50 protein-coding genes (2 of these 50 cut by a window edge) are annotated in these 57671 nt (G+C 55.3%); 25 read left to right on the top strand and 25 right to left on the bottom strand.

What is annotated here, in order from left to right; all coding sequences use genetic code 11:
* A protein-coding gene (locus EUZ85_RS15000; protein ID WP_127970056.1) for a GGDEF domain-containing protein crosses the window boundary here: on the top strand, nucleotides 1–10 show its 3' end. 968 nt of this gene lie to the left of the window's left edge; 10 of the gene's 978 nt are visible here — the last part of the coding sequence; the start codon falls outside the window, past its left edge; the stop codon is at nucleotides 8–10.
* A 32-nt stretch (nucleotides 11–42) separates the two neighbouring features.
* On the opposite strand, the gene EUZ85_RS14995 is transcribed toward EUZ85_RS15000, so the two are convergent.
* The 3 genes from EUZ85_RS14995 to EUZ85_RS31820 form a co-directional block, all read right to left on the bottom strand.
* Nucleotides 43–1419: a patatin-like phospholipase family protein gene (locus EUZ85_RS14995; RefSeq protein WP_241567039.1), complete on the bottom strand. Its 1377-nt coding sequence runs from the start codon at nucleotides 1417–1419 to the stop codon at nucleotides 43–45.
* Between the two features lie 181 nt (nucleotides 1420–1600).
* On the bottom strand, nucleotides 1601–2197 hold the full coding sequence (locus EUZ85_RS14990) for a DJ-1/PfpI family protein (protein ID WP_127970054.1): 597 nt from the start codon (nucleotides 2195–2197) through the stop codon (nucleotides 1601–1603).
* A gap of 79 nt (nucleotides 2198–2276) precedes the next feature.
* Nucleotides 2277–2402: a hypothetical protein gene (locus tag EUZ85_RS31820; protein WP_255509309.1), complete on the bottom strand. Its 126-nt coding sequence runs from the start codon at nucleotides 2400–2402 to the stop codon at nucleotides 2277–2279.
* A 141-nt stretch (nucleotides 2403–2543) separates the two neighbouring features.
* Here EUZ85_RS31820 and malZ point away from each other — a divergent pair, with 141 nt between their 5' ends.
* Entirely contained in the window at nucleotides 2544–4352 is a 1809-nt protein-coding gene (gene malZ / locus EUZ85_RS14985; protein WP_127970053.1) for a maltodextrin glucosidase, read from the top strand.
* 57 nt (nucleotides 4353–4409) lie between these two features.
* Here malZ and EUZ85_RS14980 read toward each other — a convergent pair whose 3' ends face one another.
* The 6 genes from EUZ85_RS14980 to EUZ85_RS14955 form a co-directional block, all read right to left on the bottom strand.
* Nucleotides 4410–4829 (bottom strand): hypothetical protein, encoded by a 420-nt coding sequence (locus EUZ85_RS14980; RefSeq protein ID WP_127970052.1) that lies wholly within the window; start codon nucleotides 4827–4829, stop codon nucleotides 4410–4412.
* A gap of 217 nt (nucleotides 4830–5046) precedes the next feature.
* Complete coding sequence (locus EUZ85_RS14975) at nucleotides 5047–6780, bottom strand: carbohydrate-binding module family 20 domain-containing protein (RefSeq protein ID WP_164887254.1); 1734 nt, start codon at nucleotides 6778–6780, stop codon at nucleotides 5047–5049.
* Between the two features lie 204 nt (nucleotides 6781–6984).
* Nucleotides 6985–7566 carry a DUF4234 domain-containing protein gene (locus tag EUZ85_RS14970; RefSeq protein ID WP_127970050.1) on the bottom strand — a complete coding sequence of 194 codons (582 nt, stop codon included), beginning with the start codon at nucleotides 7564–7566 and terminating at the stop codon, nucleotides 6985–6987.
* Nucleotides 7567–7686: 120 nt separating this feature from the next.
* A complete protein-coding gene (locus EUZ85_RS14965) occupies nucleotides 7687–8451 on the bottom strand; it encodes a hypothetical protein (RefSeq protein ID WP_127970049.1) in 765 nt (254 codons plus the stop codon).
* Nucleotides 8436–8987: an RNA polymerase sigma factor gene (locus EUZ85_RS14960; protein WP_041598786.1), complete on the bottom strand. Its 552-nt coding sequence runs from the start codon at nucleotides 8985–8987 to the stop codon at nucleotides 8436–8438. The genes EUZ85_RS14965 and EUZ85_RS14960 overlap by 16 nt, the downstream gene beginning before the upstream one ends.
* A gap of 210 nt (nucleotides 8988–9197) precedes the next feature.
* Nucleotides 9198–9641: a hypothetical protein gene (locus EUZ85_RS14955; protein ID WP_127970048.1), complete on the bottom strand. Its 444-nt coding sequence runs from the start codon at nucleotides 9639–9641 to the stop codon at nucleotides 9198–9200.
* 183 nt (nucleotides 9642–9824) lie between these two features.
* Here EUZ85_RS14955 and EUZ85_RS14950 point away from each other — a divergent pair, with 183 nt between their 5' ends.
* On the top strand, nucleotides 9825–10535 hold the full coding sequence (locus tag EUZ85_RS14950; RefSeq protein ID WP_127970047.1) for a hypothetical protein: 711 nt from the start codon (nucleotides 9825–9827) through the stop codon (nucleotides 10533–10535).
* Nucleotides 10536–10652: 117 nt separating this feature from the next.
* Here the strand turns inward: EUZ85_RS14950 and EUZ85_RS14945 are convergent, their stop codons facing one another.
* The 3 genes from EUZ85_RS14945 to EUZ85_RS14935 all read right to left on the bottom strand — a co-directional run bounded on the left by EUZ85_RS14945 (nucleotide 10653) and on the right by EUZ85_RS14935 (nucleotide 13631).
* Nucleotides 10653–12056, bottom strand: coding sequence for a pectin acetylesterase-family hydrolase (locus tag EUZ85_RS14945; protein WP_127970046.1), 1404 nt, complete (start codon nucleotides 12054–12056; stop codon nucleotides 10653–10655).
* A 174-nt stretch (nucleotides 12057–12230) separates the two neighbouring features.
* Nucleotides 12231–12821: a hypothetical protein gene (locus tag EUZ85_RS14940; RefSeq protein WP_127970045.1), complete on the bottom strand. Its 591-nt coding sequence runs from the start codon at nucleotides 12819–12821 to the stop codon at nucleotides 12231–12233.
* A gap of 15 nt (nucleotides 12822–12836) precedes the next feature.
* A complete protein-coding gene (locus tag EUZ85_RS14935) occupies nucleotides 12837–13631 on the bottom strand; it encodes an ABC transporter substrate-binding protein (protein ID WP_127970044.1) in 795 nt (264 codons plus the stop codon).
* Nucleotides 13632–13810: 179 nt separating this feature from the next.
* Between EUZ85_RS14935 and EUZ85_RS14930 the strand changes: the two genes are divergently transcribed.
* From EUZ85_RS14930 to hutH, 6 genes are all read left to right on the top strand, one after another.
* The gene (locus EUZ85_RS14930) at nucleotides 13811–18229 is read left to right on the top strand and encodes a DNA glycosylase AlkZ-like family protein (RefSeq protein ID WP_127970043.1); all 4419 of its coding nucleotides are present in this window, start codon (nucleotides 13811–13813) and stop codon (nucleotides 18227–18229) included.
* Between the two features lie 534 nt (nucleotides 18230–18763).
* Nucleotides 18764–19471, top strand: coding sequence for a histidine utilization repressor (gene hutC / locus EUZ85_RS14925; RefSeq protein ID WP_127970042.1), 708 nt, complete (start codon nucleotides 18764–18766; stop codon nucleotides 19469–19471).
* 470 nt (nucleotides 19472–19941) lie between these two features.
* On the top strand, nucleotides 19942–21153 hold the full coding sequence (gene hutI / locus EUZ85_RS14920) for an imidazolonepropionase (protein WP_127970041.1): 1212 nt from the start codon (nucleotides 19942–19944) through the stop codon (nucleotides 21151–21153).
* The gene (gene hutG, locus EUZ85_RS14915) at nucleotides 21146–22105 is read left to right on the top strand and encodes a formimidoylglutamase (protein ID WP_241567038.1); all 960 of its coding nucleotides are present in this window, start codon (nucleotides 21146–21148) and stop codon (nucleotides 22103–22105) included. The genes hutI and hutG overlap by 8 nt, the downstream gene beginning before the upstream one ends.
* A 22-nt stretch (nucleotides 22106–22127) precedes the next feature.
* Entirely contained in the window at nucleotides 22128–23801 is a 1674-nt protein-coding gene (gene hutU / locus EUZ85_RS14910) for a urocanate hydratase (protein WP_127970039.1), read from the top strand.
* 20 nt (nucleotides 23802–23821) lie between these two features.
* The gene (gene hutH, locus EUZ85_RS14905; protein WP_127970038.1) at nucleotides 23822–25354 is read left to right on the top strand and encodes a histidine ammonia-lyase; all 1533 of its coding nucleotides are present in this window, start codon (nucleotides 23822–23824) and stop codon (nucleotides 25352–25354) included.
* A gap of 95 nt (nucleotides 25355–25449) precedes the next feature.
* Here hutH and EUZ85_RS14900 read toward each other — a convergent pair whose 3' ends face one another.
* The 4 genes from EUZ85_RS14900 to EUZ85_RS14885 form a co-directional block, all read right to left on the bottom strand.
* On the bottom strand, nucleotides 25450–26187 hold the full coding sequence (locus EUZ85_RS14900) for a transporter substrate-binding domain-containing protein (protein ID WP_127970037.1): 738 nt from the start codon (nucleotides 26185–26187) through the stop codon (nucleotides 25450–25452).
* A gap of 121 nt (nucleotides 26188–26308) precedes the next feature.
* Nucleotides 26309–26671, bottom strand: a complete 363-nt coding sequence (locus tag EUZ85_RS14895) for a GFA family protein (RefSeq protein WP_127970036.1) — start codon at nucleotides 26669–26671, stop codon at nucleotides 26309–26311.
* Between the two features lie 52 nt (nucleotides 26672–26723).
* On the bottom strand, nucleotides 26724–27182 hold the full coding sequence (locus EUZ85_RS14890; RefSeq protein ID WP_127970035.1) for a hypothetical protein: 459 nt from the start codon (nucleotides 27180–27182) through the stop codon (nucleotides 26724–26726).
* A gap of 1 nt (nucleotide 27183) precedes the next feature.
* Nucleotides 27184–27861: a peptidoglycan recognition family protein gene (locus tag EUZ85_RS14885; RefSeq protein WP_127970034.1), complete on the bottom strand. Its 678-nt coding sequence runs from the start codon at nucleotides 27859–27861 to the stop codon at nucleotides 27184–27186.
* A 239-nt stretch (nucleotides 27862–28100) separates the two neighbouring features.
* Between EUZ85_RS14885 and EUZ85_RS14880 the strand changes: the two genes are divergently transcribed.
* Together EUZ85_RS14880 and EUZ85_RS14875 are read left to right on the top strand one after the other, a co-directional pair.
* Nucleotides 28101–28892 (top strand): ABC transporter substrate-binding protein, encoded by a 792-nt coding sequence (locus EUZ85_RS14880; RefSeq protein ID WP_127970033.1) that lies wholly within the window; start codon nucleotides 28101–28103, stop codon nucleotides 28890–28892.
* Between the two features lie 188 nt (nucleotides 28893–29080).
* A complete protein-coding gene (locus EUZ85_RS14875; RefSeq protein ID WP_127970032.1) occupies nucleotides 29081–30931 on the top strand; it encodes a trypsin-like peptidase domain-containing protein in 1851 nt (616 codons plus the stop codon).
* Nucleotides 30932–30976: 45 nt separating this feature from the next.
* On the opposite strand, the gene EUZ85_RS14870 is transcribed toward EUZ85_RS14875, so the two are convergent.
* On the bottom strand, nucleotides 30977–31840 hold the full coding sequence (locus EUZ85_RS14870; protein WP_127970031.1) for an MBL fold metallo-hydrolase: 864 nt from the start codon (nucleotides 31838–31840) through the stop codon (nucleotides 30977–30979).
* Nucleotides 31841–31973: 133 nt separating this feature from the next.
* Here EUZ85_RS14870 and EUZ85_RS14865 point away from each other — a divergent pair, with 133 nt between their 5' ends.
* The 3 genes from EUZ85_RS14865 to EUZ85_RS14855 are packed head-to-tail and all read left to right on the top strand — an operon-like array spanning nucleotide 31974 to nucleotide 33632.
* A complete protein-coding gene (locus EUZ85_RS14865; protein WP_127970030.1) occupies nucleotides 31974–32357 on the top strand; it encodes a metalloregulator ArsR/SmtB family transcription factor in 384 nt (127 codons plus the stop codon).
* Nucleotides 32347–32808 carry a hypothetical protein gene (locus tag EUZ85_RS14860; RefSeq protein ID WP_127970029.1) on the top strand — a complete coding sequence of 154 codons (462 nt, stop codon included), beginning with the start codon at nucleotides 32347–32349 and terminating at the stop codon, nucleotides 32806–32808. Before EUZ85_RS14865 ends, EUZ85_RS14860 begins: the two co-directional genes overlap by 11 nt.
* Nucleotides 32802–33632: a sulfite exporter TauE/SafE family protein gene (locus EUZ85_RS14855; protein WP_127970028.1), complete on the top strand. Its 831-nt coding sequence runs from the start codon at nucleotides 32802–32804 to the stop codon at nucleotides 33630–33632. The genes EUZ85_RS14860 and EUZ85_RS14855 overlap by 7 nt, the downstream gene beginning before the upstream one ends.
* 87 nt (nucleotides 33633–33719) lie before the next feature.
* Here EUZ85_RS14855 and EUZ85_RS14850 read toward each other — a convergent pair whose 3' ends face one another.
* A complete protein-coding gene (locus tag EUZ85_RS14850; protein ID WP_127970027.1) occupies nucleotides 33720–35810 on the bottom strand; it encodes a PKD domain-containing protein in 2091 nt (696 codons plus the stop codon).
* Between the two features lie 154 nt (nucleotides 35811–35964).
* Nucleotides 35965–36582 (bottom strand): DJ-1/PfpI family protein, encoded by a 618-nt coding sequence (locus tag EUZ85_RS14845; RefSeq protein WP_127970026.1) that lies wholly within the window; start codon nucleotides 36580–36582, stop codon nucleotides 35965–35967.
* 209 nt (nucleotides 36583–36791) lie between these two features.
* On the opposite strand from EUZ85_RS14845, the gene EUZ85_RS14840 reads away from it, so the two are divergent.
* A complete protein-coding gene (locus tag EUZ85_RS14840) occupies nucleotides 36792–37757 on the top strand; it encodes a GlxA family transcriptional regulator (RefSeq protein ID WP_127970025.1) in 966 nt (321 codons plus the stop codon).
* Nucleotides 37758–37779: 22 nt separating this feature from the next.
* Here the strand turns inward: EUZ85_RS14840 and EUZ85_RS14835 are convergent, their stop codons facing one another.
* Nucleotides 37780–38877 (bottom strand): ADP-ribosylglycohydrolase family protein, encoded by a 1098-nt coding sequence (locus EUZ85_RS14835; RefSeq protein ID WP_127970024.1) that lies wholly within the window; start codon nucleotides 38875–38877, stop codon nucleotides 37780–37782.
* Nucleotides 38878–39045: 168 nt separating this feature from the next.
* On the opposite strand from EUZ85_RS14835, the gene EUZ85_RS14830 reads away from it, so the two are divergent.
* The 3 genes from EUZ85_RS14830 to EUZ85_RS14820 all read left to right on the top strand — a co-directional run bounded on the left by EUZ85_RS14830 (nucleotide 39046) and on the right by EUZ85_RS14820 (nucleotide 42520).
* The gene (locus EUZ85_RS14830) at nucleotides 39046–39876 is read left to right on the top strand and encodes a zinc-dependent peptidase (protein ID WP_127970023.1); all 831 of its coding nucleotides are present in this window, start codon (nucleotides 39046–39048) and stop codon (nucleotides 39874–39876) included.
* A 43-nt stretch (nucleotides 39877–39919) separates the two neighbouring features.
* On the top strand, nucleotides 39920–40888 hold the full coding sequence (locus EUZ85_RS14825) for a hypothetical protein (RefSeq protein ID WP_127970022.1): 969 nt from the start codon (nucleotides 39920–39922) through the stop codon (nucleotides 40886–40888).
* A gap of 141 nt (nucleotides 40889–41029) precedes the next feature.
* A complete protein-coding gene (locus tag EUZ85_RS14820) occupies nucleotides 41030–42520 on the top strand; it encodes a YdgA family protein (protein WP_127970021.1) in 1491 nt (496 codons plus the stop codon).
* 49 nt (nucleotides 42521–42569) lie between these two features.
* Here EUZ85_RS14820 and EUZ85_RS14815 read toward each other — a convergent pair whose 3' ends face one another.
* Nucleotides 42570–43319, bottom strand: coding sequence for a hypothetical protein (locus EUZ85_RS14815; RefSeq protein WP_127970020.1), 750 nt, complete (start codon nucleotides 43317–43319; stop codon nucleotides 42570–42572).
* Nucleotides 43316–44515: a nucleotide disphospho-sugar-binding domain-containing protein gene (locus EUZ85_RS14810; RefSeq protein WP_127970019.1), complete on the bottom strand. Its 1200-nt coding sequence runs from the start codon at nucleotides 44513–44515 to the stop codon at nucleotides 43316–43318. The genes EUZ85_RS14815 and EUZ85_RS14810 overlap by 4 nt, the downstream gene beginning before the upstream one ends.
* 95 nt (nucleotides 44516–44610) lie before the next feature.
* On the opposite strand from EUZ85_RS14810, the gene EUZ85_RS14805 reads away from it, so the two are divergent.
* Entirely contained in the window at nucleotides 44611–46305 is a 1695-nt protein-coding gene (locus EUZ85_RS14805; RefSeq protein WP_127970018.1) for an autotransporter domain-containing protein, read from the top strand.
* Nucleotides 46306–46392: 87 nt separating this feature from the next.
* Here the strand turns inward: EUZ85_RS14805 and EUZ85_RS14800 are convergent, their stop codons facing one another.
* The gene (locus EUZ85_RS14800) at nucleotides 46393–47634 is read right to left on the bottom strand and encodes a VWA domain-containing protein (protein WP_241567037.1); all 1242 of its coding nucleotides are present in this window, start codon (nucleotides 47632–47634) and stop codon (nucleotides 46393–46395) included.
* A gap of 180 nt (nucleotides 47635–47814) precedes the next feature.
* Nucleotides 47815–48807 (bottom strand): NADP-dependent oxidoreductase, encoded by a 993-nt coding sequence (locus EUZ85_RS14795; RefSeq protein ID WP_127970017.1) that lies wholly within the window; start codon nucleotides 48805–48807, stop codon nucleotides 47815–47817.
* 129 nt (nucleotides 48808–48936) lie between these two features.
* Here EUZ85_RS14795 and EUZ85_RS14790 point away from each other — a divergent pair, with 129 nt between their 5' ends.
* The 4 genes from EUZ85_RS14790 to EUZ85_RS14775 all read left to right on the top strand — a co-directional run bounded on the left by EUZ85_RS14790 (nucleotide 48937) and on the right by EUZ85_RS14775 (nucleotide 53851).
* The gene (locus EUZ85_RS14790; RefSeq protein ID WP_127970016.1) at nucleotides 48937–49839 is read left to right on the top strand and encodes a LysR family transcriptional regulator; all 903 of its coding nucleotides are present in this window, start codon (nucleotides 48937–48939) and stop codon (nucleotides 49837–49839) included.
* Nucleotides 49840–49928: 89 nt separating this feature from the next.
* Complete coding sequence (locus EUZ85_RS14785; RefSeq protein ID WP_127970015.1) at nucleotides 49929–51527, top strand: glycerol-3-phosphate dehydrogenase/oxidase; 1599 nt, start codon at nucleotides 49929–49931, stop codon at nucleotides 51525–51527.
* A 112-nt stretch (nucleotides 51528–51639) separates the two neighbouring features.
* Entirely contained in the window at nucleotides 51640–52860 is a 1221-nt protein-coding gene (locus EUZ85_RS14780) for a 1-acyl-sn-glycerol-3-phosphate acyltransferase (RefSeq protein WP_127970014.1), read from the top strand.
* A gap of 241 nt (nucleotides 52861–53101) precedes the next feature.
* Nucleotides 53102–53851, top strand: coding sequence for an MBL fold metallo-hydrolase (locus EUZ85_RS14775; RefSeq protein ID WP_164887253.1), 750 nt, complete (start codon nucleotides 53102–53104; stop codon nucleotides 53849–53851).
* 92 nt (nucleotides 53852–53943) lie between these two features.
* Here the strand turns inward: EUZ85_RS14775 and EUZ85_RS14770 are convergent, their stop codons facing one another.
* Nucleotides 53944–55479, bottom strand: a complete 1536-nt coding sequence (locus EUZ85_RS14770; protein ID WP_127970012.1) for a DUF4382 domain-containing protein — start codon at nucleotides 55477–55479, stop codon at nucleotides 53944–53946.
* A 116-nt stretch (nucleotides 55480–55595) separates the two neighbouring features.
* Here EUZ85_RS14770 and EUZ85_RS14765 point away from each other — a divergent pair, with 116 nt between their 5' ends.
* A complete protein-coding gene (locus EUZ85_RS14765; protein ID WP_127970011.1) occupies nucleotides 55596–56441 on the top strand; it encodes a DUF6502 family protein in 846 nt (281 codons plus the stop codon).
* Nucleotides 56438–57671, top strand: partial view of a DUF5666 domain-containing protein gene (locus EUZ85_RS14760; RefSeq protein WP_127970010.1) — the 5' portion only. The gene runs 167 nt beyond the window's last position; only the first 1234 of its 1401 coding nucleotides appear in the window; it begins with the start codon at nucleotides 56438–56440; its stop codon lies off the right edge, out of view. Before EUZ85_RS14765 ends, EUZ85_RS14760 begins: the two co-directional genes overlap by 4 nt.

Here is a 57671-nt window from a genome sequence, read left to right as displayed (position 1 = left end):
GTGTTATTGAGAAAAAAATTTCAGCATCTGTGCGGAATAGAATCACTCATCTTCATCAGTTAAATCATCAATCCTGATTTCAATATGTCCGTCCGGCATTTCCGTCGTGAAATTCTCAAGAAACTCCGAGTATTCCTCTGAATTGCGCAACAAGGAGCGCCCCGCCTGAATCAGCGTGTCGATTTCCCGGTTACTCAGTTCCAGTGAAGTCGGCAGGCTGTTGAAGAACTCTTTCAACGAAGGCGATGAGAAGGACTGAAAATTAACTTCGATGAAATAATAAGGAATCCGCCCGAAGCGTTGAAACCCTCTGACGATGCGGTCATCCTGATCCTGCAGTATCGCCCGGGTCTCCACGTTGTAACGCTGGATTTGCGCATTGGTGACGGCGTCAATGGTATCCGTGATGGCGGGCTTGTTCGGACTCTCGTCAATGCCGCGTTTCGGTCGGACTTCCGCATTCACCAGAATTACCGCCACCCGCTTCACTTTCTTGGTGTGATCCTGAGCGGCGTTCTCCAGTTCAGTTAACTGCAGACCGTCTATCACCCCTCGCAGACCCAGGTTATCCGAAATACCGCCATCCACCAGATGAATGTATGGGTGCTGTTTACTGTCGTTATAGGACAGCAGACCGCTGACCAGTTCCCGCTGGCGAATATCCAGTGGTTTGGACTCGTTTAACATGCGGAACATGGCGGATTCGCTCAGATCGCAATCACCGCCGTGGTTCTTCAATACGATGGAAGGAAACGCCACCGGCACCGCCGAAGACGCTGTCACTGCCCGCGCCACATTGAACTTGTTCAAGTCCGAGCACAACAGATCAAAAGTATCCTGATCAAAGGAGAAACGGTTCCCCTGACTCAGATCCGTCGCGTTGATATTGATGAAAGGACGGCGATTCAAGGGGATATCGGCGAAGGTGCGGCCCTTGAAGATATAGTTGTCATAGTATTCAACCGCCATTTCCGTACGGTCAAAGCGGGTGAACAGCGAACGCCACCAGTATCCAGGGCTCAGCAACTGCCATAGCAATGCGCCCTGCACGCTCTGACGCAGAAACACTTTCTCATAGTCCGAAAACAGCTTGTCGCCAAACAATCCGTAATAGGCAGCGGTGAAACTGCCTCCTGATACGGCGGAGATATAATCCACCTCATCCAGCAAGCGGGTTTTGACGCCATCGATTTCAATGCGGGTGTCCTTCAATTCCTCCATGACGCCATAGGACAACGCAGAAGCCCGCGTGCCGCCGCCGGAGAATGCCAGGATCAACAGGGTTTCCCCTAGGTCATTGTCGCGCTGGTAAGTGCGGAAGCTATAGGCGTGGTCGCTGCTGTAGGATTTAATCGGTTCGTTTTGCGGCTTGAACTGGCTCGCACACCCGCTGCACAACGCTGCGAGGAAAATTAACACACTGCTGGATCTGACTAACGAATACATGTCTCTGATTTAAAGGCGTTTAATACCAGGGAGCCGCCGTATAACGACCGTTTTTCTCCGCGCCTCGGACTGCCTCAACGCGTGGGTTTCATTGATAAAAGCCAGGAACGCCTCACTTAACCCAACGCGCACTATAACCTATTCCACATGGAAATCAGATGAATGCGGCAATCGCCTGGGTCGCCATGTCTACATAAAGCTCCTTTTGCCCTACCGGCGCCGCATAGGCGATCACATCTCTAGCCGCCTCTTCTCCCAGGCTGCGCCAGATCACCCACATGGCCAGATAGGTGGCGGACAAGCAGCCTCCCGCAGTGGCGATATTACCCCTGGCGTGAAACGGGCCCTCCACCACCTGGGCGCCCAGGTTCTGCAACACCGGTCCCGTGGTCGCATCCGTGCATACCGGCGTACTCTTCAACAGTCCCAGGCTATGTAAAAACAAAGCGCCGGAGCATTGCGAGCCGATCAACTGAATTTCCGGGTCAAGATGAAACGCCGACATAATACTGTCATTCTTCACATGATCACGGGTTTGCACGCCACTGCCGAACAGCACGACATCCGCTTCGCTGGCGAACATGAGCGGTCGCTGCGCAGTGATCTTGACGCCATTCATCGACAAGGCGTGCATGGAGGGGCAAGCCAGCTCCGCCCGCCAGCCCGGTTGCTTCACCCGATTGAGCAGGGTGAGCGCCATGAAGGAATCCATTTCATTGAATCCGTCGCATGTGACTATGGCTATCTTCATATCGCCCCGCTATTCATTCTCAGTTCGTGGGTATTTGCGCTCGCACCCCATTCCCATTTCAGTATATTCCAGCGCCATGCTATTGCCGCAATGACCAGGACTGCCCAACCAACGGCGCAGCCGGACAAAACGCCTCACCGCAATAACGGCTTTGCGCTCTGGCGTTGTTGATCAATTGCAGCCAGAGCTGCGCAAGATGGCTCATACCCGGACTTTGACAAATCCTTCTCTTGGGGGGCGTAGAACACGCATGTCGCCGGCTGATGCCAAGCGCGCATTGCGTCACTAGCATACCCAGAACGCCTTCACAAAGCCCGACTAATTTTTAACGCCGGAGAACGCTACGATGCCAACCGATTTCATCGCCCATCACCATCCTCTCACCGATGTCGAGATACTGGAGGACGGACGGCTTCGCATCAGCGCTCGCACAGCGTCTGGCCAAGCTATTGATAGCGCATGGATTCGCTATGAGTTGGACAATGAAGAGTATTTAACCGCCCTGGAGCCAGCGGAATCCAGCGCAGGCGCGCAGTGCTGGCGGGTCGAGATTCCCACTAACCCAGGCGCAGCAACCACTTATTACCTATTCAAGTTTATCTGCGCAAAGCGGCAATTTTGCCTCGACGCTGGCGGCGTGCATTCCCGTATCCGCTCGCGCTCTTTTCACTTCAAGCATGTGCAGGGTCTACAAACGCCACAGTGGGTGTGGGATCAGGTGTTCTACCAGATATTTCCAGACCGGTTCCGCATCGGGGACGATGTTTTCGCCTCTATTTCCCAAGAACCTGATGAGGATAAAGAGCAGACGCCTCTCAGCGACTGGGACGCCATCCCAGATCCATCCAGGGGATCGTCGGAATTCTTCGGCGGCGATTTGAACGGTGTTACTGACGCTTTACCGTATTTGCACGATGAACTGGGCGTCAGCGCGATTTATCTCAACCCGATTTTCGCTTCTCACAGCAACCATCGCTATGACACGGATGATTACAGCCAAGTGGAGCCGCGCCTCGGCGGAGAGCCCGCGCTGTTGCGCCTGCGCGAGGAGACCCGGGCGCGGGATATGCGGCTGATACTGGACGCCGTCGTCAATCACACCTCCGTCCACCATTCCTGGTTTCAACAGGCGCAAGCGGGTAACGAACAATACCGCGCCTTCTATAACTTTAACTCGGAAGGCCGCTACGCCGCCTGGAAAGGCTTCGAAAGCCTGCCCAAGTTAAATTACGCCAACCCGGAAGTGGCGGCCGCCATGTACTCAGGCGACAACGCCATTCTTCGCCATTGGCTGCGTCCTCCCTACGCCGTCGACGGCTGGCGTCTCGACGCGGTCCATATGCTTGGCGAAGGTCCCAGCGCCCACAATAACGCAACGCATATGCGCGGCATGCGCGAGTGCGTCAAACAAGAGGCGCCGCAGACTTATCTGCTGGGCGAGCATTTCTTCGAAGCGACGGAGTGGCTGCAAGGCGATCAGGAAGACGGAGCAATGAACTACTATGGTTTCGCCCACCCCCTGCGCGCCTGGTTGGCCGGCCTGGACATTTCCGGACATCCGGGGGCCATTGACGGACGCGAGTTCGCCGCCTGGCTGGCGGAGGCCCGCGCGGCGGTTCCCTGCCCGATTCAATTGAGCCAGCTTAACTTGCTGGATACCCATGACACGCCCCGTTTCCTCACTCTGCTGCAAGGGGATCGCGATCTGTACAAGTTAGCCCTGGGTCTGCTGTTCACTTACAGCGGCGCGCCTTGTCTGTATTACGGCGATGAAATCGGGCTGCCCGGCGGTGGAGACCCGGACTGTCGTCGCCCCTTCCCCTGGGATCGGGAACGTTGGGATATAGACATTCTGAACTGGTGTAAAACCCTGATCGCCCTGCGTAAAAGCACGCCGGCTCTGTGTCGGGGAGGACACATTGATCTGTGGGCGGATACGGACTGCTATTGCTTCGCCAGAACGGCGAAGGAAGGTTCGGTGATCATCGCCGCCAATCGGGGCGACGCCGCTACCGCTTTGCTGGATACGCGGTTGCTGGGCGCGCCGGGAGGCTACTGGAGAGATCTGCTCAGCGGGGATATTTTCACCACAGATGAACATACATTGGCGCTTTCCCTGCCTTCCAAATCCGTGCTTATTCTGCTGCCAGAGTAACAAACGCAATAGCGCACCGGGCCTGTTGAACCGTCGATTGCAGGCCCGGCGCGATGATCAGGACAGGCTGTCCGCGGCGATCAAACCGTCCCAGCAATCAAACAGATACAAAGCCAGATAAATCGGCGATAACGCCCAGATCAGCGGATCGTCCCAGAACGGATAGGTCGTCCCCACCGCGGCGATTGCGATGGCCATCAACTCCGTCACACCGATATACAGCAACGCTTTGGTCAAGTGCGCCAGCCAGCGTTGCAGCGGCTTCTCCAATACGGATTTCTGATAGGTAGTCTCGAATATTCCTACAATCGCCGACGCCATCAATAAGCCGATAACAGCCAGAATGGCGGACTGATTACCCGCCTCCATATGCTGCATGCTGTTCAGGGTAAACAGAATCATCGCCGGCGCAATGACCAACAATAACGCCGCATTTTTCAACGCCAACTCAGTCAGGAATTTTTTCTTATTCAGCATGATTCGTCGCGCATTCAGGGAATGGGTATCCAGAGAAGATAACGAGGAAGTATAGAGCAGCTTTCTTTTTGAAACTCAGGAGACATGCATGAACCTACAATTGGATACACGGCGTCTCACTCAAACAAGACCCGGCGAAACCGGATCTTGTTTTTTTCAGAGGCTCGTTTTCTATCATGCGTTCTCGGTCATGGGTTTTCAGTTACGACTTTTCCAATCACCAGCCGCCGCGAGTGGCGTTGACCGAGTCAGTGTTGAATACGGTATTGCTTCCGGGCTGCCACTCAATTCCCGCACCAGCGTTGTTTTCGTCACGCTTCAGGCACTTCCACTCGACCTGTGTTCCAGCGGGGACGGAGATGACGCCGCTCCATACCGGATAGGCGGATGGCTCCAGTTTGACGGCTCCTGCGGGGCTCCAGCCACCCAGTTCAGGGAGATTGCCTACGGCGTAGACGCTTTGCCCCCATTGGGTTTGGCCGTCATCGCAGGCAAAGGAGACATCCACCCTTTGCGACTGACACTGCGGACAATCCGCCACTCTGGCCTCCACGTGAATCGCCATGGCGTCGCGGCCGGCGACATTTATGGAAGCATAGCCTGCGTTGTCCACGAAAACCGTGGCGCCCGTGCAGACGCCTTTGACGTAATCGCCATGCAGAATGTCGCAGTACTCTCCCGCCGACAAACCGGTATTCAGCGAGGCGCTCCAAGCTCCAGTGTCATTGTTCAGCGCCACAAAGCCGAGTCCGCCGCGTCCAAACGCCAGCCGATTGTCTCCATCGCGGGACACATTAGAGAGATAAGCGTTGGCGGCGGTGACCTGACGGAATTTCGCCATATTGCCAATCCCGCCCCAACGGTGCTCGCACACCCAGTCCACGCCGCAGGCGCCGCCGGTGTGCGGACCGGAATTCGGCGGCCCCTGATCATGATCATTGAAGTAATAGCTGGACATCACTCTGGGATAGCCATAGGGATAAGCGAGCATGAAAATATTGGCGATATAGTACATGCCCTGAGGATCATTCCAGGTCAGCGCCCATTCCGGGTGCTGGCGTTGGTCGTCGTGATTGGCGACGAACACCATGGCGTCGCTGCTGGCGACACGGCCGCCCCACTGGGAAAAGTCAGCCAGGTTCGCCATGCGCCCATTGCGAAAATGCCAGGCCAGATCGCGCTCCATTTGAAACTCAGTGACATCGGCGATATGGGTGTACATCTCCGGCTGCACCGCCTCTCCCGACGCCCGGATCACTTCCTGAAAGATATAGGGTGAGCCTTGAACGCGACTGACGATATTCTCAATGTCGGCAGGCGGCATGTGCTTGGCGGCGTCGATACGAAAGCCTTTTACTCCCAGGCTGACCAGGTCGTTCATATAATCCGCGATTTTGCCGCGCACGTAATCGCTCTCTGTCTTCAGGTCTTTCAAGCCCACCAGATCGCAGTTCCAGACCTGATTGGCGTCGCCATAGTTAATGCCGCCGCAGTTCCAGTTATGGAAGTCATTGACGCCATAGGGGACGTCAGGAAAGTCGAATCCGGTGGAAGCCATGTGATTGATCACCAGATCCGCATACACATCCACACCCGCCGCAGCGCATCGTTGCGTCATGTTCCGGAAGCGCTCCCGGTCGCCGCTACGACTGTTCAACACATAGCTGACGGGTTGATATCTAGTCCACCATTGGGCGCCGCCGATATGCGCCTGCGGCGGCGACACCTGCACCGCAGTGAATCCCTTCGGCCCCAGATATTGCTCGCACTCCTGCGCCACATCCTCCCAGCTCCATTCGAACAGATGCACCATCACCGAGGCATGACGATTCACTTCGCCATAGCCACTGCCGGCGGCGCACAGCGTTCCCGCACAGACTGCAGCCACTGCTAGCCGCTTCACGCCCTCGCCCAACCTGCTATCGCCATTCTTGTTATTTACGTTATCCATGACCATGTCAGCTCTCCCGCAAGCTTATTATTGTTAACTCCTTACATGGATGGCCCGTCGGGGTTAAACACCCACGCGCATCCACGGATTAACATTAGTCGCGACGACGTGAACGGACATCCATCCAAGTCAGGTTTAGAGGGGGAATTTGAGGGGGAGATTGGGGAGTCATAAACCATGACTCCCAGAGGATGTGCGGAATAATCAGTCCAGAATGGTAGTGAACTGAGCAAGGATGGCAAACGCGACCGTTCCCCAGATAGCGACCCCCATAAAGACAAACAGAATATTCCATGGACTGAAGCGGCTGTTGCTCTCCCCGTCAGGGTCTTGATTGACGCGGTTTGCATAGGTTTGCGCTTCGTACAACGTGTAAAGAGGGATAATAGACGTCACGAGTAGCGCAATATCCCAGACGCCGAAAACGTCGCTCGTCTGTATACGGGCGGCGAGCTCGCCTCCAACCGTCATCAGCACATACAAGGTCGCCATCATGGCGTGAGCGCCCCAGCTTCCCAGGCCCCGCTCCTGATGGCTGTTAGCAATATGTTTGAAAAGAGAATGCGTGAAGAAGATGCTGAATATAGAGCGCCATACCGGCGCGACTTTAAGCCCTTCGTGAACCTGCAGCGCTTTCCAGTGTTTGTAAAACCAATAGAGGCGATAAAACCCCAACGTAGCGATGTATAAGACAATCAGCTTGGTAATCGAGGTGGTGAAGAAAGGGGTTGAAGATTCGCCGTGCGTATCCAATTCGGCCTGCGGCGCCTGATATGGGTTTTCCATGGGACGGTCTCTGAATATCTGGGAATAAAAAATGCGCGGCCCGATCATCATTGATCAGAGTCCGCGCAATTTTATTCAGTTATCCTGGCTTGTCCAGCTTTACTCTGGATATCCGACGCTTTAGCTCTTCCAGGCGTTTAGCTGGACACAGGGACCTTCGAAGGTAACTGCGGCGACATCCAGCGTGGAAGGGTTGTCATTGATCAACAGACGGCTGCTGTTGGCGATGACTTTCCATTCCGCGGAGGTCAGGGTCCAGTTTTCTTTACCTGAGTCAATCTGCCCCAGATACACCAGACTATGGTCATCCATTTTCTCAGCCCACAAATGCAGCGGGCCTGAGGGTTTGTCCTGGAAACGTTTGGACCACTGGGTCACCAACTGAGAGGTTCCCGGCTCCTCGCCTTTGTAGGCGGAGATCACCAGCGCCACCTGACCGTTGCGACTCATCGGGGCCATGTAATCAGCCCCTCGTCCCGGCGCGCCGCCCATGACGTTCCAAAGCAACGCCACCGCGAACACCACTGACGCCGCTGTTCCCGCCATCGCGGAGAAGCGCCACATGGCGAGATTTTCCCAGAAACTGGCCAGCCAACTGGTTTTGACTGCCTGCGCCTGCGCCCTGACCGTTTGTGGCTTCGCGGCCGGCGCCGTCGCGGCGTCTATCTTCGCCCACAGATCCACAGGCGGTTGTTGCGCCGGCAGACTCTCCTGCATCGGCGTCATCAAATCTGACCAGTAGGCCACCGCCGTATCTATTTCACGATAGTCGCGCATCAGAGTTTCCATGCGTCGACGTACTCTGGCGCTCATCGCCCCCGCCACATATTGACTCGCCAGATGGTCGCAAACTGTGGCGTTTTTATATCTCATGCTTCGAGACATTGTTTTAACTCCTGCAGTCCGCGTCTGATCCAGGCTTTGATCGTCCCTAATGGGCGCTCTAGCCGAGTTTCCAGTTCGCCGTGGCTGTATCCGTGGATATAAGACAATAAAATCGCTTTACGAGGCTCTTCATTCAATTTTTCAAGGCACTGTCGCATGCCTTCCTGGTCCGCCAGTCCGCACCCCTCGCCAGCCAGATCCGCCATCAGCGGCTCTACATCATCCATGAGATCTTCACGCTTGCGCTGTCGGCTCTTCAGCTTGTCCAGAGCAGCGTTGCGGGTCAGCACGCAGAGCCAGCCCCAGGCGGACCCGGCGCCTGAATACTGGGACGCTTGCCGCCACAGCTTCATGTACACTTCCTGCAGCAGATCGGCGGCTTCGCCTTCATCCTGCAGTATGCGCATGGCGACGCCCATCAACCTGGCGCCGGTTAAATCATACAGACGCTTCAGCGCGGCTCGGTCCTGGTCTACGATGCGGCGCAACAGCGGCGACAGCTCCACAGACCAATCTGTGTCGGTTGCGGTCTTCAAAGACGGCTCCTGAATTGAATTCACCTGATCGATTCCCCCGAAGGTTCCCAGGCATTATATCCAGGTAGCCGCCGCATACCAGTCGGACTTGGCGTTTGCGACGGATTTTCGTTTCTACGCTCCCGCTACGAGACGCCTGCGCGGCGGCTAGCCGCGGGAGACAGGGCCTGACGTTACAGACAAATAGAAGGAAGCTGTTTGTCTGCCCGATTAATAGTAACTGCTGCTGTTGTAATTGCTTTGCTTGTGGCTTTTCGCCGAGTCCATTTTCACTGTGAACCAGACGTTCTTGACGCCATGCCCCGTCACATCACCGGGCGCGCGGTCGCCTACCCACAAGTACAGAGGCTTGCTCTCATACGCCCACTGCTTGGAGCCGTCCACGCGGGTAATGATAGTGAACTTGCCGGTATCATGAGCGGATGCGCCAGCCATGAATGGAGGCCAGTTTTCCGCGCAACCGCCATTACAGTTGGAGACGCCGGCCGCATCTTTAGTGAAGGTGTACAGCGTCATGCCCTGCTTGTCGGTCATGATGGAGCCAAGAGACGTATCTCTGCTGGAAACCGGCTCGCCGGCATGATTTTGAGAGTTAGCGGCGCAAGCAGTCAGCATCATTGCAGCGGCCAGAACGGTAAAGCTTTTGAATTTCATATCAGGCGTCTCCTCAATAATTTTTTTGGGTTTTCGAATGTCTTCACTTATCAAGACGACGCCAGTTATCAATTTGGATGCACAAAAAGAAAAAATTTTATTAAACCCCGATTAGGGGGCTATATTTGTAAATGAGAAGATCTCTCACCATTGGATATTCAAATAAGAAAAAGGAGACTGATCATGACACCCAAAGCCTATTTCGGCATTGCCCTCATAACAGCCACACTGGGGCTCTCCACCTGGCTGCTGGGAGGCTCCGCCTCCCCGTCTCCATCCGACACCAACACGAACACATCTCCCGAAGCCACCGTCGCCGTTAATGACGCCAACGCATTTCTCCCCATCGGAATGCAAAACTTTTCCGCCCAGGCGCGCCCTTCCAGCCTCGCCAAAGATCAGGACACGCTTTTGGAAGACCAGGCGCTGGAGCGTTATGCGGAATACCAGTCCTACTTCGATTATGGACGTGATTATCGCGAGCTGCTGCAACATGCGGAGCAAATGGACAGCGCCACCCGCCGGGAAAAATTTTCCCGCGCGGAGCAAAACATCGACCGTCTGGAAAAAGAGCACAAGCTCTCTGCGGCGGAGGGATTGATCATGAAACTGGCGTTGTTGAAAATCACTCCCAACGACCCGGAAGCCAAAGCCAAGGGCATAGAGCTGATTCAGCAGTACAAGCAGGCGGGTGAAGCGCGCATGCAGGAATTCAAAGACAACCCGGACCCACGGTTCGCCGAGTACAAGAAACGCGAAGCGGAGATAGTGAAGGAAGTGCTGGCGATGACCCATTATCCCAATGGACTCAGTCGCGACGATTATCTCGCCCAGCGCCTGAACGAAGAGCTCAAGCAGGCATATGCGCTGGACAGCAGCGAGGCGACGAATTAATCCTGATCGCAGGCAGGCAGCCCCCCCACTCACCTATTCGCCCCCGACGCTTCAAACACAGAAAAGCCCCCGAACGGGGGCTTATTCGCAACGTATCAACTCACCGGTCAGAGCGGTTTACAGCAGCTGATCCAACAGCCAGTACAGCAGGTTGAAGCCTTTCTGATAATCGCTGACGGAGTCTTCTTCCGAAGCGGACATGACCGGGCCGGAGCCTTCCATCACATTATTCACGAAGTCGCCCAACTCCAGTCCATCTTCCTGAATGTCCGCATTGTTGAACTCGATGATGCTGGTGCAGTGGCTTTCATTCACATCGCGGAAGCGCGGAATGTAGTAGCCCCAGTTATCATAGCCGTCCAGTGAGGTCATCAGGTGGCTGGTGTCTTTGTACCAGCGCTGATGAATTCTCTGCTTGCGCTTCTCTTCGTCCGGCTCGTTATTGATGTCGTCATAGAAACGCTCATAGGAATAAGAAGAGTAATTGAGGTCATCCCAGAAGTGCGTATGACCCAGACGGTCATTCGGATAATGCTCGCCCAGTGCGGTGTACAGCGTGCCCAGATCGTTCAGATCCAATGACGGCAGTTCGTTGCGGAGATAATACAATGGTCCGTCGCCGTCGCCATCCAGCCCCCACACATTGCGAATAGTGTTCTGCAGTTTCAGGGACGGGTACTCTTCTTCCGAGCCGGTCACCGGCGCCGGGAAGATGGGTCCGGAGTCATTGATCAGGTAGGCCTTGCCGGGGTCCATATCGCGACGCACCGGGTGATAGTTGGCGAATGAGCCCGCGCCGCCGGCGCTGCATCCGGTCATCAGCATTTGCCCGGGGCGCTCCAAGTTGTTCTTCAGCCAGGCCACCACTGCGCGTGTATTACGCACGCCGTTATGCCGCCACACCAGAGGGTCATGTTCGCCGGAGGGGTCGTCGTAGATGGCGACCTTATCCCCGGTATAGATGTCCCCGGTGCAGTAGGGAATGTACACCATGTTCCAGTTCTGGGTTTTGGTGCGGGTCCAGGGGTGCAGACGGAACACGAATGGGCTCACCAGACTGGCGGAAGGATTCTGCAGACTCATGTAGTCATCGGGAATGCCATTCGGATTACGAGCGCCGCGAATACCGGTCTGACCGGTGCAGCTTTCATAATCCCAGCAGGCGCCGCCGCCTTCCATATAAATCACTGTGTTGCTGGTGTGCGCCACGCGATTGACGAAGAATTTATAAGGCGAGCCGTTGCCGCAAATTGCGCCGGTGTCCGGATGTAATTGAATGGTCTGCCATTGCAGATAGGCTCCGGGCTTGAAGCCGTCTGCAACTTCGGAGGGGTTGGGCGTCAAGGGATACTGCGCTGCGTTTTGCTGCTCCTGCGTGACCGGGTTGTTCGCACCCCGGGGCCAGATCAGGTTGCCCAAGGTATCCCAGAATGAGTAATCGCCCATTTCTGCGGATACGCCAACTGAACTGCCAAGAAGACCTAGAAATACCGCTGTTTTTATTTTTGTTCTGGATTGCATTGTCTTTTCCTCCATTAATTGGAAACGCAATTCAATCCAGTCTCTCCTACCGGCTTCGCTCCTGTTTTTAAAAGAAAAAAGTATTGTCGCCGACCTTGGCTCGCCGGTAATGCAGGGACCGCTAACTGGATAGCTGAAAGGCTAGTCGGGGATCAAGGGTTACGCAAATTTAATTTAACGACGTTTACTTATTTTGGGCGTTGGGAAGCCCTGTCTGACGGGCTGGGGGCCGCCTACAGCAAGGGCGCAGGCCAGCGTTATCGCCTGCCAAACGGGGAAAATCGCCGCGCTTTCCCAAAAGCCATGCCAGACGGCGCCTTTGGCGATCTCAGGCAGACTGTTGATCAGCACGAAGTCCACCACGCCGCCCGCGGCGCCAGCCAGAGTGAATGACGCCAAAAAGATCAACCAGGCGCGTATGCGCCAGGCGAGGATAACGCCGATGGCGGTGACGCAGGCGCCTACTGCGCCCATCAGCGCCAGTGACACGACCTCCCAGGATGAGATGAAGAACAGAAAGCACAAACGCCACCCCAGAATCGTGGCGGCGATAACGATCAGCAGGCGCAGCCCCTTGCGCTCGGCGTTCCAGCCCCGCCGCCAGGCGCCGAGACAGATGGCGGCGCCGAACACGCCGCCGGGCATCCAGTAGTTCACCCACAGGGCGTCGCTCCAGTCCGCCAGCTCCAGCAGCACGCCGATGCCGGCGATCAACAAACCGGAAGTGAGCCCCATAAGCGCGCCGAAACTGAGATCTTTGTTCATGCGGGACGTCCGTTCCTACTTGATGTAGCGATCAATAATATTCTGATAAACGGTTTGGCCGTTGGCCTCCATCTCCGTTTTCAGCTCGTCCAGCGCATTCTGAAAGCGCTCGATAATCCAGTCCGGCGTATCAATATTAAAGGCGTAATAGTTATCGCCAGCGGAGCCGAAATCATACACCGGCGCATACTCAGAGGGGTTAAAGCCGTTCTGCTTGATGATCCAATAGGCGGCGATGTCGCCGTAGGCCCACATGTCCACCCGGTCCGCCTCCAGCATTTTCGCCGCCAGCTCAGGGTAAGGCACTGGCTCGCGCTTCTCGGGAGGCACGCCGTATTCATCCAGTACGATTTCAGCGATGTCTTCACGTACGGAGGCGATGTGAAATTGCTTCACCTCTTCCGATGAGCGGACTTTCAAATTGCGCTCTTTTTTGGCCAGCAACACAATCGGGGACGCCGCCACCGGTCCCACCCATTTGAAGAGATTCTCCCGCGGGCCGCGCCGGGTCATGACAAACAAAACCGTATTGGGGGTTTTCAGAGTAAGCCGGTAGCTGCGCGCCCAGGGATGCACCTGGATATCCTTGCGCGTCTTTTTAGAGCCGAGCTTTTTCAGGATCAGCTCCAGCAAATCAACGGAAAACCCCTTGAGCTTGTCGTCCTGAACATAATTAAAGGGGGGATAGTCCTCGGTCATAAACGTCAGTTTTTCAATCGTATCATCGGCCCGGCACAAGGATGCGCCCAACATCAACGCAACCAGCGCCATAGCAGGACAAGAGAGGACAGGACAGGAATACCATCGCATGCTTTATAGCCTCCACACCAAAACGGTTTCCTCGTCCCACAGAAACCAGACACAGGCGTTATACCTTCAATTCTTTACGCGAAGTGGGGAACCGTCAAACTTTCGCCGAATTCATATATGATTCAGATTACTTTTATCGGCAACCATTATTTACGACCACAAGGCGACAACGGTTTCTTATGTCCCAGGCGCTGTCTTTATTTCATCCACTTATCGCGGAATGGTTCACCGCCAACCTGGGCGCGCCTACGGATATTCAAACCAAAGCCTGGCCGCGCATCGCTTCCGGCGAGCACTGCCTGATCACAGCCCCCACCGGCAGCGGTAAAACCCTCACCGCCTTTCTCTGGGCCCTCAATCGCTTCGCCACCGGTGAGCTGCAACCGGGGCGCACGCGCGTACTCTACATTTCGCCACTGAAAGCGCTGAATAACGATATCCGCAATAATCTTAGCCGCCCGCTGGCGGAGCTGACAGCCTGCTTTGAGCGCCAAGGCGAGCCCTTCCCGGTTATCCGCGCACAGACCCGCAGCGGCGATACCCCCTCAGGCGAGCGCCGCCAGATGCTACGGCAACCACCGGAGATTCTCATCACCACGCCGGAAAGCCTCAACCTGCTGCTGAGTTCGCAAAGCGGCCTCACCCTGCTGCAGGATCTGGATACGGTCATCATTGATGAAGCGCACTCCCTGCTTGGCGTCAAACGGGGCGCTTACCTGATCTCCGCCGTGGAGCGTCTGGTGGATCTGTCCGGTGAGTTTCAGCGCATCGCCCTGTCCGCCACTATCAACCCCATCTCCGTCGCCGCGGACTTTATCGCCGGCTACGAACTGGAGGTCGCCCAGCCGGACTACGCGCGCCACCCTCAATACCGCAAGCGCCTGATTACACTGGTGGAATCCAACGCCGCCAAGCATTACCGGCTCAGCGTCAATTATCCGGCCGCCATCGCCCATCGCGGGGCGGACAAACACCTCTGGGACGCCCTGGCGGAAACCCTGCTGACGCGAATTCAGGGCAACCGGGCCACGCTGATCTTCACCAATAATCGCGCCCTGTGTGAAAAGCTCACCTACAAGATCAATCAGGCGGCGGACGCGATGGTGGCTTACGCGCACCACGGCTCGCTGTCGCGAGAGATCCGTACAGAGGTGGAGCAGCGCCTCAAGGGAGGCGAACTGGCCGCCATCGTCGCCACCAGCTCCCTGGAGATGGGTATTGATATTGGCGCCCTGGACGAAGTCGTACTGGTGCAGACCGCCGGTTCGGTGGCGGCGGCGATCCAGCGCGTGGGGCGGGCCGGACATAATGTCGGCGACGTCAGCGTCGGTTCTCTGTTTCCCACGCACCCGCAGGACTTTCTGGAATCCGCCGTGCTGGCCAAAGCCATCATGGAAAGAGACCTGGAGCCAGTACGACCGCTGCAATGTCCCCTTGATGTGCTGGCGCAGATAATTATCTCCATGACCGGGGTCGCAACCTGGGACCTGGACGAACTCTACGCGCATTTGCGCATGTCCAGCGTTTACCACCCTTTGCCCCGCCGCCAGTTTGATCTGCTGATTGACATGCTGGCGGGGCGTTATGCGGAGAGTCGTATCCGTGAACTGCAGGCGCGCATATCTGTGGATCGCCTGGACAATACGGTCACGGCGCGACCGGGCGCGTTGCTCTCGCTGTATCAGTCCGGGGGCGTGATACCGGATCGCGGCTATTTTCATCTGCGCCATCAGGACAGCAGCGCCCGCATCGGCGAGCTGGACGAAGAGTTTGTCTGGGAGGCGAAAATCGGACAAAGTTTCACTCTGGGCGCGCAATTCTGGCAGATTCAGAAAATCACCCACAACGATGTGTTCGTGCTTCCCGCCAAAGCCGGCGCGTCTACGCCGCCGTTCTGGAAAGCCGAATCCATCAGCCGCAACTTCCATTTTTCCGAGCGCATCGGCCTGTTCCTCAAGTATCTCGACACTGACCTGGACGCCACTGACCTCAACGCCACCCTGCAATCGCAATACTACATGACGGAAGAGGCGGCGGACTCCCTGCTGGATTTCCTGCGCCGTCAACGGGCGCACACGGGACGCCCTCTGCCGCATCGTCACCATCTGTTAGTGGAGATCGTCGAGTCTATCCTGGGACACAGCCACGGCCGTCAGATGGTGCTGCATACCGGTTGGGGCGCGGAAGTGAACCGCCCCTGGGGCATGGCGCTTGAAGCCGCCTGGCTGGAGTCCTTCGGCGAGCAGCCGGTGGTGTATGTCAGTAACGAGTGCATCGTCCTGCAGATGCCTGAGGAGATTCCCGTGGAAACCATTCTCTCTCTGGTTTCCCCGGAGCGGATAGAGGCTCTGTTACGCGCCCGTCTGGAAGGTTCCGGCTTTTTCGGCGCCCGTTTCCGAGAGTGCGCAGGCCGGGCGTTGCTGCTCAGCAAAGGCAAATTCAACGAGCGTCGTCCTTTGTGGATGAGTCGCTTACAGTCGCAGAAATTGCTGAACTCCGTGCTCAAGTACGAAGACTTCCCCATTCTGTTGGAAACCTGGCGCACCTGCCTGCAGGATGAGTTTGATATAAGCGCGTTAAAACAGCTGCTGGAGGAACTCCAGACCGGGCAGATTCAATGGTCCGTCGCCAACACCCGGACGCCCAGCCCCATGGCGCAGAATATCGCCTGGGAACAGGTCAACCTGTACATGTACAAGGACGACTCGCCCACCTCGGACAAGACCTCCAATCTCAGCGAGGACCTGCTGCGGGAGCTGCTGTATAACGATGAACTGCGTCCCACCGTAAACGCGGAGCTATGTCGTCGCTTTGAGCATAAACGCCAGCGCCTGACGCCGGGGTATGCGCCAGACAGCGCGCGGGACCTGTTGGACTGGGTCAAAGAGCGCGGCGCCATTCCGGATTCAGAATGGCGCGAGTTACTCGCCCGCATTGAGTCAGAGTCTGGTAAGGAGGCGCTGCAAGACATGCTGGCGGCGACGGAGGCCAAGCTCATTCGCCTGGAACATCGTGGCGCCCGGATTATGGCGGCGCGTGAAAACCAAGCTTCCCTCGCACAGGCGTTCTACCCGGAAACAGGCGAGGATGCGGAATCCGATGCGCTCTTCGATACGCTGCTGGGCGAATGGCTGCGTTTTTACGGTCCAGTATCCTTCTCGGAGATAAGCTGCTGGCTCGGCGTCGATCCACAGCGCCTGCAACGGGCTCTCGACGATCTGGTGGAAGCGCGCGCAATCGTGGCGGGCCCGCTGATCGAAGGGAACACTGAGCTGCGCTACTGCGACCGGGAGAACTTCGAAATACTCCTGCATATGGCGCGCAAGGAAGCCACGCCGGAATTCGCTCCCCTCCCCTTAGAGCAGCTTCCCCTGTTCTTACATTGCTGGCAGACCCAGGCGTGTGAACGTGATGACGATCCCCATGAGCGACTCTTCGATATTTTGCAGCGCCTGCAGGGAACGCCCGCTCCCGCCGCGCTGTGGGAGAATGAAATACTCCCCGCGCGATTGCCGGACTACAACCCGGCCTTGCTGGATCACCTGTTTCAGGAGTCCGACCTGGAGTGGCTGGGCGTAGAGGAAGGCAAAACTCTCTTCTGCTTCAACGCCGATCTGGATCTGCTTGACGCCCCCGCCCCTCTGAATGAAGCAGCCGCCAGCGAACTGCAGGCCCTGTTTCCAGACGCCGACAGCCGTTACGACTTCCAGGCCCTCTCAGGGAAAAGCGGACTGGACAACACTGCGCTGACGGAATGCTTATGGGGCTGGGTATGGAAGCAACGCGTCCACAATGACACCTTCGCCGCGTTGCGCAGAGGAGTGGAAAATCAGTTCACTATTCCCGACCTGCCCGCTCAGAGCTCCGGCAGACCTCCTTCGCGCCGGCGGGCCATGCGCCATTCCTTCGCCCAGTCAAAACAGGCGGCGAACAGTCCCGGAACATGGCGCCAGGTACGCTGGCCCCTGCGGCAGGAAGATCCGATAACGGAACAGGAGCGCGGCAAAGATCGCGCGCGCCTGCTGTTAAGTCGCTATGGCGTGGTATTTCGCGAGCTTCTGCAAAGAGAGCTTCCGGAAATGCGCTGGAGCGCGGTGTTTCGCTGTCTGCGTCTGATGGAGCTATCCAGAGAAATTATCGGAGGCTACTTTTTCAAAGATATCCCCGGCCCACAGTTCATTACCCCCATAGCCCTGCAAATGCTGCAGAACAGCCTGCCGCAGACGCGCGTCCACTGGCTCAACGCCAGCGATCCCATGTCTCTTTGCGGGCTGGGTCTGCCGGGCCTGAAACAGCGACTGCCGAAGCGTTTGGACTCCATCCATATGGCGTTTAGGGGGCCGGAGCTGATCATGACTTCTCGCCGCAATGGCAAACAGCTGGACATCACAATTGCGCCAGACCATCCAGATATCGACGCCTGTCTGGCGCCATTACGCAATCTGCTGTATCGCCCCCATCAGCCGCTCAAAAGCATCAACCTGGAAACCATTAACGGCGAGAAAGCCACAGACAGTCCTTACCTTATCCCTTTGAGCCGGATGTTCGACGTGCAGAAGGGATACAAAGACGTCGCGCTCAACCGCAAACTGCTGTGACGCCCGCCATCCGCGGGCGCCTGAGACATCAACCCAATGCGATACCGCTTACCGCAAACATAATCGCCACCAGATAAAACAGAAATACCTTCAGATTCGCTGGAACAACCGGATAGGAATGTGTCGGGAGGTGGTGTTTGATCAACATAGCTTCGCTCCTCTGTTGTTGTCGGCGTTCTAGCCACGCCTGCAGGGGAACGGATGTAGCAACTCGCAAAAAGCCGGCCGCGGTATCCTGCAGGGACTCCTCTGGCTAATCAGAGTTCCCTCGGCGAGCACAACACAGGCACTACGTTGGATACAGCGGACACAGACGGCGTCTGACTGGAAGAGAATGCTCTATCCAACGCCCGGCTCGCTAGTAAGCATAGACTCTGTTCATAAAATGCACTAATCAAATGTAAATATTTGTATACAGTCTGGTCGGGTTGCGCTTATTCATTACAACCTCCTGATTCGCCGCTAAAATGCCTATACAATATGCGCCCGAGTCATCGGCGGCTTTCGTCAGGCAATCGCAAGGACAATTTATTCGTGTCATCCAAACCCCGGTTTCAGCAGGTTAAAGACTTCATCGTCAGCGGCATTGAGAGCCAGCGCTATGTGGTCGGCGGGCGCATTCCCACGGAAATGCAGCTGGCGCAGCAGTTTCAGGTTAGCCGCATGACTGTGCACAAGGCGATACGGGACCTGGTGAACGAAGGGCGTCTGGTGAGATATCAAGGGCAAGGCACCTTCGTCAACGACGCCAAGCCCACCTCTTCTTTTCAGGATATCCGCAATATCGCGGAAGAAATCAAAGCCCGGGGGCATAAGTACAGCGCACGCATCGTCAAGCAGGAGCAATTGTGCGCCTCCTCTAATGTGGCGGTACAGTTGGGCATTAAAACCGGCGTAGCGGTGTTTCACACTTTAATCGTCCATCTGGAAGACGGGGTGCCGGTGCAACTGGAAGATCGCTACATCAACCCTTTGCTGGCGCCGGAGTATCTGGACCAGGATTTTTCCGTGGTCACGCCCAACCAATACCTTACGTCCGTTTATCCGGTTTCCGATGTGGAGCATATTATTGAAGCGGTGCTGGCGGCCCCGGATCAGTGTGAGCTGCTGGAAATCAATATCAGTGAGCCCTGCCTGCGCATCTACCGTCGCACCTGGAGCCGTCAGCAATTAGTCAGCAGCGCCCATCTGACTTATCCTGGCAGCCGCTATCGCCTGCAATCCGACAGTCACTTTTCATAGACATCGCCTCTTTACTCATCTCTACTCAATAGAGATCATCAAATCAGATTATCTTGCAGTCGCGCCACCGACGACTGACAGCCGCAGTCACGTCTTCCGCGCGGACTGACTCTTGTGGTTTTCCTTATTTTTTCCCCCAACTGCAACCATCTTGCCTTTAGATCAAGCAGTTACCGGCCGCATATTTGTATATACATTTAAAGTTCCCAGTCTCACAAAACCCCGCTGAACGCAAGCTGAGAGAACGCAGAATTCGCTACATTCGCACCAGCTCCCAAATTCATAAAATGTCTTAAACCCTCTATTTTTATAGCCATTATGGAATACACACACTGTCTCCAGGCTACGCAAAACCGGTTTTGGTGTGCGTTATGAGAAGAAATTTTTCTCGTCTCCCCTCTTGCGCAAAATGCGTTTTTTGTCTTTAAATGTATATACATTTATAAAAACACTGCAGAGAGCGAGATTTTATGGATTGGTGGATCAACGCCAGGATCGCCACCCTTGATCCTGACGCCCAACACGCTTACGGACTGCTGGAAAACCACGCACTCGGCGTGGCGCACGGCAATATCGAAGCCATCGTTCCCATGTCTGAATGGGATGGCGGCGCGTCCGATAACATTACTGACGCCAATGGCCGCCTTATTACCCCCGGCCTGGTGGATTGTCATACCCATCTGGTTTACGGCGGCGACCGCGCCGCTGAGTTCGAAATGCGCTTGCAAGGCGTTTCCTACGCGGATATCGCCAAGCAGGGCGGCGGCATAATTTCTACCGTGCGCGCCACCCGCGCAGCCACCGAGAAAGAGCTGTTGCAACAGTCCGAGAAACGCTTGCTGGCCTTACTGCGCGAAGGCGTGACCACCGTGGAGATCAAATCCGGCTATGGCCTGGACCTGGAATCAGAGCTGAAGATGCTGCACGTAGCGCGACGTCTGGGGCAGCGCTATCCGGTCAACATCCGCACCACCCTGTTGGCGGCTCACGCCTTGCCTCCCGAATACGCCGGCCGCTCCGACGACTATATCTCCTGGATCTGCGAAGAAGCCCTGCCCATGGCCCATGAGCAAAAGCTCGCTGACGCCGTGGACGTATTCTGTGAATCCATCGCTTTCACCCCAGAGCAATGCCGCCGGGTGTTCGAAGCCGCACAGAAACTGGGCCTGCCGGTGAAAGGCCACATGGAGCAACTGACGTTGAGCGGCGGCAGCGCGCTGGCGGCCGAATTCAACGCGCTTTCCGTCGACCATGTGGAATATCTGGACGAAGCCGGCGTACAAGCTATCGCGGCCTCCGGCACGGTGGCGACGCTGCTGCCCGGCGCCTTTTATTTTTTACGGGAAACCCAGCGTCCGCCCATGGAGTTGCTGCGCAGGCACAAAGTTCCCATGGCTCTGGCCACTGATCTCAATCCCGGCTCCTGCCCTCTGGCGTCGATGCGCCTGATGATGAACATGGGCTGCACCTTCTTTGGCATGACGCCGGAAGAAACGCTCGCCGGCGTCACGCGCCATGGCGCCAAGGCGCTCGGCATGCAGGACCGCATCGGGCGTCTGGCGCCGGGCATGGCGGCGGATTTCATTGTCTGGGATTGCCAGCACCCGGCTCAGTTGAGCTACGAATTCGGCGTCACCGGTCCGCATCAACGCGTTTTTCATGGAGAAATTCACAATGTCTGAGACAAAAGTCTGGTCAGGACGCATCGACAGCGCCGACGGCCCCGCCGCCGTACGCTGGCACCAGCAAGTTCGCGCACCGCAGGAAGACAGTCCGGCGGGCGTGTCGTTGATCGGCTATCCCTGCGATCTCGGCGTCTATATCAATAAAGGCCGCGTGGGCGCCGCGAACGGCCCTGACGAAATCATCAAAGCCCTGGCGAACCTGCCCTGGCGCCTTTCCCGGCCGGTTTATGACTGCGGCAACATTCAGTGGGAAGGCGAACTGGAAGACGCCCAGGCGGCGCTGGCCAACAAAGTATTCAAACAGCTGCAGGCGGGGCACAATCCTATCGTATTGGGCGGCGGACATGACGTCGCCTGGGGCAGCTTTCAAGGTCTGCGTCGGCACCTGGATCAAGCAGCGCCGGACAAAGTGCTCGGCATTCTGAATCTGGACGCTCATTTCGATCTGCGCAGCGACAGCGAAGGGGCCAGCTCCGGCACGCCTTTCCAGCAAATCGCCAAGTACTGCAAGAACACCGGCAAGCCATTCCACTACGCCGTATTCGGCATCAGTGAATACGCCAATACCCAGGCCTTGTTCGACCGCGCCGACAAACTTGGCGTCACCTATTTGAAGGACACCCATTGCGGCTTCACCCAATTGGGGCCGATGCTGCGCGCCCTGGACGCGTTCTTGAGCAAAGTGGACTGCCTGTACCTGACGATTGATTTGGACGTACTGCCCGCAGCCACCGCCCCTGGCGTCAGCGCCCCCGCCGCCTACGGCGTACCACTGGAAATCGTCGAGGCCATGCTGGACGCCATTCAGCGCAAAGCGCTGCCGGTGTTGATGGCGGATATCGCCGAATATAACCCGACTTACGATATTGACAGCAGAACCGCCCGCGTCGCCGCACGACTCGCCGCGCGCCTGGCCGGTCTGCTGGGCAAACCAACAACAAAAGCGTAGAAGTAACTCACAGGAGAAACCGATGAAAGATCCTCGCCATGACGACCAGAGAGAGATCCGCGCCCCACGCGGCTCAGAGTTGAACGCCAAGTCCTGGTTGACCGAAGCGCCGCTGCGCATGCTGATGAACAATCTGGACCCGGAAGTCGCCGAGCACCCTAAATTCCTGGTGGTGTATGGCGGCATCGGCCGCGCCGCCCGCGACTGGGAATGCTTCGACAAAATCGTGGAAGTGCTGAAGCGCCTGGAAGATGACGAGACGCTGTTGGTGCAATCCGGCAAACCGGTAGGCGTATTCAAGACTCACGCCGACGCGCCCCGCGTTCTGATCGCTAACTCCAACCTGGTGCCCCACTGGGCCAACTGGGAACACTTCAACGAGCTGGATAAGAAAGGCCTGATGATGTACGGCCAGATGACCGCCGGCTCCTGGATCTACATCGGTTCTCAGGGCATTGTGCAGGGCACTTACGAGACTTTCGTTTCCGTCGCCAAGCAACATTTCAACGGTGAAGCCCACGGCAGATGGATTCTGACCGGCGGTCTGGGCGGCATGGGCGGCGCGCAGCCCCTGGCGGCGACCATGGCCGGCTTCTGCATGCTGGCGGTGGATTGCGATCCCAGCCGCATCGAGTTCCGTCTTCGCACGCGCTACCTGGATAAACAGGCGAAGGATCTGGACGAAGCGTTGGCGATGATCGAAGACGCCAAAAAGAGCGGCGAAGCGATTTCTATCGGCTTATTGGGCAACGCAGCGGACGTATACGCGGAGCTGGTCAGGCGCGGCGTTACTCCTGACGTGGTCACCGACCAGACTTCCGCTCACGACCCGCTGAACGGCTACCTGCCGCAAGGCTGGACTATGGAGCACGCAGCGGAAATGCGTCTGAAAGACCCTGCCGCCGTGGTTAAAGCGGCCAAGCAATCCATGGCGGTGCAAGTGCAAGCCATGCTGGCGTTACAGGAAGCCGGCGCGGCGACTCTGGACTACGGCAACAACATCCGTCAGATGGCGCTGGAAGAAGGGGTGAAGAACGCATTCGATTTCCCCGGTTTTGTGCCCGCTTACATTCGTCCCCTGTTCTGCGAAGGCGTAGGGCCTTTCCGCTGGGCGGCGCTATCCGGCGACCCGGAGGACATCTACAAAACTGACGCCAAGGTCAAAGAACTGATTCCCGACAATCCGCACTTGCACAACTGGCTGGATATGGCGCGCGAGCGCATCAGCTTCCAGGGTCTGCCGGCGCGTATCTGCTGGGTGGGCCTGAAAGACCGCGCCCGTCTGGGTCTGGCCTTCAACGAAATGGTGCGTAACGGCGAACTGAAAGCGCCTGTAGTTATCGGCCGCGACCACCTGGATTCCGGCTCCGTCGCCAGCCCCAACCGGGAAACTGAGAGCATGATGGACGGTTCCGACGCAGTTTCCGACTGGCCATTGCTGAACGCCATGCTGAACGTCGCCGGCGGCGCCACCTGGGTGTCTCTGCATCACGGCGGCGGTGTAGGGATGGGCTTCAGCCAGCATTCCGGCGTGGTGATCGTCTGTGACGGCAGCGAAGCGGCGGATCAGCGTATCGCTCGCGTGCTGCGCAACGATCCCGGCACTGGCGTAATGCGCCATGCCGATGCGGGTTACGACATCGCTCGTAATTGCGCCAAAGAAAACAACCTCGACTTGCCGATGCTGAAAGACTAATGCGTAGCGGAGTACATAACGTGAATGAGCTGTTAATTAACCCCGGTCAACTTACCTTGGCGGATCTGCGCAAAGTCAGCCGCGGCCCGGTGAAACTGTCACTGAGCGAAGACGCCTACCGCGTCATGGATAAATCCCACGAAGCCGTCGCTCGCGTCATGCGCGAAGGCCGCGTGGTCTATGGCGTTAACACCGGGTTTGGCCTGCTGGCCAACACCCGTATCGCCGAAGATCAACTGGAAGTGCTGCAGCGCTCCATCGTACTGTCTCACGCAGCAGGCACCGGCGACTTCATGGACGACGCTACTGTGCGCCTGATGATGACGCTGAAAATCAATGCGCTGGCGCGGGGCTACTCCGGCATTCGCAGCCTGGTGGTGGATGCGCTAATCAAGCTGGTGAATGCTGAAGTCTATCCGATTGTGCCCAAGAAAGGCTCCGTAGGCGCTTCCGGCGATTTGGCCCCACTGGCGCATATGAGCTGCGTGCTGCTGGGCGAAGGCCAGGCCAGACATGACGGCAAAATCGTCGACGCCATGACCGCCCTGGATATCGCCGGCCTGCAGCCTGTCACCCTGGCGCCGAAAGAAGGTCTTGCTCTGCTCAACGGCACGCAGGCCTCCACGGCGTTCACCCTGGAAGGCTTGTTCTTCGCTGAAGATCTGTACGCGGCGGCCACTGTTACCGGCGCAATGAGCGTGGAGGCCGCCCTGGGCAGCCGCACTCCTTTCGATCCTCGTATTCATGACGCCCGCGGCCAGAAAGGCCAGATCGACGCGGCGGTCATGTATCGCCACTTGCTGGCGGACACCAGTGAGATCGCGCAGAGCCACAGCAACTGCGGCAAGGTGCAGGACCCTTACTCTCTGCGCTGCCAGCCTCAGGTCATGGGCGCCTGTTTGACGCAAATCCGCAACGCGGCGGAAGTACTGCAGGCGGAAGCCAATGCGGTGTCCGATAATCCGCTGGTATTCGCCGACGAAGACGACATTCTGTCCGGCGGCAACTTCCACGCGGAGCCAGTCGCCATGGCGGCGGACAATCTGGCGCTGGCGCTGGCGGAAATCGGTTCTCTGTCCGAACGCCGTATGGCCCTGTTGATCGATCCGAACATGTCCAAGTTGCCGCCTTTCCTAGTGGACAACGGCGGCGTGAATTCCGGTTTCATGATCGCACAGGTGACCAGCGCCGCGCTGGCCAGCGAGAACAAATGTCTGTCCCACCCTTCCAGCGTGGACAGCCTGCCGACATCCGCCAACCAGGAAGACCACGTGTCCATGGCGACCTACGCCGGCCGTCGTCTGACCGACATGGCGGACAACACCCGCGGCATTCTCGCCATTGAGATTCTGGCCGCCACTCAGGGCATGGATTTCCGCAGCCCGTTGAAGTCCTCTGCATTGGTGGAGAAAGCGCGCAAGTCAGTGCGTCAGGTGGTGCCGTTCTACGATCACGACCGTTACTTCGGCCCAGACATCGAACAAGCCAAGCAACTGCTGGCCTCCGCTGTCTTCAACGAGTGGCTGCCGCAAGGCATGATGGTCAGCTTCTAACCTGCCGTTAGAACTACCCAAAGAAAAAGCCGGACTCGATTAAACGTCCGGCTTTTTACTTTAGGGCGCGCCGTCCTGAAACAGGTTGGCGCGCACTACTTCATGCCGTATTTCTTCAAGATCTGATCGAAAGTCCCATCCGCCTTCATTGCCGCCATACCCTTATTCAAGGCGTTAATAATTTCTTCGTGTTTGGCGTTGGCGAGACCGCAGGTAACGTGCAACGTATTGGCGTTCAACGCATTCTGGGTAAATTCAATTTGATCTATCAACCCCGGTTCTTCCTTGGCGATCTGCGAGCGCGCCACCAGTTCGTCTTCCAAGGTGAGGTCCACCCTGCCGGACACGACTTTCTTCACGTTAGGTAGAAAGTCTGCTGTTTCAGGACGCTTGAAGTTAGTGGCGTTGAGGAACTCATCCCCGTATCCATAACCGCGAACAATTCCCACAGACTTGCCGGTCAGACTGTCCATTCCGTTGTATTCAAATGGGTCGCCTTTGCGTTTAATGAATTTGATTTCATTGGTCAGATAGGGCTCGCTGTAGTCGAGAAACTCCGTTCGCTCTTTCGTCCACCACGTGCCGATAAGCACGTCATACTTGGCGTTTTTCACACCATCAATAGCCCTCGCCCAGGGCATGATATTCATTTCCAGAGTGAAGCCGGAGCGGGAAAAAGCCTCGCGAGCCAGAGACACGGCCACGCCGCCATCAGGATCGTTAGGATCTATAAAAGGAGGCCAGGGATCGCCGGCGGCGGTGACGGTTTCCGCGCGGACGGAAGCCGCAAGGAATAACGCAAGGAAGGTCAAAATGGCGGATTTAAACTTCATCGAAGAAACCCTCAATTGATTAACGGAAAATCTATGCGTCCGTTCAATCAAATTATGGTTGAAGGCGCCGGATTTGCCAGACAATCGGGGGTTTTCAGATCTCTACGTCAGTAAAAAATTGTCATTCCTCAATAAATTCCCAGGTATCCGCGCCGTCAAACTTTTTGATTGGCGTGTTCGCAATCCATTTAGGCTCCAACATACGGCAATTTATCGTTATCCGCTTTTCCTCCCAGTTTTCCGTGGAAGTATGGTGCGTCACGCAACCGCAACGCGGGCAATGCTGAAAGTCGATATATTCATCCCCCCAGCGATAGGGTTTCGGCGCCTCCTCCGTCCACACCACATTCACCTCTTCAGGAGCAAAACGTCCCCACAACGCCCCAAGGCGATGACAAATCGAACAATTACAACTCACCAACGCCTCTGGCGCCCGAGGCATTTCTATATTGATATTGCCGCAATGGCAGGAAGCTTTAAGCATATTGAGGTCCTTTTCAGTTGGCGTTGTTTATAACGGTTATTCCATGAATCAGCTACATACAGGGCTCTACACCAAATTGAGTATGCCCGCGATCTTCCCAGCAGCGCCAACTCTGCGTCATCTCAACAAGCACCCAGTTGTCGCTTTTATCCCTTTTCAGAACAATATCGTAGCGATACCCGCTTACCGAATCATCATCGGGGATATTGTCGTTAATAAGCACGACGCTATACTCCTTTTCAAAATCCTTTTTGTTTGACCTGACAGACACCGCTCCCCGCTCATATATTGGCCCGCCAATCAATGAAAGCACGGCAAGAATATCGTTTTCAGCTTGAGTGCTAATTCTCTTATTAAGGTCAGATATATCAATATTTTCTGAGCTCAGCACAGGAATGGAAAAGAGCGCATTTTCATCTGAAGCCACGCGCCAGAATGTAATACACCCTGCAAACGCAGATAGAGCTACAGCCAATATAGCGCCCAACAAAAATGCAAAAGCGTAACGCATCTCATTGCCCTTCCATTGCTATCTGGCTTCTGTAATCAATGATAATTTTAGCCAAATGATCGCCAGGGCATACTGTAACCTTCCCGTCTCGTTTGACTTCACGATGCATTAGAAGCTTGTTTATTTGATACTTATTTTTCAATACGACAATTAATTTAAATAATTTTCCAAGCTGAATTTGAGGCGCATGTGTACTATAAATCCAGTCGTCCTCATGATGATAGTCACCTTGCAGTACTATACCTATTGCCCCCCAATCAGGATCATTCACCGGCCCGCTGACTTTACCTCTTCCTGCGTGACTTCCCATTACCTCAATTGGGCGCCCTTCGAGCACATTTCCCTCAGTATCAATAAAAAAATGATAACCTAACGCAGCATAACCTTTGCTCTGCTGCTTCTTTTCATTTTCCATAATAGAATTTGAGTTATTTGTGTGATGAATAACTATTCGATTCAAAAAACACGTTAGAGGCTGCCAAGACGTATTATAGTAAATAACCTCGTTATACCACCTTGGCTCAAGAGCCCCCCAACTTTTGCGCCCCTTTACAAGTATTTCGCCTATAAAGAAATTATTCCTGACCCACGGCTCCGTTGTAACCACACCATGACATACACCCCGGTCATCACCCCATTCTTCGGGCCTCTTTTTAACGGTATAATATTTTTCATTCATTTATTAATGATCCCTTCCAAAAATAGATAGAAATGCAGATTTCCTTATTTTCCTATGTACCACTATAACACGCGAATAAATATATGAGGCATCAATTACATAAAAGTACACTACTCCTTCAGCACCAACTGAGACAGTGAATTTTTGTCACGTTTGAAAATCTAACGCCTATACTTAATATAGCTACTTGCAGCATCTAATCAGCCCATACAAATTCACCCATCGGGAGGTCCGTTTCCATGAAATGGTTTCTGGTCGCTTTTTGCTGCTGGCTTGCGCCATGGTGTCAGGCCAGGACTCTGTTGGTGGGCATGGAGGAAGCCAATAATTCGCCCTTCGAGTATATCGACGAAACGGCGCATCTTACTGGTTTTCACGTTGAGATCATGCGTGCGGTGGCGGCGCGACTGGGTTGGGATATCGAGTTTCGCCGGCATCCGTGGAAAAGAGCCATGAAAGAACTGGAGGAAGGCGGCGTGCATGCGGTGACCTTCGTCGCCATTTCTCCGGAAAGACAGAAGTTCGCCGATTTTATACCGGACAACCTGCTGCATGTCTCCCGCACCACCCTGTATATCAGACGCGATCGCAGTGACGAAATTCGCTATGACCCGCCGCTGGAGCAGTTCGTCTGGCGTTGGCGCACCGCGGCGGCCAGCGGCTACTACATGAGCGATCAAGTCATTGACCTGATTCGCAGAAAAGCGCCCATTGAGCAACCTACTGTTAATCAGTCACAGCTTTTCATCATGCTGATCAGTAATCGATTCGACGCCATTTTCGGCGCCACCAGCGCCATAGAGAGAGCCCGTGCGGAAATCGCCGGGCTGGATGAGCAAGTGCAGCGTTTGGACGGAGCGTTGTTTCCCGGTAAGCGCATGTATGCGGCGTTCTCGCGCAAGGCGCCGGACGGCATGGCGGTAGAGTTCGCCGAAGCCTATCGCTTATATCGCATGGACAGTACATATGAAGAACTGAAAAAGCGCTTTGGCATGGAAGAGCTCGCTCCCAGCCCCACTGAATTTCAATAATCCAGGGTCTGCCAGACATGGACGTCGCCATGAATACAAAGCGCCTTACCAAATTCCGGTCCCTCCAGTTTTGCCGTTGCAAAACAACGTCAAATCCAAGCGCTCACCACCCAAAGCACTGCTCCACGCAACCTATAATGGCGCATGCAATGGCGCATACCGATATTCCTCCCTCCATAAGGTGATCCATGTCCTATACCCGAGTCTCCACCACGACTTTCCGCTTGCTTGCAGCCTGCCTCATCGCACCGGGGCTGCTCAACGCCTGCTCGAATGAGGACGCGCCAGCGCAGCCCCAAAAAGGGACGCACATTGTCATCGTGGAGCCCAAAGGCCAAGACAAGCAAACAGTCGATACTCACATCATCCGCTCGATTCAGGAAGCGCGGGAAGCTGCTGTCTCCATCAGTGTGGGCGCCAGCGTAGGCTCGGGATTTTTTATCAACAAAGACTGCCTGATTGTGACCAACCGGCATGTGGTGGAGTTTGACAATCCCGCGCTGCAGGAAGTTTCCGCAGCCATGGACAAAGTGGATAGAAAGACCCAGGAAACCCGCGAACGCATCGCAACCTGGGAGAAGCAATATCCCAGATATAAAGGTTCAGCCCAGCAAAGTACGGATCAGGACAGACTGCGCAGCATGGAAAAATATCGCCAGGAGCTGCAGCAAGCTTACGATAAACTGTCTTCCGAGCGGCGAAACGCCAGCGTCCAGGTCAAAACGCTGGATGGCCGCACATTCGCCGCGCATACCGTAGTGAAAAGCGAAGACACCGACTTGGCCTTTCTGGTCGGCGCCGTCAAAGAGTGCCGATACTTCGACGCGGCGGTGAAAACCGATCCAGCAGTGGGACAGCCCACTTATACTGTCGGCTCGCCCGCTGGACTGGAGTTTACCGTTACCTCCGGCATTCTCTCCGGCATCAGAGACTTTGAAGGCGTCACTCTGCTGCAAACAGACGCCGCCATCAATCCAGGGAACAGCGGCGGCCCGCTATTGGACGCCAACGCCAAAGTCATCGGTGTGAATACCTTGCGGCTGAGCGGCATGGAAGGCATCGGCATGGCGATACCTATCGCGACGGTCAAAGACCAGATCAGTCGCAATCTGTTATTGGCGAGCGGCGCCCCAACGCAACCTGCAACGACGACCGCCAGCGCCAAGTTCGACTACGACAGTTACCGCGACAATGCATTGCGCAATGCGCAACCCGTCGCCGTTGACGTCAGCCAGTTGAGCGACGCCTGTGAGCAGGATTACGTCAACTCAATGTATGCGGCGGCCATGAGTTCCTGTAAGACCTCTTCTTCCCATGGACACCAACAAGGACATTTTTACATGGGCAAAATGCTGTTGGAGGGACTGGCGGGACAGCAGGACTATTACCTGGCGGCGGACTACATGAAAAAAGCGGCGGAAACTGGGAACATGGAAGCTCAAATGTTACTGGGGCAAATGTATCAATATGGCGTGGGCATTAGCCCCAATAGCGCATCAGCGTTGAAATGGCTGACGGAAGCCGCCAACCAGAACAGCAAGGAAGCGCTGAACTCACTGGGGTTGATCTACAAGGAAGGGAAAATTGTCTACCGCTCCTATGAGCAGGCCGCCAACTATTTCGAGAAAGCCATCGCCGCCGGCAGCACCAATGCCCTGCATAATCTGGGCGTGATGTATTTACAGGGACAAGGTCTGGCGAAAAATGAAAGCAAGGGGTTTGATCACTTTCTCAAAGCCGCCCAACGAGGTAATCCAGTCTCCCAGTTGAGCGTTGCTTACTGCTATTACAAAAAGCTGGGCGTCAACAAAGACTATGTGGAGGCCTACGCCTGGTTGACCGCCGCTGAACTCAACAAGAAAGGCAAAACCATCTCAGACTGGGACCCGCAACGCGCCTCTGAAATGAAGCAGTTCCTGAAAGGCATCATGAACAGCAAGCAACTCGCCCAGGCCACTGCCATGTCCAACGATTACGTTAAACGCTACAGCAATGTGTCGACGGAGACGTCACTAGCCGCTAAAGCAGGCAAACTCTAAGCGCCTGATTCGCGGACATAGCGACGCCCGTCGCGTCAGGATGGCTCAGCTGATCTGGTTTAACGGGATCTTCAGATAACGGACGCCATTATCAGCCGCCTCGGGCAAGTGGCCGCCGCGGATGTTGACCTGCAGGGACGGCAGCATGAGAGCGGGAGCCCCCAGCTTGGCGTCTCTGGCTTTGCGCTGTTGCACGAAGCCTTCCTCAGAGACGCCTTCATGACACAGCACGTTCTCTCTGCGCTGCTCGGCCACCGTGCTCTCAAAGCGCAACTCGCGGCCATTGGGCAGGTAATCGTGGCAGACAAACAAGCGGGTTTGCGGCGGCAATGACAGAATACGTCGTATGGAGCGATACAGCTCCGTCGCGTCGCCTCCCGGAAAATCCGCCCGCGCCGCGCCGTAATCCGGCATAAACAACGTATCGCCAATAAACACCGCATCAGCGACCACGTAACTGACGCAGGCCGGCGTATGCCCTGGCGTATACATTACCTGGGCGGGCATCGCGCCAATGTGAAACGTCTCGCCATCACGAAATAAATGATCAAACTGCGAGCCATCCACCGCAAACTCCGCCCCCAGATCAAAGATACGCCCAAACGCGCTCTGCACCTCGCGGATATGCTCGCCAATGGCGACTTTTCCCCCTAACTCGCGCTTCAGCCATTGCGCCGCAGACAGATGGTCCGCATGGGCATGGGTTTCCAGAATCCACTCAACTTCCAGTCCGCTTTCCTTCACATAACGGACAATATCCTGCGCCGATTCAGTGCCGACGCGCCCGGCGGCGGAGTCATAATCCAACACCGGGTCAATAATGGCGCAACGGCTATCCCCTTCTCCATGCGTCACGTAGCTGACCGTGTACGTCGCCCGATCGAAAAAGGGCCGCACGATTAAATTCATCTCCATCCCCTTGGCTCTTAAAACTATTAAGTCCATGACAGCAAAGTTTAGTCACTTGGACATTGCGCAATCGATATAGATTAAATATATTAGCTTAGACTGATTTAGAAAACACTTATTTAGATTTAGCTAAATGAAAAAGAAAGTCGCCGCTCCCCATTCTTCATCCCCCACTCCATTGGACTTGATGGGAACCGCGTTGAATGCGGAAGCCGCGGCGGCGCTGATGCAGGCGCTCTCCAATCCGCACCGTCTGATGATTCTGTGCGCGCTGTCCGAGGGCGAGCGCCGGGTCAGCGAACTGAATGAATTCGTGGAGCTGTCGCAATCAGCGCTATCGCAACATCTGGCGGTGCTGCGCCATCAACAACTTGTGCATACACGCAAACAGGCGCAAACCGTTTATTATTCCGTGGCGGAGGGGCCGGCCATGGCCATCGTCAAACTCCTGCACCGCCACTATTGCAGCAATCCTGCCTCAAACCCAACTATTCAAGGAGAACCCCATGACAGATGACGTCTCTCTGCTGCTGCCCAATCTGCGTCGGCCGCAACCGGAGCTTTTCACTTGCGGCCTGCCAGCGCCGGACGACTTCCCACACATCCGGGCGGCGGGGGTAAAAACGGTCGTCAGCCTATGTCAGCCTCACGAAACGCCCCTGTTGAATGCGTTTCCAGTCGACGATCAAGGACTGCAGCTGTTTAACATTCCGGTAGCGGGTCCGCAGGATTTGACCGAAGCCAACGCCCGTGCGCTGGCGGACATACTGAATGAATCGGAAAACTGCCCGGTCCTGGTCCATTGCATGAGCAGTAATCGCGTTGGCGCCCTACTCGCCTTGAAAGCCTTCTTCGTGGATGGCGCATCAGTGGAAGAAGCGCTGGATGCCGGCTGCGCAGGCGGCCTGACTGGCCTGGAACCGGAAGTTCGTCGACTGCTGACCGCCGCCGCACCGCAAACATGCTGATTGCGGCGCTCCTGGGGATCGCCGTAGGCGTATTGCTTGGGCTTACCGGCGCCGGCGGCTCCATTATCGCTATCCCCCTGTTGATGTGGAGTCTCGGCTGGACGCTGCCGCAGGCGGCGCCGGTGGCGTTGCTGGCGGTGAGCGCCGCCGCCACATTGGGCGTGGTGAACGCCTGGCCGCAAGGCTCGGTTCGCTATCGCGCCGCGACAGTGATGGCCCTGGCCGGTATGCTGATGGCGCCCATCGGCCTTTGGGCCGCCCATCGGGCTCCCGTAGACCTGCTGGCGTTAGTATTCGCTGTGGTGTTGCTGGGCGTGGCCCTACGTATGTGGCGACAGGCTCGTCGCGCTCCCGAAGAAGCCAAAGTGGGCTGGGCGACCGTACAAAGTGACGGCACTGAGTTGAAAGGACCCATCTGCCAGCTCAACCCTGATACAGGTCGTCTGCGCTGGACCCGCCCCTGTTCCATGGCGATTGTCAGCAGCGGCGCGCTCACCGGCTTTCTTTCTGGCTTATTAGGGGTGGGCGGCGGATTCGTTATTGTTCCCGCTTTGCGCATGGTGTCGCCGCTACCCTTTCACTCTGCGGTGGCGACGTCGCTGATGGCGGTGGCCCTTACCAGCGCGGGCACCGTCAGTCTGTTCATGGTGAGCGGCAAAACGCTTCCCTGGCTGATCGCCCTGCCCTTCGTCGCTGGAGCCATGGCGGGCATGCTGGGCGGACGTCGTCTGGCGCCGCGCTTCGCAGGACCGCATCTGCAACAGGGCTTCGCCGTTATCATGGCGGGAGTCGGCATGATGATGATCCTGAAGTCTCTGCTATAGCCCCCTGTATCCAGCCATTGCAGACACTAAAAAGCCCGCGGCGATCATTGTCACCGCGGGCTTGTTTATCTCTATTTTGTCTCTGCGTCAGAGCGCGACCTGCAAATACGGCGCGATGCGAATATCCACGCCCGAGCCTTTCTTCAAAGTGCAGGAAGAGTTGATGGCGTAGTCGCCAGCGATGCGCATATACAGCGGCCCGCCACTTAATCCATCCGGCAACTGAATCGTCGTCGTCAGCTCATAAGCGTCCGTCTCCGATTGCGCCACCTCACGCAGCATCTCATTCGCACTCTCTTCAAAACGGCCATCGTTATCCGCATCCAGCCAGATCTTCCAGGTGTTGGACGGCGACGCAGCTAACTTATCGCCTTTAACGGTGATGGTCACAGCGCTCGCGTCAGTGATGGCGATGGCGTTCTCGGTGTAATCCGTACGCAAAGGATCTGGCGCATCGATGACAGTCCCGGCGACGGTCACTTGATCAATTCGTCGGGTCGCCTTCTCGGCCTGATAAAACGCGCAGTACTCATCCGTCACAGATAAAGATTTACTGAAGCGATCAGTGCGGCCGTCAACGTCCGTCACCTGCAGAGACACCTCGTAGGTTCCTTTCTCGTCGTATAGGTGCTGCGGCGACGCCTCTGTCGACACCAGGCCATCCCCAAACTCCCATCGCCAGGAGGCGACGGTGCTGTCGCTACGACTATCATCCGCAAACTCGACTCGCAACTTGTAGCTCTCATCCTTAAAGTGCGCCAGCGTGTCTTGCTCCAGCAACTTTATCTTGACCGCCCGGAACGCCGTCACCACATCCTGTTCGGATTCGTCCATGGCGATCGCCGCCGTGCGCAGACACTGCGCCGCGCCGCGCATGTCCATTTGCGGGTCCCAGCAATCTCTGGCGGCCTTGATATAAAGCTGATACGCCCGTTCAGGACTCCACTTGTTCGCCAGCTGATAGAAAGGGTAAGTCATCATGCCGATACGCAGATAAACGTTATTGCCTGCGTCGTCATAATCAAAATAACTGGCGATCGCTCCGGTTTCAGTCACGATGCGCTCAAGCTGACGCATCCCGTAATTCGACTCTTTAGCGTGCACCCAGTCCAGTTCGCCGGTGTACTCGTATTTCGCCATCGCGCCGGATATATCCCCAAATGCTTCATGCACGGTTCTGGCGTCGCTGCTCATCGCCGCACCGAACACCTTAAGACGGCTGATGCGCGACAAGACGCCATGGCCAATTTCATGAGCGACAATATCCAGGGTCGCCAGTCCGTATGCCACTCCCACAGCGTCGCTGAAATTAGCGTAAGCGCCATCCCAGTACGCATTGGCTTGCCACCAGTCGCCATAGTGAACGCGCAGGCGTAGTTTGCCTTCCAAAGGCGGCTCGCCCAGATATTTGGCGAACATGTCATGGGTCAGCGTTCCATAGAACAGGGCGTCATTCAGAGAGGAATAGGTCCAGACCTCAGTTTCCGCATCGTCCGCCCATATGGTGCGGAAACTGTTTTCCATTGAGGCGCTGCAATCGAAGTCATAGGGAGGGAAGTTTCGCTCATCGATGGTATTCGATTGATCGCCGGCATACCCTGCGTCCACTCCATTCGCCATGTCTATCACTTGCACCAGCCCATTATCGAAAGTACAGCGACCATCATCGGACTTGCTGACTTTCAGCGCAGGTCGATCAGCGCCATAACGCCAACCCGCCAAGGCAGATCCACCCGGGCCCTGGACCTCAGCGTTGCTTTGATAATCCAAAAACTTGATTGCCGCGCCGTCTTTGGATTCACCCGCCGACGTGACGGTATAAGCGAAGAGTTGGGCGTCTTCCTGAGGCGGGTGACTTCCATTAGGTAAAGTGACATGGGTGGGAGCGGCTGAATCCGACTCCGCCACCACACCGCCCAACCGGGTTGCATGGGCGGGGTCCATCCAATACAGACGCACACGTTCTCCCTGCGCCGCCGCTTTAAGTAATTGAACCTCGACGCCGCCTCCGATGGCGCCGACTGCGCCATCCTGATCGCGAAAATAGACTGCGGCGATATTATTGGCGGGAGGGTCCACTTTGACAGGCTCTGAGCCGCCTGATCCCCCGCCTCCTGAACATCCAACCATCCCTAGAGAAACGCTTCCTACCAGCAGAGTTCCAACAACAGGTTTCAAACCGACATCCTTCTGTATGTAATGTATCTGACAGTGCTTGATCGTCTCATTCCGATGTGACGCGATGGTGACTTGTGAGCGCAGAGAATCCCACTGCGTCAATCACTTAGCTAACGGAACGTGGGATCATACCAACAAACATTACAAACTATCATTAAATTAATCCGAAGCGAGCCGCAAAGGGATCGTGGGAAGGATTCCTATTCCATTCATACTCGGCTTCATTCGCCACCCGCTCCGCTGTTTCCGCGTCAACCAGCACTTCGATCAATCGCAACGCCATATCCATGCCTGCGGAAATCCCCGCAGAAGTGAAGCGATTGCGATCCTCCACCCAGCGCGCCTGTTTTACCCATTCCGTCTCCGGACCCTGTGACATCGGCCATGCGAAAGACTGCTTGTTCGTGGTGGCGCGATAGCCATCCAAAAGACCCGCCGCCGCCAGTACACCTGCGCCGGTGCACACCGAAGCCAGAATCCTGGCGCTTTGCGCCTGCCGCCGCAGCCATTCAAGCAACACTGGATTGGCCGCCTGTCGACGGGTTCCTGCTCCACCGGGAACAAGAATCAGGTCATAGCGACGCTCGTCCGCCCAGTCATATTCCGCATAGCCGCATACGCCAGCGGAGCTACGCACGGGTCCGATCTTCTCAGCCACCTGATAAACAACGAAAAATTCATCAGCCAGACCGAACATTTCCAATGGTCCGTAAAAATCAAGAAGTTCAAAACCTTCAAATAAAACCGCTGCGACGTTGATTTTTTCTTTCATGATTCACCTCTCTCCATTAGCGCGTATTGCTTATTGATGTTCACAATCCATGTGGTTAAGACTAAAATAACGCAATACGATTAGACATCGCCGACAGGGACATCATTGGTAACTTTCCGGTCATTTTACTGCAAGATGTTGCGACAGGCGGTGACGGCGAATCCAGTAGCATTCATCGCCACCTCCGCTGACAGCGAGTAACCGCCGCTATGACGCCGCTGAAAATAGGGTTTCTGCTCTTTCCCGACACCCACCTGCTCGACTTATCCGGTCCGGCGCAGGCGCTGCGCACTCTCGGCGATCATAGACCCGGACAAGTGGAGCTGGCTTTCTTCTCCTCTGTTCCGTCAATCGCCAGTTACCAGGGCGTCACCCTGAGCGGGCTGGCTCCATTACCTGCTGACGACATCGTCTTCGATTTGCTTATCGTCAACGGCAGCAAGTACAAAGACGACATGATCAGCGACAAGGAAAGTCAGCAAGGCCTGAGGTGGTTACAGAACTATGCGCAACGCCATCCTCAGGCCGCTATCGCCTCCGTGTGCACCGGCGCGTTCTACCTGGCCCAAGCCGGGCTGCTGCGCAATCGCCACTGCACCACTCATCATGGCCATGTGGACAGCCTGAGGCTGGCTGAGCCCAGTGCAACCATACTGGAGAACCGACTGTACGTGTGCGATGGCCCTATTATTACCTCCGCCGGCGTGACCACGGGAACGGACATGATTCTCGCCTGGATCGCCCAGACCTTTGATGACGACCTGGCGCAACTTATCGCCCGGGAGTTAGTGATCTACGCGCGTAGAGACGGCGAGCAGGCGCAAATTTCCGAACGCAGACGCTATCGCAATCATTTGGATCAGAAGGTTCATCGCTTGCAGGATCGCATTTCCGCCGCGCCGGAGTTGCCCTGGACTGCCGGACAACTGGAGCGGGAAGTCAATTTGGGCTATCGGCAGCTGACACGCCGTTTCCGTCTCGCTACGGGCGTCAGCATAAAGCAGTATCAATTGATACTGAGACTGGAAGTCGCTCAACAATTAATACGGGAGGGGCGTCACGCCAACATCGAACGTCTCGCGGAGACAGTGGGCTTCCAATCTGCGCATGCTTTCCGCAAAGCCTGGAAAAACCGCTTCGGCGCGCCGCCTTCCGCCTATGAAGGAAAAGAGTAAAACATTCTGGGCGGTGAGCGCTTCAATACGGCGGCGCCAAACGCCTGAAACCATGCCACAGGACGATCACCAGAAACGCCAGATTACGCAGTAACAGCAAGGGACCAGGCAGAAGCGGCGCAGGCGGCGTCTTCTCCTCATGAATGGCGAGAGCGACACGCTCCGCCAACCCTCTGAAGTAGTCAGGATTGAAAGGCCAGTCCCTTATACCCTGCAGCCAGGAGGCGGGTATGCCCTTCTCACCAACGCCTGCGCCCAAAATGCCGCCAAGAATCGCGGCAGTGGTATCGGTATCTCCGCCCAACGCCACGATCTGCGCAATCCCCGCGGCATAGTCATGTTGATGCTGGAGCCAGACGTACAGCACTATCGGCATGGTGTGATACATATACCCCGTCACGCCTCGCTCCAGTCCAAGCTGTTGCGCAAACTGCGCGGGTGACAAGCCTTGCTGTAACGCCAATTCCAGACTTTCCAGCAGCGCATTGAATTCGCTGATCGCCACCAGTGTCTCCTTTGACTGCTCCAGTTGCGCGAAAAACCATTGCAGATCTGACTTATAAGAAGCTATCTCGACCTGCCCCTGGACCGCCAAATACGCTGCGCGGGCAGCAGCGATGGCGCCGACCAGCGCTTTCGGGTCGCGATGGGTCAACAGGGTGGACGCCCGTAAATACGCCAGCAATCTCTTTGGCTCGGCCCCCAAAGCCACACCTATAATCGGCGCGCGCATGGCCGGTCCGTTGCCGGCAGACCAGACCCCGCTGCGCCTGGCGGGAAATCCCAGCCACAACTTTATAATCGCACGTCCGGTGGCCAGTCCAACTCCAGCCGGAAGACGCGCCAACCACCAACGCAGACGCCACGCCAGATTCCTGGCGAACTGATCCGCATCGGAGCCATATCGCGCCATCGCGGCGGCGGTCATGGCCGCATGCTCGCTATCGTCGGAAACCATGCCTTTCCCAAAGAGCAAGCGATGCCGCAACGGTCCCGGAAACAATCGCGCCAAACGTTTCGGGCCAATCCCCTCGCACGGCAGGCCGATAGCGTCGCCGACCATCAACCCCAGCAGAGATCCTTGTAACGCCTCACGTTGACGATCATTGTCCTGACTCATGCCTATTGGCTCCCAATTCTTCCACCCTTTTTCTCTTCCCCTCATTCACCGACTGCGGATGACAATCACGTAACCTGTTGTTTAGCCGAGCCCTCACATTGACGTTCAGACGCGCTATCGAGGTACACTAGGTTTCAGTGTAAACCTATAGCGCAAGGCAGTGTTGATATGAGTTGGAAAGAGATGGCGCCTTTTATTGTATTTTTGATCCTCGCAGTCAGCGCCGTAGTGATGGTGATGTGGTATCCCAACCAGCGCCTCAGGAAAATTCGCGCCAAGCCATTTCCAGAAACCTGGGAAGTCATTCTGGAAGCCAACCTGCCAGTCTACAAACGGCTCCCCGACTCTCTTAAACACCAGCTGCAGGGACTGATCAATGTCTTTCTGCACCAGAAAACCTTCTATGGCTGCGCGGGTCTGGAAATAACCGACGAAATGCGGGTCACCATCGCTGGAGAAGCGTGCTTGCTTCTGCTGAACAGGTCCACTAATGAATATAACGACCTGCGCTTTATCCTGGTGTATCCAGAAGCATTCCGAGCCGAACGCGAGGTCGTCAATGACGACGGAACCGCCGCCGTGTCCTCTCACGGTCTGCTGGGAGAATCCTGGAACAATGGCAAAGTAATTTTGTCCTGGGATGATGTTATCGCCGGCGCTCGCGACTTTACGGATGGTCACAATGTCGTGCTGCATGAGTTCGCCCATCAACTGGACGGCGAATCCGGCTCCACCAACGGCGCGCCATTACTGCGAACGCCCACCAGTTATCGTAGCTGGGCGCGCGTATTGTCGGATGAGTTCAATATATTGCGCGACAGCGCCTTCAAAGGGAAAAAGTCAGTCATGGACAATTACGGCGCCACCAACCCCGCCGAGTTTTTCGCCGTCGCCACGGAAACTTTCTACGAAAAGCCCAAGGAAATGGCGGAGAAACACCCTGAGCTGTTTCGCGAACTGCGCAACTACTATTGTGTGGACCCCAGGGATTGGGTATAACTCCCCAGCGATTTTCACTCACACTTAGCAATGATCCCGCGTTATGCCCAGACACCTCCAATCCTCACTGTTTTTCCTTAGTTCACTGCTCAGCGCTGTGTTATCAACTGTCAGCGTCGCTGTTCAGGCTGAGGAATCCACGCCAGCGGCCAGTGCGGCCCAATCAGTCTTCACAGGGCACATCTACGCGATTCAGGAAGATGACCTCCTGAAGTACGTCACGAGGGACGATATCGTCTATACCGTCGATCATGACGCCATTCAAAGAGTGGTGGTTCATTCCAAAAACGATTATTCCGGCGTCACTGTTTACCCTTTGGAAGATTCCGTACTGATGTTTCGTCGCAACGGGTCAGAAAAATACTTTACTCAAGTCAGCATCAAAGAATATCTGGAATACATGGAAAGTCAGGGGCGATGGAGCGTTATGGACTATGATCGCTTCGGTTTCGGAACCTACTTCAATGGCGCACAAAAAGAGAAGGACACCCTCGTTGTTGCGCAACCGGACCCGGTAACTTATGACGAATACCAATGCAAGCAGTTAGACATCACACAACCTGATTCTGTCTCGCCAGAGCTATACACGACGATTCATTGTGACCACTTGGGCATTCCCCGGGACTGGCTGCGATACACTGAGTTGAGAATCCCGGATGAAGTCACCGGTTTCCCGTTCAAAGTGACTTTGCAGATGCAGGAAAAAGCGCCCAAACAAGTTGACGAATCTAAAAAGGAAGCTGAAAAAGACGGAGACAGCGGTCTCGACCCGAGACTGGAAAAAGCATTGAAGCTGACGGGGAAAGCAATCGTCAAAACAGCGCAGGTGGTCAGTAAAATCAATGAGTTCACCTATCGGGTCGTTAAGGTTGTCAACGAGCCGGTAACCAAAACGTCGTTCTTTCAGGAAGAAGATTTTATCCGGGTGGATTCTATCGATACCCTGCGCAGCTCCTTTTCCGACTTTCCCAAATACCACAATTCCGGCGGTTCCCATAACTGGTTCGACTGACGCCGCCTAACGCCCGTTTGGGGGATATAGATAGTCCCCCATATAGACATCCCCGCCAAAAAGGCTAGAATTTCCGCCCTTTGTAAGCTTGAGTCTAAGCCGAATGACTCAGTCACACACCTTCACATAAGTAAATTCGATATGAAAAAAATATGGTTAGCGGCGCCCATCGCCGTTGCAGTGGCCGCGGCTCCCTTTGTCATCGCACATAAAGCCGAACAGAATTTCGACGCTGGCGTACAGGACGTTTCTTCATATCTGGCCTTTAATGGCCTGCCTGTTGAACTGACCGTTCAAAAATACGAAAAAGGTTTTCTGAGTTCCAAGGCGATTAACCGTCTGCAACTTTCCCCCGAATTCCAGAGCATGATGGGTACTGGCGGCGACCAGCCTGTGTGTCTGGACCTGGTGACAGAAATCAAACACGACTATATGACTTTGCTGAAAGGCGGACTGCTGACCGCAACCACTCGCGTCATGCCTTTGCAAAACCAGGCGGACTGCGGCTTAGCGGAAGTCTTCGCTTCAGAAAAAGAACTGGCGGATTTCTACACCAAACAGTTTGGCGAAGAAGGCCCCTTCACGATTGAGTCCGCCTTCAAAATCGATGGCTCCAACACCATCACTTTCTCTTCCAAGCCTATCAACGTGGACAAAGAAGAAGAGGGAAAGTCGATAAAGATTAACGTCACGCCGATGCAGGGCGTTATCGGTGTCAGTCCTGCTCGCGATCACGTGGTGGCGAACATTAATTGGCAGGGCCTCAATGTAGCCGCTCACAATGGTGAAAAAGTCGGCGACGTGAAAGTTGGCTCTTACACCTTGAAAATGGAAGCAAACCAAATTCTGGAACACCTGTGGGCAGGCTCATCCGAGCAGGTTATCAGCGACATCAAAATCGGCAGTGAAGACGGCCAGAACTTCAGCGTCAGCACTATTACGCTGAAAGGCAAAGACACCATCGCAGAAAATCTGCTGAGCAGCGCCGCGTTCATCAATGTGAACGATATGCTGTATGACGGAATGGATGTGGGCTCCATGGCTCTGAATCTGTCCTTCAATAACTTTGAAACAGAAGCCACTAACCGCTTAGTGGGCGTCATCAAACAAATCAACACCCAAACTACCGCTTCCACCGATCCTGACCAGTTTCTGACCGAACTGGAAAACCAGAAAGACATTATTGTGGGCGACCTGATTACCCTGGCGAAAAAAGCGGATATTAAGATCGACAAATGGGAACTTAAGCTGGGCGAAAACAGCTTCAACGCCAACGCAGATCTGCGTATGGATGGCGTTGACCAGCTATCCGCCGACGTTCTGAAAGAACAGCCGCAGGTCCTGATGGCGAACGTGCTGTTAAACGCTGAGGGCAAACTGGATGAAGCCTTGGTTAGCAGCTATGCGGATGTCATGGTCGCTGCTCAAAGCAAGACAATGGAGCTGACTGACGAAGACAAAGCGCAAATGAAAAAGATGCTGCTCATGCAGTTCTCCAACATGGCGCAAATGTATGTCCAAATGGGACTGCTGAACTACGATGAAGCCTCTTCTCAGTACAGCGCCAAAGTCGGCTTCGCCAAAGGCGGGTTAACCGTTAACGGCCAGCCTTTCAACCCGAACGGCGGTTGATGCCGAAAATACCTGGCATACCTTTGTAAAGGAATAGCGTCTTTGGGCGCTATTCCGTCCCCAAACGCGCAAAATGCAAAATAGCGCGTTCAAAATCTCCATCCGTCACCGTTCGTCCCGTCAGATTCTTATTCCGAAATGTCAGGCACAGATTCACCGCATAAACCGGCGCAGCAAATTCCTGACGATACAGTTCCAGAAACCTGCCCTCCCCTCGACTCAAGTCCTGCAAAACCCAGGGGCTGAGCAACGCCACGTGGTTCAGCAAGGGAAAGCGCACCCGTTCATGCAAATGTGTTAACCAGGACGTGCCAATGGTCACGTGACGCAACGTTTCGTCGTGGCGCACCATCTGTTTGCAGGAGTATCGGTAGAAATCCAGAAACGGGTTCCCGCGACAGAAAACGGCGATTGCATTGTTCACCCTGTGATATCGATGCAGCGCGCCTTCGCTCTCGCTGATCCAAACCTCCCGACAAAATGCGAAACTATCTGAATCAGCAACGGTTAAACGTTCAGGGGCGCCAATGTATACATCAATATCCACCCAGATGACACGTTCATAATCCGCCGCCAGCAGCTCCGCCGCACGCTCCAAGCGCGCCAGATCCGCCATCAGATGAATTTGACCGCCTGTCTGCGCTCGATACCAGTCAGGTAAGCAATCAAAAAAACGATCGTCGTAAAAGAGATACTCGTAGCCCTGAAGCTGCGCCCACTGAACCACGCTGCGTCGACACTTTTCCACCCAGGGCGGGACATCATGGGTACGGAAGGACTGGATGACGACTGTTCTCAAGACTTTCGCTCCCTTGCGGTCAATACGGCCTCGACCCGCTGGCGAATCAATTCAGCGCCTCGCGGCCGCCCTGCGTATTTGTTCGCGCACTCGCGGGCCCGGGATCGTATCCCCTCTGAGGTAAGCAATCTCTGCAGGCTGCTGACCAATGCACCTACATCTTCTCCGTCAATAATCTCTCCGACGCCATTTTCACTGGCGCACCGACTGTTGAGAAATTGCTCCTGCTGAGTGGGCAAGCAAGCTATAGGAACGCCAGCCTTAACGCTTTTCGCCAGCATTCCCATGCCGCCATGGCATATCGACAGGTCCGCTTCACTCAACGCTTGATCCAAAGCGACAGGATGTGAGTAGATTCGCAAAGCATCACTCTGATATCGCGAGATAAGATCCTCAGAAATACCCGGACAGACAATCAGCGCCGTTTCACCAAGGCGTTTGATGCCATCCAATACATTTTCCAGATGCTGATAAAATGACTTCAAATAGCCGATCACTTTCTTCCCGGCGTTATGCGGCCACACCGCAATTTCTCCCGGAAAATCTCCCGCAACCGGACCACAATACAGGGAGTGCTGCCGGTGCGCCGCCTGAAAATCGAGCTCTGAATAGCTGGCGATAAACGCTGAGTCAACCTGGAACAAGTCCGATAAATACGATAATGGCGACAGTCCCATTGCTTGCACCAAGGGATTCATATTGGCCACCACCCTTGATTCAGCCTCATAGACCTGTTTGTAGTCAGCGGTTTCAGGGCGAATATTCGGGTTTGGCTGTCCCGGAGAGAGCTCACTGAATCCAGCGCCTACCGTAAACTTGGGTATGGATAACGACTGCGACGCCAACATCGCGGTTGGAGCAAAATCAAAAAAAAGGGCGTCTGCTTGTATTAGTCGAAACAACGTCTGCCAGGCGCTGACCAAAGTGGCTAGCCCCTCCACCGATTCGTAGCCTCTCTTCAACAGGATATCCGCGATGCAACTACTGGGCGGCTCTTTTTTGCCTTTAGCCGGCCACACCGGAGCTTGCAGCACTGTCACGGGAGTATCCGCAAAAAAGAGCGGCGCTTTTGAAAGGTCTTTCAATATCACAGTCACTTGGTGATTATGGCTGACAAATTCACGCGCCAGTTCAGAAAGTGTCGCCAAATGACCTAGTTCGCCGCCTAATTCCCAGCAAAATACCAACTTGCTCATGTTTTATAGTAGTTCCCCCAGTTTCAATTTAGCGCCCATTTTACGTACAATGTGCGACCCAAAATTCTAACTACATTATTCAGCTAAGGTTAAACATGCAACGGAACAAATTGCCCCTGTATTTTCTTGCGGGCGCTGCGATGGCGCCCTTGGCGAATGCCGCCGCTCCCGTGGCTAATAGCGACGCTGCAACTATTGAGATGAACAGCTTCGCTTACATTAATGTCATCGCGAATGATTCAGATCCCGATGGCGACAACATCGAACTTTTGGGCTTTGAGCCCCCTCAACACGGTACAGTCAGCTATACAGATGGTCCCGGATTACGTTATACGCCAGACAGAGATTTCGTTGGCCAGGATACATTCACATATAGAATAGTCGACGTCATTGAATGTACTCCAGGTGACGGTGGTGATTATGGCGGTGACTACGGTGGCGATTATGGTGGTGACTACGGCGGAGAGTATATATCGCCTCCTCCCGCAGCAAGAAGTCCTCAAGCCCGCTGCGATGAACCAGTAGAAGTTCAAGGTACTGTTACGATAACTGTGACCAAAGCGCCGACATCTGAGCTGCTTCCTCTCACAGACAACGAAAACGACCGTCAAGTATCCAAAGTGCTTGACGCCATTTGCGGTTCAATTCCTGAAGACGCTACCGGTGAAGCAGAAAAGCTGGCGCAGCGCTGCGCTGTTCTCTACGAATTAGCGACCGATGACCCAACGAAAGTCGGCTCTATCATCAACCAGCTTGCGCCGGAAGAAACTTTATCTCTGCTGCGAGTGGCTTCCGAAACTTCACAAGCGCACACCAACCGTATCTTCAAGCGCATGTCTTCTTTGCGCCAGGATAACGAAAACATTCAAGTGACCGTGAACGGCCGCACCTGGGGTGAGCAGGTCATGAGCGGCGGAGCCGCTGGCGACGCCCAGACTTCTCCTTTTGGCGTGTTCCTGAGCTTGCACCGTGAGTCAGTAGAGCACGACCGGACTGATCGTGAGTCTGCATACGAATATGATAACGACGGATTTACTCTGGGCTCCGATTACCGCGTTAGCCAGAATCTGTTAGTCGGCGCCGCCCTGGGATGGGGACAGAACGACCTGTCTTTCTCTGAAAGCGGCGGCGGAGTGGATGCAGACGCCTATAACCTGACTGGTTATGGTTCTTACTACATCGGTAATTTCGGTCTGGATATGCAGGTGGGTTACGGCGCTGGCGACTACAACACCAAGCGTCGCATTAACTATACCGAATCCGGCTCTGAGTTTTCAGCCACAGCAAAAGGCGAAACTGACAGCAAACAGTTGAATCTCGCGCTGCAAGCCAGCGTTATGTTCAACAGCGGCGCGCTGTCCGTACAGCCATTCCTGCGTTTGAACTACTCAAACACGGAAATCGACAGCTTTGACGAAAGCGGCGGCGAAGGCTGGTCCGTGCACGTCGGAGAGCAAAACCTCGACCAGATGACAACCAGCGCCGGCTTTGAAGCCACCTATCCCGTCAGCTACAACTGGGGCGTGTTGCAGCCTAGCTTCCAGGCTTCTGCGGTAAGCGAATCCAGCACTAACTTTGGCCCAGTCAAGTTCCATTTTATCGGCGACTCTGACGCGACCAAGTTTGAGTTGAGCCCGGATGGCGAAGACAGCCTGTACTACATCTTCAACCTGGGCGCAGTGGCTGTCATGAAGAATGGCGTTTCAGCGTTTATCGATTACCAGCAAAACGTCAGCTATGACAATAGCAGCGCCTACCAGATCAACACAGGTCTGCGTTACGAGCTGTAAGTCTTATCGTCTTGCACGCAAAAGGCGGCCCGTTTAGGCTGCCTTTTTTGTATGTAGTGTCCCGTCCTGAATAAAGTTGAAGATGACCTACTTGAATTCGAAAGCTTTTTGTTCGCCTTGCTTACGAATGGCGGAGATCAGCGCTTCATCGACAGTATTGCCGTCTGACTTAGCCGCTTTACGATTCTCCTCCGCAATATAAACATCTCTCTCGTCGCTCAAGGCTTTAATTTTGTCCTGCAATACCTTGCGCTCTGTTTTCTTCGTTTCTATATATTCTTCTTTTTCTTGTTTGCTCATCCCAACCATCGGTTCCGGCAGTGCTTCCGCTTCGACTTCCTCCAACGCCACATCTCCGGCTTCGTAGGCATCCACTAAATCCCAGCTTGCGTTATCGTAAGCAACGGAAGCTTTTGACTTGGCTCTTTGCGCCAGCAAACCGAGTGAGACATTCTGGCTGTTCGCATCCTGCTCGTATTGTCGCTTGGACGCTGCGGCGCCTCCCGCACCATAGGGCACATAGGTCTCGTTGAGCCTGGCGTTCAGGATGGCGATTTCTTTGTCTTGAGGCGCTTCTATTTGTGCAACCTGCTGGTCCTGATCGATGCTCATGTAATTGCCGCCCGCCAGTTGCGCGCCCTGCCGCCAACCGCTCTCTCCGCCTTCGTTATAGGCGCCTGCGAAGATGGTGTTGACGGTTATATCTTTCTGTTTGGCCAGAGCGATCGCTTCCCGGAAGGATACCGGGCCTTGCGTAAAAGGCTCGTTACCGGCGATAAAGATGGCGCGGATATCATTGGACGATTGACTCCATTGCAGCTGTTTGACGGCTGAGTTGATGGCGTACCCACAGAACTCATCGCCACCATTGGTAGTCAGAGAAAACAATGCCTCCGACACGCGGTCCAGTTCTCTGGTAAGCCCAGTCACTTGGCGAATGTAGCCATTTTGCGAAGAAAGCCCATCGTTGCCGTATTCATACACCGCCACTTCCAGTATTGGCGTGACGCCGTTTTTCTTGGCCTTGGAGAATTCGTCCACCATCTTCCACAGCTGATTGCGAGTCTGATTGATCAGGCCGTCCATACTGCTGCTCGTATCCAGCAAAATAGCTAACTGAATACGCGGAGCATTGATGGCTGGCTGGGTCACCGCCTGTGTAATGGGTTGAACATTTTCCACCTGTGTTTCAGCGCTCCATACCAGTCCGCTAAACCCGCAACATGCCAACATCGCTGTCGCCAGTAGCGCTTTGCGGAATGGTGTAAGGCCGGTGTTATCAGCGGAACTTGTTGATGAGGACGGTGTAGGACGAAATACGATGTTCATGTTCTGGCTCCTTCAAAGCAATGTTGTTGCGTTGGAGTCAGAATACGGTTACGGACTCAAAGACATCAGACATGAGTTTGTAAAAAAAGCGCGGGCAGTGTTTACATAAAATTTACATCTCTCCGCAGCGCCGCAACCTCTGCGGCGGCGCACGGAGAAATATAACGACGAGAATCGTGATTACAGACGTACCAACAACTTGCCTTCGTTAGCGCCGGTAAACAGTAGATTGATCCCTTCTATCGCGCTTTCCAGACCGTTCAGTTCGTGAGTGCGGTATTTGATTTTCCCCGCCAGGAGATATGCGCCGACTTTTTGCGACAGCTCGCCGAAGCGATGCATATGATCCGGCATCGTGAAACCCTGGATACTCAGGCGCTTCTTCACAATCTGCGTCCAGCTCGGCCCCGGCGCAGGGGTCTCTGCGTTGTAATCGGCGATAACGCCACACACCACGATACGGCCAAACGCGTTCATATTGGCCATGGCGACATGTTGAATAGGACCGCCTGTATTTTCAAAATAGATGTCGATCCCATTCGGCGCCGCTTCTTTCACCGCCTGCGCCAGATCCTCCGTCTTGTAATTGATAGCGGCGTCAAAGCCCAGTTCCTCTACCAGCCAGCGGCATTTCTCCTGCGAGCCAGCGACGCCAATCACCCGCAATCCCTCAGCTTTGGCGATTTGCCCCACCAGGGAGCCTACTGAACCCGCCGCGCCCGAAACCAGCAGCGTTTCGCCGGCCTTGGGCTTTGCTACTTCCATCAATCCGTGGTAGGCGGTCACGCCGGGCAACGCCAACACTGACAGTATCGCTTCCGCAGGCAGTTCCTGCGGCATGATGGAGACGCCTTCGCCGTCGCTGACCAGATATTCACGCCATCCGAACATACCCGCCACTTTGGCGCCGACGGGAAACTTATCATTTCTGGATTTTACGACTTCCCCAACACCACTGGAGCGCATGACTTCGCCCAGGCCGACCGGAGGTATATAGCTGTCGGTCGCCGCGCTCATCCATCCGCGCATCGCCGGGTCCAGCGACATATGCGTCTGTTTGATCAGGATTTGCCCTGATTCCAACTCAGGCGTATCGAGCTCCACCAGCTCGAAACAAGCCGTCGTGATGTCTGTTTCAGGTCTTTTCACTAATTTGACTGCTTTGTAGCTCATGGCGCGCTCCTTATGTGCAGAAGGTTTATTAATCATCAAATTCTGAAACCAGTTTATTTTTGCCTGGTAGAAAGATAAATATGCTAAATTTCAAATAACTTTTGTCATTTCAGCAAAAATATAGAGCCTATGGATAAACTTAGAGCGCTGCGTTTTTTCGACCACGTGGGAAAAACGGGTAGTTTCAGCGATACCGCGCGACACTTTGACATCCCCGTATCCAGCGTCACCCGCCAGATTCAGGCTCTGGAAGAAGAACTGGGCGCACGTCTGCTGCACCGCACCACCCGGGTTGTGAAACTGACGGAAATCGGCGAAATCTATCTCCAGCACTGCAGCCAGATATTGCGGGGTCTCGATAATGCGGACGAGCTCATCGTCAACTATCGCAGCAAGCCCTCGGGCGTATTACGCATCAGCTGCAGCTCTTCTTACGGTGAAAGCCGCATCGTGCCGATTCTGCCTGAGTTCGAGGCGCTGTATCCCGAGATCATCATTGATATTGACCTGACGGATAAGGTGGTCGATATCATGCGGGATACAGTGGACATCGCCGTGCGCGCCGGACAGATTCCAGATGAGCGGGTGGTGGCCAAATATATTGACGACAATAACTTCTCACTGGCCGCCTCCGACGCCTATCTGCAACGATACGGAATGCCGCGAAGTATTGAGGATTTAAGCCAACACCGGGCGCTCGTCTTCCGTACTTCCGATCAAGTGCTTTACTGGCAGGCCAACATCAACGGTCGCTGGCGACAGGTGGATATCCGCCCCGCCCTGATCACCAGCTCTCCCCGTCTGCTGCGGCAGTGGGCCAGCGACGGCAAGGGGCTGGCGATGATGCCGAATTGGGTGTGGCGCTCCAATACGCTGCCCGCCGGATTTCAAACACTTGAACTGGATTACCCCCTGTACGTCAGTCGCGCCACGCAACTTGGCATCTATCTGCTCTATCAACGCCCCAAATACGCCGTTCCCAAAGTCAAAGCCGCAGTGGACTTCCTGGTTTCCAGACTCGCGCAGGGCTAGCGGAATTCGCGAAATCCGTTCTTGCCTGCAATACTGGATAAAAGATAACCACAACCGTCGAACTTCCTATTCAGAGGAACCCGGTTTTCATGCAGCTTAGAGACAATAATCTCAGCAAACTCCGACGTCTTAGTTTCGACGCCCTGGTGATCGGCGGCGGCATTAATGGCGCAGTCTCCGCCGCAGCCATGTCCGCACGGGGATTGAAAGTGGCCCTCATAGATCGGGGCGACTTCGCCGGCTTCACCAGCCAGGAGTCTTCAAACCTGGCCTGGGGCGGCATCAAGTACATGGAAACCTACGAGTTCGGTCTGGTGCGCAAACTCTGTATGTCGCGCAACAAGTTAATGCGCAGCTACCCCTCCACGGTGCAGGAAATCCGCTTCTTCACCACAATTAAAAAAGGATTTCGCTATCCTCCCTGGTTTCTCTATCTGGGCGGAGTGCTGTATTGGTTTATGGGAAATGGCTTCACGCGCTTCCCTCACTATCTGACCCCGGAGCGAATCGGTCGTGAAGAGCCTATCGTGAATACCGGGGGCAGCACAGGCGGTTTCGAGTATTCTGACGCCTTTCTGCATGACAACGACGCCCGCTTCGTCTTCAATTTCATTCGCCGCGCCATGGATTACGGCTGCATCGCGGCCAATTACGTGGAGTCCGTCAGCGCACGCTGGGCGGACCGCATCTGGACAATCGATGCCCGGGACAATATCTCCGGGGAAGAATTTCAGATCCGCGCAGGGTTGTTGGTCAACGCATGTGGTCCCTTCGTTGACGACCACAACCGTTTGACAGGACAAACCACCAAATATCGACACGCCTTTTCCAAAGGCATCCATCTGATTGTCGACCGCATAACGAATAACAAGCGGGTGCTGACTTTTTTCGCCGATGACGGCCGCCTGTTTTTCGTCATTCCCATGGGGCCGAAAACCTGCATTGGCACAACAGACACGCGTATGGAGTCGCCCTATACGACAGTGACGCCGGAAGATCGCAAGTTCGTGCTGGACAATATCAATGCGCGTTTACGTCTGCCGCAACCATTGACGGAAAGCGATGTGGTGGCCGAACGATGTGGCGTTCGCCCTTTGGCGGTGCAAGGCGACAATGGCGCCAAAACGGATTGGCTGCAGTTGTCGCGCAAACACGTGATTGAGGTCAATGCCGAAACCCGCCACATCAGTATCTTCGGCGGCAAGCTCACGGATTGTCTGAATGTGGGCGATGAGATCTGTCAGGCCGCCGCCGCGCTTGGGATGTATCCGCCCTATCCCGAAAAAATCTGGTACGGAGAGCCTCCCAACCGTGTGAAAGAGGAGTTCATGCATCAGGCCCGACTCATGGATCTCGACAACCTGACGCCGCCGTCCTCTTCAGAAAAACTGTCGACCAGGCTGTGGCGACGTTACGCTGCGCACGCCTTCGACCTGCTGGAGACTATTCGCGCCGATCCCAGGCAGGCGGAGTTGCTGATCGAGAATGCGGAGTACCTGCGTTGCGAGATAGAACAGGCGGCGCGACGGGAAATGGTGACCAAACTGGATGACTTTCTACGCCGAAGATCGAAAATATCTTTGGTGGTGCGGCGTGATAAAATTAAAAACGCCCAGGGTTTGCTGGAGGCCTGCCGGATTCTATTCGGTGACGAAGCGGATGAAAAGTGGGCGGAATATTTCAAATAAACAAGCGCTTAGCGCCCATTAACCCAGCGCTCCACGTACATTTTGTAATGGACCGGCTGAAACATAAATGAGACACTTGCGCGTCCAATAAGCATGAGCATAAATATAATTCATGAGTACATTTGATGATATTCGTCCCTATCGGGATGATGAAGTTCCTCAGGTGATCTCGCGGCTGCGCCATGACGAGCAACTCGTCCGGGCCATAGAACATTATAAGTTTCCCAGGTTATCCAAATACTGCCGCAGTCTCACCTCGTTCCTGGTAAGACGCAATCTGCAGCACAATCTGCGCAGAATCAATACGATACACGATGTACAGAACATGGTGGCGGGGTTCATGACCAACACCGTCAGGAAAACCACTTCCGGCTTCACTTATGAAGGTCTGGACAAGCTTCCCAAGGACCGCGCCTGTCTGTTCATCAGCAACCATCGCGACATCGCCATGGACCCGGCGCTGGTCAACTTCGCGCTGTATCAATCCGGTCGCGAACTCGTGGAAATCGCCATCGGCGACAACCTGCTGTCGAACCCCCTGGTGTCCGACATCATGCGTCTCAACCGGAGTTTTACGGTCAAGCGCTCGGTAGAGGGGCACAAGGCCAAACTGCAGGCGTTAACCCAGCTTTCCGCCTATATTGACGACACCTTGTCGCAAAATCGCTCCATCTGGATCGCACAGCGGGAAGGCCGGGCAAAGAATGGCCTGGATAAAACCGATCCGGCCATCATCAAGATGCTTAATATTTATGGCCGCAAGCAAGGCATGGCCTTCGCCGACACCATCAAACGCATGAATATCGTGCCGGTGTCCATTTCCTATGAATACGATCCCTGTGATCTGCTCAAAGCGAAAGAACTGCAGGCGCGGGAGCAGTCCGAATATGTGAAGGGCGAAGGCGAGGACATCACCAGCATCATTCGCGGCATCTCCTGTCCCAAAGGTCGTGTGCACATCGCCTTCGGCGAGCCGTTGCAACAGGATTTTGAGAATGCGGAAGAAGTGGCCGCCGCGATCGACCGGCAGATTACCCGCAACTACAAGCTATTCCCCTCCAATATTCTGGCGTTTGAGCAATTGAAGACGCTGAGCGAGTCTTTCGCTCATTTACAGGAGGAATCGCTGCATCGTCTGCAGGAGTTGGCGGGACAGGCCAGACAGGCCTGGGACAATCTGGATCGGGATGAGATGGGGCAAAAAGCCTCGGAGTTCTCCGATCGGGTCGGCGGCTACCCTAACCTGCTGCAACGCTACATTCTGGAAATGTACGCCAATCCTTTGATCAACAAGTTCGCCGGCGCTCCGGGAGATTCCGCGCCGCAAACCTGATCTCCCTCACGGCGGCCTTGCGCCGCCGTTCTGTATCTTTTTTAAATTCAATAAATTAACTTACAACGCCTGATCCAATTTGCAACGTAACGGGGGTTGCCCTGACGTCGTTGTATTTGGTTACAATGAGCGGCCGCATTGATGCGTCGGCGAAGCCCAGAATGATCGACGCCGTCATCGCTCGTTGGAATGAACGGAACATAGACATTCCGTTCAGGCCCCAGGATTTATGAGGAAAACTATGCACATTGAAGTGTTGGGGAGCGGAGAAGCTTACGACCGCACCCGGGTAAACTCATCCCTGCTCGTCACGGAAGAGCGTTTTCAAATGCTGATCGGCTGCGGTCCTACCGTACCTCAGGCATTGTGGCGGCGAGAAACCGCCATTGAGGATATCGACGCCATTCTGCTAAGCCATTGCGGCCCGGACCACGCCGCCGGCCTTATTACCCTGGTAAATTGGATGCACGCCAGGGGACGCACCAAGCCTCTGGTGCTGATTACGCCTCACGGCCATCGCCCCCTGCTGCAAAATCTGCTGAATTACGCCATCTGGCCTGAGCAACGGCTCTGTTTTCTACTGCGTTGGAAGCAGTCAGATAAAGGGCTCGCCGTTGGCCCCTGGAATCTGTCCACCGCCATGACCCAGCATGCCGCGCCCAATCGCGCCCTATTGCTGTCAGGGCCTAACGGCGCTCTGTTCTTCAATGGAGAAGGCGTGTTGCTGGAAGCGCCCTTACGTCTGGCTGGCGAGGCGGATTTGATATTTCTCGAATGCCGTTCGATTAAAAAAGACCGACATGATTTTCACGGCAGTTGGGAGGCCTATCATGGCCTGACTTTCAAAGCCGGTAGCCTGATATGCCTGTATCAGGTTCTGGAACAGGAAAAGGCCCGTTTGGGCGACCTGATTTATCAGCGCGAAGATGTCTATCTACCTGAACAGGGGCAATGTTTCCGCCTGGTGCAGGGGGATTGGGAGCTGCTGTAAACGCCGCGCCGGCGAACAGATAATGCCTGCTCGCCGGCGCGGGTGTATCGGGAACGCCAGTTTTTCAGCGTCCCGTGATCAATCGCTTATCCTTAATAGATAAAGATTGTCTCCGCGTTGAAACAACCGTCCGCAATATCTTCCTCTCCAAAGATATCCAACGTGTCTCCCGCCGCCAGATCACTGAACGCAGCGGACATCTTAGTGGTTTCATCGCCAGAGGTGACGACCAGATAGATGTTGGCGCCGGCGGCGTCAACACACTGATCGCCAGCATCACCGCTGACTGTCAGACGGAGATTATCGCCATCCACGGACAGCAGCTCGCCGCTGACGCCCGCTTCTTCATCGTTCTCGCTCAGCACCAGGAACGGCGAACGCAGGTAGTTATCCTCTCCGCTCGGCAGTACCAGCACCGCATCAATCAGAGCGTTCAGGCCCGCTTGGATATCCGCCTGCGTCAGCTCGGTTCCCACATCGTTGAAGACACGGGTTTTCGGGAACAGCTGCACGGCAATGGGGGTATCTGTCGCGATGCCCTGCCCTTCATCCAGAGCGACATTAAAGCGACTGGTATCCACGTCTACTGTGGACGCCGCTTCACCGGAGTAGCGTCTGAATGCGGTCAACAGACCTTCTTCGATGGTCAACGCATTGATAGCGAAGATATGAGCATCCACGACGCCCTGACTGTTAACCAGAACCGCTCCCTCAGGCACGGTAGTGATTGTTGAGCACAACTGCGCGGCAGGCTGCTCTTCCACGGTGCGATCCAGATACCAGACAATGCAGTATCCTTCTTCCGGCAAGTTCGCATCATCAATGTCGGGCGACGTGGCGACGGTCCGAACCAGGCGACCAATGACCGTCACTTCATCGCCCTCAACCAGTGACGCCGCCTCAGCGGGAAGCCCGTTGCTGGCGAAGATGCCGGTATCCTCATCCATCCGCACGCGCATGCAGTCCTCAGAACTGGCCGCTGGCGTAGCGTCCGTATCGGTGATGAACTGGGTGCGACACAAACTAAAGGCGTTGTCGCCCACGCTTTCAATATCACCGTGAACCCTTACGAATTTGTTGTTGGGGATCTCGGAACGAATGTTGGCGAATACGACGGGGCGTATGATGACTTTACCCTGCCCCGTGGTTGTGAACTTGAGGGCTTTGTTCATATCAAAATCGATTTCGATGAACAATACAGCGCCAGGCGTGACGGTGAAGCCGCCTTGGTTAACCACTTTGATAACTTTGGAAGGCAGCTTGGAAGGCACTTCGGTTTCACCGCCTGCGCCATCGTCTTCATACAGGTTCACGTCTGATGTGGTAATGCGCAAAGAGCTGTATTGGCCAGCAGGCACGTCGGTGGTGTCCAGAAATTCGTAAAAGTCGGGAAGACTCAATAAGTCGAAAGTCTCTTCGCCGCTGAACAGGGTCACCTTGCCCTGATCGCCCACCAGCTCGACTTTCGTGAAAGTAATCATGGCTCTAGTATAATCGCCGCTGGGCGCGTCCGTGAGGATCAAGCCCACCTTGGCGTCTGCAGCGGCGGTGTCGTCACTGCCGGAGCCGCCGCCTCCGCCGCATGAGGCGATTAGCAACGTGAACGCTATGGCAATCCAACGATTCATGACATCTACTCCTATGGGTTGGTTGTGTTCTTTTGGGATAATAAGCCCAAATATCGGAGTCGTTTTGTGAAACAGTTCACATTTTTACCAACAGTTTGGCGATAATATCCCAAATCATGAACCAGGCATTAAGTCAGGCGCTGTACGCCGCCATTTACAAATTACTGCGACCCTTGGCTGCGCTGCTGCTGCGGCGCGGCATGTCGTACAACGAGTTCGCGGAAATCGCGAAGCGCGCCTATATTGACGCCGCCACGGAAGAGTTTTCCCTCCCCAACCGCAAACAGAGCCTCTCCAGAGTGTCCGTATTGACCGGCATTAACCGCAAAGAAATCGCCAGACTGGAGAAGCTGCCCAATCCCATTGAGACTGGCGAGGCGCAAAGCGCCAATAGAAGCTCCAGAGTGGTCAACGGCTGGATCAGAGATATCCGGTTTCAGGATGAGCATGGCGCGCCTCTTACCCTCCCCCTGGACGAAGGCGATAGCAGTTTCACAGAGCTGGTGCGGTTATACGGCGGCGACGTGCCGGTGCGCGCGGTCCTGGACGAGCTGATCAGACTGGACTCCGTGGAGGTCAGCGATCAGGGAGAAGCGGCGGGCAAGCGGGTTGCTCTGAAAGTGGACGGCTACGTGCCGCAAACGGATTTAAAAGAGAAACTAAGGATTATGAGTACGGCGGTCGCGGATCTGCTTCGCACCATAGATCACAACCTGGAAGCGGACCGCACTGAAGCGCGCGTCCAGCGCACCGTGGCGTACAACGACATCCCCATGGAGTGTCTGGAAGCGATACGCGGACGCAGTAAAGAAGAGGTGGAAGAAATTTTGCAACGTATAAACCGGTGGTTATCCGGGTACGACAGAGGCGTCAATACCAAGCTCCAGGGCAGCGGGAAATTTCGCGCGGGAATAGGCGTATACTATTTCGAGCAATCCTTAACCCGCGAGGAGCAGCCATGAGCAGAATTATTTATACCCTGACGGCGCTGGCATTGACGACCAGCCTGCTCTCAGCCTGCTCCGGCGGCGCATCTTCTGACGGCGGCATTGAAGGCACTGGCGCGCCAGTGGCCGCCCGCGGCGAAATCAGCGGCTTCGGCAGCGTATTCGTCAATGGCGTGGAGTATGAGACCGATTCAGCGGACATCGTTATCGACAGCGTCAGCGGCTACTCTGAAGGCGCACTAAAAGTGGGCATGGTGGTGCTTATCGAGGGCGCTCTAGATGCAAGCGAAACAACGGGCGACGCTCGTCGCGTCAGTTTTGAACAAACTTTATTCGGCCCGATCACCCAGGTGAGTTACGCCGATGACTATAACGCCGAGATCAGCGTACTGGGACAAACCGCACTGATTCCTGACAGCGCCGTTTTCGAAAACCTCAACTTCAGTGATCTCGCAACCGGCCAGGTGGTGGCGATCAGCGGACTCACCAACGCAACAGGCGTCGTAGCCACCCGCATTGAGAAAATGGCGGACGCATACAGCGATGGCGAACAGGTCGCGGTGAATGCGTTTATTCAAAGCGTAGACTCACCGAATCGAACCTTCGTCATTGGCGATTTGAGCGTGGATTACAGCATGGCGGATCTACAGGGCTTCTCAGACGGGCAACCAGAAGTTGGCCAATACGTGAGAGTCAACGGGCGCTTCTTTGAAGATACCGGCGTCATCGCCGCGAAAGTCAAACTGAAAGCCCGCGGCGATATGTCCGCAAGCGGCGTCAGACTGGAGTACGAAGGCATCATTACTGACTTTGCGTCACAACAAAGCTTCTACCTGAGCGGTCAGCCCGTCAACGCCGCCGGCGCCAAATTCAGAAGAGGTCAGAAACAGGATTTGGCTGACGGTGTCCGCATCGAAGCGGAAGGTCCGATTGACGCGGACGGCGTATTGCAGGCGCAAACGATTACCTTCAAGAAAGCCAATGATATTCATGTCGAAGCTACCGTGGATTCAGTCAGCGAAGCGGACAAACAGGTCGTCGTCCTTGGGGTCGCGTTCAGCATTAATGAGCTGACCGCCTTCGATGACCGCAGCGAAGCGCACCAGCCCTACTTCGGTTTGGATGACATTCGCAGCGGCGACAAACTGTCCATCCGCGCGGCGAGCGGCGTCACGCCATTAACCGCTACCCGTATTGAACGTCTGCGCGCGGATGATGCTGTGACAGTGGAAGGCCCTGTAACAG

The organism is Hahella sp. KA22, from assembly GCF_004135205.1.
GTDB lineage: Bacteria > Pseudomonadota > Gammaproteobacteria > Pseudomonadales > Oleiphilaceae > Hahella.
Note: the sequence above shows the minus strand (reverse complement) of the source record. Positions and strands in the feature narration are given on the sequence as shown.

Bases quoted from the DNA above. Each gene is read 5' to 3' on its own strand.
- EUZ85_RS14990 (WP_127970054.1), bottom strand. From the start codon at position 2,197: ATGAAGATAGCCATAGTCACATGCGACGGATTCAATGAAATGGATTCC.
- EUZ85_RS31820 (WP_255509309.1), bottom strand. From the start codon at position 2,402: ATGAGCCATCTTGCGCAGCTCTGGCTGCAATTGATCAACAACGCCAGA.
- malZ (WP_127970053.1), top strand. From the start codon at position 2,544: ATGCCAACCGATTTCATCGCCCATCACCATCCTCTCACCGATGTCGAG.
- EUZ85_RS14980 (WP_127970052.1), bottom strand. From the start codon at position 4,829: ATGCTGAATAAGAAAAAATTCCTGACTGAGTTGGCGTTGAAAAATGCG.
- EUZ85_RS14975 (WP_164887254.1), bottom strand. From the start codon at position 6,780: ATGGATAACGTAAATAACAAGAATGGCGATAGCAGGTTGGGCGAGGGC.
- EUZ85_RS14970 (WP_127970050.1), bottom strand. From the start codon at position 7,566: ATGGAAAACCCATATCAGGCGCCGCAGGCCGAATTGGATACGCACGGC.
- EUZ85_RS14965 (WP_127970049.1), bottom strand. From the start codon at position 8,451: ATGTCTCGAAGCATGAGATATAAAAACGCCACAGTTTGCGACCATCTG.
- EUZ85_RS14955 (WP_127970048.1), bottom strand. From the start codon at position 9,641: ATGAAATTCAAAAGCTTTACCGTTCTGGCCGCTGCAATGATGCTGACT.
- EUZ85_RS14950 (WP_127970047.1), top strand. From the start codon at position 9,825: ATGACACCCAAAGCCTATTTCGGCATTGCCCTCATAACAGCCACACTG.
- EUZ85_RS14945 (WP_127970046.1), bottom strand. From the start codon at position 12,056: ATGCAATCCAGAACAAAAATAAAAACAGCGGTATTTCTAGGTCTTCTT.
- EUZ85_RS14940 (WP_127970045.1), bottom strand. From the start codon at position 12,821: ATGAACAAAGATCTCAGTTTCGGCGCGCTTATGGGGCTCACTTCCGGT.
- EUZ85_RS14935 (WP_127970044.1), bottom strand. From the start codon at position 13,631: ATGCGATGGTATTCCTGTCCTGTCCTCTCTTGTCCTGCTATGGCGCTG.
- EUZ85_RS14930 (WP_127970043.1), top strand. From the start codon at position 13,811: ATGTCCCAGGCGCTGTCTTTATTTCATCCACTTATCGCGGAATGGTTC.
- hutI (WP_127970041.1), top strand. From the start codon at position 19,942: ATGGATTGGTGGATCAACGCCAGGATCGCCACCCTTGATCCTGACGCC.
- hutG (WP_241567038.1), top strand. From the start codon at position 21,146: ATGTCTGAGACAAAAGTCTGGTCAGGACGCATCGACAGCGCCGACGGC.
- hutU (WP_127970039.1), top strand. From the start codon at position 22,128: ATGAAAGATCCTCGCCATGACGACCAGAGAGAGATCCGCGCCCCACGC.
- EUZ85_RS14900 (WP_127970037.1), bottom strand. From the start codon at position 26,187: ATGAAGTTTAAATCCGCCATTTTGACCTTCCTTGCGTTATTCCTTGCG.
- EUZ85_RS14895 (WP_127970036.1), bottom strand. From the start codon at position 26,671: ATGCTTAAAGCTTCCTGCCATTGCGGCAATATCAATATAGAAATGCCT.
- EUZ85_RS14890 (WP_127970035.1), bottom strand. From the start codon at position 27,182: ATGCGTTACGCTTTTGCATTTTTGTTGGGCGCTATATTGGCTGTAGCT.
- EUZ85_RS14885 (WP_127970034.1), bottom strand. From the start codon at position 27,861: ATGAATGAAAAATATTATACCGTTAAAAAGAGGCCCGAAGAATGGGGT.
- EUZ85_RS14880 (WP_127970033.1), top strand. From the start codon at position 28,101: ATGAAATGGTTTCTGGTCGCTTTTTGCTGCTGGCTTGCGCCATGGTGT.
- EUZ85_RS14875 (WP_127970032.1), top strand. From the start codon at position 29,081: ATGTCCTATACCCGAGTCTCCACCACGACTTTCCGCTTGCTTGCAGCC.
- EUZ85_RS14870 (WP_127970031.1), bottom strand. From the start codon at position 31,840: ATGAATTTAATCGTGCGGCCCTTTTTCGATCGGGCGACGTACACGGTC.
- EUZ85_RS14865 (WP_127970030.1), top strand. From the start codon at position 31,974: ATGAAAAAGAAAGTCGCCGCTCCCCATTCTTCATCCCCCACTCCATTG.
- EUZ85_RS14860 (WP_127970029.1), top strand. From the start codon at position 32,347: ATGACAGATGACGTCTCTCTGCTGCTGCCCAATCTGCGTCGGCCGCAA.
- EUZ85_RS14855 (WP_127970028.1), top strand. From the start codon at position 32,802: ATGCTGATTGCGGCGCTCCTGGGGATCGCCGTAGGCGTATTGCTTGGG.
- EUZ85_RS14845 (WP_127970026.1), bottom strand. From the start codon at position 36,582: ATGAAAGAAAAAATCAACGTCGCAGCGGTTTTATTTGAAGGTTTTGAA.
- EUZ85_RS14840 (WP_127970025.1), top strand. From the start codon at position 36,792: ATGACGCCGCTGAAAATAGGGTTTCTGCTCTTTCCCGACACCCACCTG.
- EUZ85_RS14835 (WP_127970024.1), bottom strand. From the start codon at position 38,877: ATGAGTCAGGACAATGATCGTCAACGTGAGGCGTTACAAGGATCTCTG.
- EUZ85_RS14830 (WP_127970023.1), top strand. From the start codon at position 39,046: ATGAGTTGGAAAGAGATGGCGCCTTTTATTGTATTTTTGATCCTCGCA.
- EUZ85_RS14825 (WP_127970022.1), top strand. From the start codon at position 39,920: ATGCCCAGACACCTCCAATCCTCACTGTTTTTCCTTAGTTCACTGCTC.
- EUZ85_RS14820 (WP_127970021.1), top strand. From the start codon at position 41,030: ATGAAAAAAATATGGTTAGCGGCGCCCATCGCCGTTGCAGTGGCCGCG.
- EUZ85_RS14810 (WP_127970019.1), bottom strand. From the start codon at position 44,515: ATGAGCAAGTTGGTATTTTGCTGGGAATTAGGCGGCGAACTAGGTCAT.
- EUZ85_RS14805 (WP_127970018.1), top strand. From the start codon at position 44,611: ATGCAACGGAACAAATTGCCCCTGTATTTTCTTGCGGGCGCTGCGATG.
- EUZ85_RS14800 (WP_241567037.1), bottom strand. From the start codon at position 47,634: ATGAACATCGTATTTCGTCCTACACCGTCCTCATCAACAAGTTCCGCT.
- EUZ85_RS14795 (WP_127970017.1), bottom strand. From the start codon at position 48,807: ATGAGCTACAAAGCAGTCAAATTAGTGAAAAGACCTGAAACAGACATC.
- EUZ85_RS14790 (WP_127970016.1), top strand. From the start codon at position 48,937: ATGGATAAACTTAGAGCGCTGCGTTTTTTCGACCACGTGGGAAAAACG.
- EUZ85_RS14785 (WP_127970015.1), top strand. From the start codon at position 49,929: ATGCAGCTTAGAGACAATAATCTCAGCAAACTCCGACGTCTTAGTTTC.
- EUZ85_RS14780 (WP_127970014.1), top strand. From the start codon at position 51,640: ATGAGTACATTTGATGATATTCGTCCCTATCGGGATGATGAAGTTCCT.
- EUZ85_RS14775 (WP_164887253.1), top strand. From the start codon at position 53,102: ATGCACATTGAAGTGTTGGGGAGCGGAGAAGCTTACGACCGCACCCGG.
- EUZ85_RS14770 (WP_127970012.1), bottom strand. From the start codon at position 55,479: ATGAATCGTTGGATTGCCATAGCGTTCACGTTGCTAATCGCCTCATGC.
- EUZ85_RS14765 (WP_127970011.1), top strand. From the start codon at position 55,596: ATGAACCAGGCATTAAGTCAGGCGCTGTACGCCGCCATTTACAAATTA.